This is a genomic window from Yokenella regensburgei (assembly GCF_003634235.1).
GTDB classification, from domain to species: Bacteria; Pseudomonadota; Gammaproteobacteria; order Enterobacterales; family Enterobacteriaceae; genus Yokenella; species Yokenella regensburgei.
The window spans coordinates 1-41315 of sequence record NZ_RBIZ01000010.1 but is presented as its reverse complement, the minus strand read 5'-3'; the positions used below and the strand labels follow the sequence as shown (position 1 = coordinate 41315).

Annotated in this window: 59 protein-coding genes and 1 pseudogene; 43 read left to right on the top strand and 17 right to left on the bottom strand. The window is 50.8% G+C overall.

What is annotated here, in order from left to right; genetic code table 11:
* The 4 genes from C7387_RS22690 to bfr all read left to right on the top strand — a co-directional run.
* A partial coding sequence (locus C7387_RS22690) for an EF-Tu C-terminal domain-related protein (protein ID WP_072106202.1) occupies positions 1–177 on the top strand: 177 nt, incomplete at its 5' end.
* A gap of 435 nt (positions 178–612) precedes the next feature.
* A complete protein-coding gene (locus C7387_RS22685; protein ID WP_244922398.1) occupies positions 613–3240 on the top strand; it encodes a glycosyl hydrolase family 18 protein in 2628 nt (875 codons plus the stop codon).
* A 121-nt stretch (positions 3241–3361) separates the two neighbouring features.
* Positions 3362–3556 carry a bacterioferritin-associated ferredoxin gene (bfd, locus tag C7387_RS22680; protein WP_006817294.1) on the top strand — a complete coding sequence of 65 codons (195 nt, stop codon included), beginning with the start codon at positions 3362–3364 and terminating at the stop codon, positions 3554–3556.
* A gap of 64 nt (positions 3557–3620) precedes the next feature.
* The gene (bfr, locus tag C7387_RS22675) at positions 3621–4097 is read left to right on the top strand and encodes a bacterioferritin (RefSeq protein WP_038253958.1); all 477 of its coding nucleotides are present in this window, start codon (positions 3621–3623) and stop codon (positions 4095–4097) included.
* A 32-nt stretch (positions 4098–4129) separates the two neighbouring features.
* Here bfr and C7387_RS23285 read toward each other — a convergent pair whose 3' ends face one another.
* The 11 genes from C7387_RS23285 to C7387_RS22620 are packed head-to-tail and all read right to left on the bottom strand — an operon-like array spanning position 4130 to position 14488.
* Positions 4130–4894, bottom strand: coding sequence for a prepilin peptidase (locus C7387_RS23285; protein WP_120817541.1), 765 nt, complete (start codon positions 4892–4894; stop codon positions 4130–4132).
* Positions 4894–5361, bottom strand: a complete 468-nt coding sequence (gene gspM / locus C7387_RS22665) for a type II secretion system protein GspM (protein ID WP_158592530.1) — start codon at positions 5359–5361, stop codon at positions 4894–4896. The genes C7387_RS23285 and gspM overlap by 1 nt, the downstream gene beginning before the upstream one ends.
* Complete coding sequence (gspL, locus tag C7387_RS22660; RefSeq protein ID WP_120817539.1) at positions 5358–6500, bottom strand: type II secretion system protein GspL; 1143 nt, start codon at positions 6498–6500, stop codon at positions 5358–5360. Before gspL ends, gspM begins: the two co-directional genes overlap by 4 nt.
* Before the next feature lie 15 nt (positions 6501–6515).
* Positions 6516–7496 (bottom strand): type II secretion system minor pseudopilin GspK, encoded by a 981-nt coding sequence (gene gspK / locus C7387_RS22655; protein WP_120817538.1) that lies wholly within the window; start codon positions 7494–7496, stop codon positions 6516–6518.
* Entirely contained in the window at positions 7493–8170 is a 678-nt protein-coding gene (gspJ, locus tag C7387_RS22650) for a type II secretion system minor pseudopilin GspJ (protein WP_158592529.1), read from the bottom strand. Before gspJ ends, gspK begins: the two co-directional genes overlap by 4 nt.
* Positions 8157–8522 carry a type II secretion system minor pseudopilin GspI gene (gene gspI, locus C7387_RS22645; RefSeq protein ID WP_120817536.1) on the bottom strand — a complete coding sequence of 122 codons (366 nt, stop codon included), beginning with the start codon at positions 8520–8522 and terminating at the stop codon, positions 8157–8159. The genes gspJ and gspI overlap by 14 nt, the downstream gene beginning before the upstream one ends.
* Before the next feature lie 3 nt (positions 8523–8525).
* Positions 8526–8963 carry a type II secretion system major pseudopilin GspG gene (gene gspG / locus C7387_RS22640; RefSeq protein WP_038253972.1) on the bottom strand — a complete coding sequence of 146 codons (438 nt, stop codon included), beginning with the start codon at positions 8961–8963 and terminating at the stop codon, positions 8526–8528.
* A 10-nt stretch (positions 8964–8973) separates the two neighbouring features.
* Complete coding sequence (gspF, locus tag C7387_RS22635) at positions 8974–10176, bottom strand: type II secretion system inner membrane protein GspF (protein WP_120817535.1); 1203 nt, start codon at positions 10174–10176, stop codon at positions 8974–8976.
* The gene (gene gspE / locus C7387_RS22630) at positions 10173–11663 is read right to left on the bottom strand and encodes a type II secretion system ATPase GspE (RefSeq protein ID WP_120817534.1); all 1491 of its coding nucleotides are present in this window, start codon (positions 11661–11663) and stop codon (positions 10173–10175) included. The genes gspF and gspE overlap by 4 nt, the downstream gene beginning before the upstream one ends.
* A 9-nt stretch (positions 11664–11672) precedes the next feature.
* A complete protein-coding gene (gene gspD, locus C7387_RS22625; RefSeq protein WP_006817283.1) occupies positions 11673–13682 on the bottom strand; it encodes a type II secretion system secretin GspD in 2010 nt (669 codons plus the stop codon).
* 2 nt (positions 13683–13684) lie between these two features.
* Complete coding sequence (locus tag C7387_RS22620; RefSeq protein ID WP_120817533.1) at positions 13685–14488, bottom strand: type II secretion system protein N; 804 nt, start codon at positions 14486–14488, stop codon at positions 13685–13687.
* A 212-nt stretch (positions 14489–14700) separates the two neighbouring features.
* On the opposite strand from C7387_RS22620, the gene C7387_RS22615 reads away from it, so the two are divergent.
* The 33 genes and pseudogenes from C7387_RS22615 to C7387_RS22455 all read left to right on the top strand — a co-directional run bounded on the left by C7387_RS22615 (position 14701) and on the right by C7387_RS22455 (position 31611).
* Positions 14701–16071 carry an AAA family ATPase gene (locus C7387_RS22615; protein WP_120817532.1) on the top strand — a complete coding sequence of 457 codons (1371 nt, stop codon included), beginning with the start codon at positions 14701–14703 and terminating at the stop codon, positions 16069–16071.
* The gene (locus C7387_RS22610; RefSeq protein WP_120817531.1) at positions 16068–16502 is read left to right on the top strand and encodes a hypothetical protein; all 435 of its coding nucleotides are present in this window, start codon (positions 16068–16070) and stop codon (positions 16500–16502) included. Before C7387_RS22615 ends, C7387_RS22610 begins: the two co-directional genes overlap by 4 nt.
* Before the next feature lie 234 nt (positions 16503–16736).
* A complete protein-coding gene (gene rpsJ, locus C7387_RS22605) occupies positions 16737–17048 on the top strand; it encodes a 30S ribosomal protein S10 (protein WP_001181005.1) in 312 nt (103 codons plus the stop codon).
* 32 nt (positions 17049–17080) lie between these two features.
* The gene (gene rplC / locus C7387_RS22600; RefSeq protein WP_006817279.1) at positions 17081–17710 is read left to right on the top strand and encodes a 50S ribosomal protein L3; all 630 of its coding nucleotides are present in this window, start codon (positions 17081–17083) and stop codon (positions 17708–17710) included.
* A 10-nt stretch (positions 17711–17720) separates the two neighbouring features.
* Positions 17721–18326, top strand: coding sequence for a 50S ribosomal protein L4 (gene rplD / locus C7387_RS22595; protein WP_000424395.1), 606 nt, complete (start codon positions 17721–17723; stop codon positions 18324–18326).
* Positions 18323–18625 carry a 50S ribosomal protein L23 gene (rplW, locus tag C7387_RS22590; RefSeq protein WP_000617546.1) on the top strand — a complete coding sequence of 101 codons (303 nt, stop codon included), beginning with the start codon at positions 18323–18325 and terminating at the stop codon, positions 18623–18625. The genes rplD and rplW overlap by 4 nt, the downstream gene beginning before the upstream one ends.
* A gap of 17 nt (positions 18626–18642) precedes the next feature.
* Positions 18643–19464 carry a 50S ribosomal protein L2 gene (gene rplB, locus C7387_RS22585; protein WP_000301859.1) on the top strand — a complete coding sequence of 274 codons (822 nt, stop codon included), beginning with the start codon at positions 18643–18645 and terminating at the stop codon, positions 19462–19464.
* Between the two features lie 16 nt (positions 19465–19480).
* Positions 19481–19759, top strand: coding sequence for a 30S ribosomal protein S19 (gene rpsS / locus C7387_RS22580; RefSeq protein WP_001138115.1), 279 nt, complete (start codon positions 19481–19483; stop codon positions 19757–19759).
* Positions 19760–19773: 14 nt separating this feature from the next.
* A complete protein-coding gene (rplV, locus tag C7387_RS22575; RefSeq protein ID WP_000447529.1) occupies positions 19774–20106 on the top strand; it encodes a 50S ribosomal protein L22 in 333 nt (110 codons plus the stop codon).
* 17 nt (positions 20107–20123) lie between these two features.
* Positions 20124–20822: a 30S ribosomal protein S3 gene (gene rpsC / locus C7387_RS22570; RefSeq protein WP_006817277.1), complete on the top strand. Its 699-nt coding sequence runs from the start codon at positions 20124–20126 to the stop codon at positions 20820–20822.
* Between the two features lie 11 nt (positions 20823–20833).
* Positions 20834–21244 carry a 50S ribosomal protein L16 gene (gene rplP, locus C7387_RS22565; protein ID WP_002919759.1) on the top strand — a complete coding sequence of 137 codons (411 nt, stop codon included), beginning with the start codon at positions 20834–20836 and terminating at the stop codon, positions 21242–21244.
* A complete protein-coding gene (gene rpmC, locus C7387_RS22560) occupies positions 21244–21435 on the top strand; it encodes a 50S ribosomal protein L29 (RefSeq protein ID WP_006817276.1) in 192 nt (63 codons plus the stop codon). Before rplP ends, rpmC begins: the two co-directional genes overlap by 1 nt.
* The gene (rpsQ, locus tag C7387_RS22555) at positions 21435–21689 is read left to right on the top strand and encodes a 30S ribosomal protein S17 (RefSeq protein ID WP_006817275.1); all 255 of its coding nucleotides are present in this window, start codon (positions 21435–21437) and stop codon (positions 21687–21689) included. The genes rpmC and rpsQ overlap by 1 nt, the downstream gene beginning before the upstream one ends.
* 167 nt (positions 21690–21856) lie before the next feature.
* Positions 21857–22228: a 50S ribosomal protein L14 gene (gene rplN, locus C7387_RS22550; protein ID WP_000613954.1), complete on the top strand. Its 372-nt coding sequence runs from the start codon at positions 21857–21859 to the stop codon at positions 22226–22228.
* Positions 22229–22238: 10 nt separating this feature from the next.
* Positions 22239–22553, top strand: coding sequence for a 50S ribosomal protein L24 (gene rplX, locus C7387_RS22545; protein ID WP_003863287.1), 315 nt, complete (start codon positions 22239–22241; stop codon positions 22551–22553).
* A 14-nt stretch (positions 22554–22567) separates the two neighbouring features.
* Positions 22568–23107 (top strand): 50S ribosomal protein L5, encoded by a 540-nt coding sequence (gene rplE, locus C7387_RS22540; protein WP_038254008.1) that lies wholly within the window; start codon positions 22568–22570, stop codon positions 23105–23107.
* A 14-nt stretch (positions 23108–23121) separates the two neighbouring features.
* On the top strand, positions 23122–23427 hold the full coding sequence (gene rpsN / locus C7387_RS22535; protein ID WP_006817273.1) for a 30S ribosomal protein S14: 306 nt from the start codon (positions 23122–23124) through the stop codon (positions 23425–23427).
* Positions 23428–23460: 33 nt separating this feature from the next.
* A complete protein-coding gene (gene rpsH / locus C7387_RS22530; protein WP_006817272.1) occupies positions 23461–23853 on the top strand; it encodes a 30S ribosomal protein S8 in 393 nt (130 codons plus the stop codon).
* Between the two features lie 12 nt (positions 23854–23865).
* Positions 23866–24399, top strand: a complete 534-nt coding sequence (gene rplF, locus C7387_RS22525; protein ID WP_006817271.1) for a 50S ribosomal protein L6 — start codon at positions 23866–23868, stop codon at positions 24397–24399.
* Between the two features lie 9 nt (positions 24400–24408).
* Positions 24409–24762 (top strand): 50S ribosomal protein L18, encoded by a 354-nt coding sequence (gene rplR, locus C7387_RS22520; protein WP_006817270.1) that lies wholly within the window; start codon positions 24409–24411, stop codon positions 24760–24762.
* A 14-nt stretch (positions 24763–24776) separates the two neighbouring features.
* Complete coding sequence (gene rpsE, locus C7387_RS22515; protein WP_002438697.1) at positions 24777–25277, top strand: 30S ribosomal protein S5; 501 nt, start codon at positions 24777–24779, stop codon at positions 25275–25277.
* Positions 25278–25283: 6 nt separating this feature from the next.
* Complete coding sequence (rpmD, locus tag C7387_RS22510; protein WP_001140434.1) at positions 25284–25463, top strand: 50S ribosomal protein L30; 180 nt, start codon at positions 25284–25286, stop codon at positions 25461–25463.
* 3 nt (positions 25464–25466) lie between these two features.
* Positions 25467–25901, top strand: coding sequence for a 50S ribosomal protein L15 (gene rplO, locus C7387_RS22505; RefSeq protein ID WP_006817269.1), 435 nt, complete (start codon positions 25467–25469; stop codon positions 25899–25901).
* A 7-nt stretch (positions 25902–25908) separates the two neighbouring features.
* Complete coding sequence (secY, locus tag C7387_RS22500) at positions 25909–27240, top strand: preprotein translocase subunit SecY (protein WP_006817268.1); 1332 nt, start codon at positions 25909–25911, stop codon at positions 27238–27240.
* Between the two features lie 31 nt (positions 27241–27271).
* Positions 27272–27388 carry a 50S ribosomal protein L36 gene (gene rpmJ / locus C7387_RS22495; protein WP_000868187.1) on the top strand — a complete coding sequence of 39 codons (117 nt, stop codon included), beginning with the start codon at positions 27272–27274 and terminating at the stop codon, positions 27386–27388.
* A 147-nt stretch (positions 27389–27535) separates the two neighbouring features.
* A complete protein-coding gene (gene rpsM, locus C7387_RS22490; RefSeq protein ID WP_038254013.1) occupies positions 27536–27892 on the top strand; it encodes a 30S ribosomal protein S13 in 357 nt (118 codons plus the stop codon).
* A gap of 16 nt (positions 27893–27908) precedes the next feature.
* Positions 27909–28298 (top strand): 30S ribosomal protein S11, encoded by a 390-nt coding sequence (gene rpsK / locus C7387_RS22485; protein ID WP_004388621.1) that lies wholly within the window; start codon positions 27909–27911, stop codon positions 28296–28298.
* A 34-nt stretch (positions 28299–28332) separates the two neighbouring features.
* Complete coding sequence (gene rpsD / locus C7387_RS22480; RefSeq protein WP_006817266.1) at positions 28333–28953, top strand: 30S ribosomal protein S4; 621 nt, start codon at positions 28333–28335, stop codon at positions 28951–28953.
* Between the two features lie 25 nt (positions 28954–28978).
* Complete coding sequence (locus C7387_RS22475) at positions 28979–29968, top strand: DNA-directed RNA polymerase subunit alpha (RefSeq protein WP_006817265.1); 990 nt, start codon at positions 28979–28981, stop codon at positions 29966–29968.
* A 40-nt stretch (positions 29969–30008) separates the two neighbouring features.
* Positions 30009–30395 carry a 50S ribosomal protein L17 gene (gene rplQ / locus C7387_RS22470; protein ID WP_038254020.1) on the top strand — a complete coding sequence of 129 codons (387 nt, stop codon included), beginning with the start codon at positions 30009–30011 and terminating at the stop codon, positions 30393–30395.
* Between the two features lie 108 nt (positions 30396–30503).
* Positions 30504–30872 (top strand): DnaJ family domain-containing protein, encoded by a 369-nt coding sequence (locus tag C7387_RS22465; protein WP_038254023.1) that lies wholly within the window; start codon positions 30504–30506, stop codon positions 30870–30872.
* A gap of 2 nt (positions 30873–30874) precedes the next feature.
* Positions 30875–31291 (top strand): Zn(2+)-responsive transcriptional regulator, encoded by a 417-nt coding sequence (zntR, locus tag C7387_RS22460; RefSeq protein WP_006817262.1) that lies wholly within the window; start codon positions 30875–30877, stop codon positions 31289–31291.
* 57 nt (positions 31292–31348) lie between these two features.
* A pseudogene (locus tag C7387_RS22455) lies at positions 31349–31611 on the top strand (alternative ribosome-rescue factor A).
* Here the strand turns inward: C7387_RS22455 and mscL are convergent.
* From mscL to def, 5 genes are all read right to left on the bottom strand, one after another.
* Positions 31565–31975 (bottom strand): large-conductance mechanosensitive channel protein MscL, encoded by a 411-nt coding sequence (gene mscL, locus C7387_RS22450; RefSeq protein ID WP_006817260.1) that lies wholly within the window; start codon positions 31973–31975, stop codon positions 31565–31567. The pseudogene C7387_RS22455 and the gene mscL sit on opposite strands and share 47 nt — an antisense overlap.
* A 142-nt stretch (positions 31976–32117) precedes the next feature.
* Entirely contained in the window at positions 32118–33494 is a 1377-nt protein-coding gene (trkA, locus tag C7387_RS22445; RefSeq protein WP_038254025.1) for a Trk system potassium transporter TrkA, read from the bottom strand.
* A gap of 21 nt (positions 33495–33515) precedes the next feature.
* Entirely contained in the window at positions 33516–34805 is a 1290-nt protein-coding gene (rsmB, locus tag C7387_RS22440) for a 16S rRNA (cytosine(967)-C(5))-methyltransferase RsmB (RefSeq protein WP_120817542.1), read from the bottom strand.
* A gap of 54 nt (positions 34806–34859) precedes the next feature.
* Positions 34860–35807 carry a methionyl-tRNA formyltransferase gene (fmt, locus tag C7387_RS22435; RefSeq protein WP_006817257.1) on the bottom strand — a complete coding sequence of 316 codons (948 nt, stop codon included), beginning with the start codon at positions 35805–35807 and terminating at the stop codon, positions 34860–34862.
* 14 nt (positions 35808–35821) lie between these two features.
* On the bottom strand, positions 35822–36331 hold the full coding sequence (gene def / locus C7387_RS22430; protein ID WP_006817256.1) for a peptide deformylase: 510 nt from the start codon (positions 36329–36331) through the stop codon (positions 35822–35824).
* Between the two features lie 128 nt (positions 36332–36459).
* On the opposite strand from def, the gene dprA reads away from it, so the two are divergent.
* Genes dprA through C7387_RS22400 form a run of 6 tightly spaced genes read left to right on the top strand, consistent with a single transcriptional unit; the run spans position 36460 to position 40258 of the window.
* Complete coding sequence (gene dprA / locus C7387_RS22425; protein ID WP_120817530.1) at positions 36460–37590, top strand: DNA-protecting protein DprA; 1131 nt, start codon at positions 36460–36462, stop codon at positions 37588–37590.
* Positions 37562–38035, top strand: coding sequence for a DUF494 family protein Smg (gene smg / locus C7387_RS22420; protein ID WP_038254032.1), 474 nt, complete (start codon positions 37562–37564; stop codon positions 38033–38035). Before dprA ends, smg begins: the two co-directional genes overlap by 29 nt.
* 26 nt (positions 38036–38061) lie before the next feature.
* Positions 38062–38604, top strand: a complete 543-nt coding sequence (locus tag C7387_RS22415; RefSeq protein ID WP_120817529.1) for a DNA topoisomerase family protein — start codon at positions 38062–38064, stop codon at positions 38602–38604.
* Between the two features lie 4 nt (positions 38605–38608).
* A complete protein-coding gene (gene tsaC, locus C7387_RS22410) occupies positions 38609–39181 on the top strand; it encodes an L-threonylcarbamoyladenylate synthase type 1 TsaC (RefSeq protein ID WP_038254038.1) in 573 nt (190 codons plus the stop codon).
* 4 nt (positions 39182–39185) lie between these two features.
* The gene (aroE, locus tag C7387_RS22405; RefSeq protein WP_006817250.1) at positions 39186–40004 is read left to right on the top strand and encodes a shikimate dehydrogenase; all 819 of its coding nucleotides are present in this window, start codon (positions 39186–39188) and stop codon (positions 40002–40004) included.
* On the top strand, positions 40001–40258 hold the full coding sequence (locus C7387_RS22400; protein ID WP_006817249.1) for a DUF1488 family protein: 258 nt from the start codon (positions 40001–40003) through the stop codon (positions 40256–40258). Before aroE ends, C7387_RS22400 begins: the two co-directional genes overlap by 4 nt.
* On the opposite strand, the gene C7387_RS22395 is transcribed toward C7387_RS22400, so the two are convergent.
* Positions 40234–40788, bottom strand: a complete 555-nt coding sequence (locus C7387_RS22395) for a gamma carbonic anhydrase family protein (protein ID WP_120817528.1) — start codon at positions 40786–40788, stop codon at positions 40234–40236. The genes C7387_RS22400 and C7387_RS22395 overlap by 25 nt on opposite strands.
* Positions 40789–41315: the final 527 nt, after the last annotated feature.

The following is a 41315-nucleotide window of genomic DNA, read 5'->3' as shown; positions in this document are numbered from 1 at the left end:
GACGTGACTGGTACCATCGAACTGCCGGAAGGCGTAGAGATGGTAATGCCGGGCGACAACATCAAAATGGTTGTTACCCTGATCCACCCGATCGCAATGGACGACGGTCTGCGTTTCGCAATCCGTGAAGGCGGCCGTACTGTTGGTGCGGGCGTTGTTGCTAAAGTTCTGGGCTAATCCCCACGCTTTATTTTAAAGCGCTTTAGTACGAAAAACCCTGATGGAAACATCAGGGTTTTTTTTATCTATAGAAAACCCCTCCAGGTTCGGTCTGCCAGTTAACCGTATCTGAAAAAATCTGCAATATTGAGAATATTTATTAGTTATGTCGGGTTTTAATACATTCCGTTCTCATAATTTATTATATTCAAATTAGATATTAATTTATCGCTATATCGTTAACATAAAAAAACCATCTTATTGGTGGTATTTGAAAATCAATATTAATAAATATATATCACAATGCATAAAAAACAGCATCTCTTAAATTTAGCTTAACTTCTTACTTATTTTTAATTAATTGTCCTGTCATGCCCTGAGGAATATTGTTTGCCACGGTTTCAACGTTAATAAATGTCCGACGTGCAATCGTGCACATTCTCAGGAGTTACTATGAACACTAATGAATCAAAACCATCTTTAGGTGCTGTAGCGGCGACCGTTACAGTTACTATGAACGACGATACCAACACCCTGTTGGGTCTTAATAATTCCATGATGATCTCCCGTGATGGTGGCCATTTCTGGGAAGCATATAACGAGTATTATCGTAATTATTTCCCAGGCAGTCCGCTGGTCATGGTCGCTAAATTACAGGAGTTGGCACTTAATTCTGAAGACTACGATCTCAATAAAACATACAGCGGAGGCGATGTTGTGCGTGACCAGGGATATTACTGGACGGCACAATGGTGGGTAGATCAAGGGATTAGTCCGGGTTCCGATTCTGTCTGGCTTAAAGGCGATGCAATTAGTTATGAACGCTATGGTACATTCCAGTTCTCACCATTTACTGGCGATAAAGCTACACAAATCCAGACGAAGGGAAAACAAGACGCAGCCAAACAACGTAAAGTCATTGGCTATTTCCCGGAGTGGGGCGTTTATGAAGCGCATGATTACTTTACCCCGGATAAAATTGATTTTAGCAAACTGACTCACCTGAACTATGGTTTTGCGGTAGTAGAAGAGGGGCAGGTCATTATTCATGATACCGTCAAGGGCCCTGGGCTGCTGCGTCAATTGGCCAAAATGACCAAAGCTCATGGCGTAACGAGCATGGTCTCCGTTGGTGGCTGGACCAATTCTGCGGAAGGTGTTTTTGAAGCCGCGACGGCCACAGCCGCTGGTATTGAAACGCTCGCGGAAAGTATGGTTGCTTTCGTGCGTCAGTGGGACTTTGATGGTCTCGATGTTGACTGGGAATATCCGGACAATAATACCGAAAAAGCAAACTTCACTACCCTCATCCAGAAACTGCGTAGTAAGCTTGATGCTGCAGGCCTGTTGGATGATAAATATTATCAACTTTCTGCCGCGGTAACGACTAACCATAACAATATCCAGTTCATCAACCCGGCGGTAACTGCGCCGCTACTGGATAGCGTCAACGTCATGGCTTACGATATTCACGGCGCATTTGACGCGATTACCGGTCATAACGCCCCGCTGTTTGCCAATAGCGAAGATGCCGATCAGCTGCTGAACGTTTCTTCTGCCATGCAGGCGTATTGCGTGACCTGGGGTGTGCCGAAGTACAAGCTGATGATGGGCGTGCCATTCTATGGCCGTGGCTGGGGCAATGTTGCTGCAACGCAGGTTGTGAAAGGCTTGCCTGGGCTGTTCTGTGCAGGTTCTGCAACTGTTCACGGTGCGTGGGACGACGAGGGGGATTACACTGGTACCAACCCGTTCTATGTTCTGAAGCAGAAGCTGGCAAGCGCTGACTATACGCGTTACTGGGACGATGAGTCCAAAGTCCCTTATCTCTACAATGCGAAGACGAAAGAGTTTCTGACCTACGATGATGCCGAGTCTATTCAAACTAAGGTGAATTACATCAACGATCAGGGTTTTGGCGGCGCTATCATTTGGGATATCAGTGGTGATACCGGTGATTTCGAGCTGGGCACCATCGTTGGTACTCTTAAAAATTCATCTATTACCAATTTCGATACACCACAAATTCACTTCTTTACGGGGAATAACTACGCCGGAGCAAAAATCAGCGTATCCGACAATATTCCAGATTTGAAGGATGTGTATACTGATGATGGTCATTCAGCGGATAATACTATCTCCTCATCTAAGAATGATGTTGATTCTTTGGGGTATTTTATCTTTACCGATAATTACTACAATTTCGGTGTGGAAAACAGTACCGCAACACGTGTCAACGGAGATTTAGCCAAGTTTGGTAACCTCTATAATGATAAGTGTTCATCATTCAAAATTATCAAGATGATTGGTTATGCCGGCGAGGATGCCACAAAAGGTGAAGTGGTTGCTTTCCTCGAGGACAGCCCTGATCTTACGGAAAGCCACGGTGATCATATTTCCTCAATTAAACTTCTGCCGGGGTACTGCGTACGGCTGTATGAAGGAATACATTACACCGGTGCTTATCGTGATGTGATGGGCAGCCCATTCCCGACAAACTTAAGCACAATCGGGTTTGATAAACGTGTTTACTCAGCAAGATTTATTAATATGAAAGTCGCACCTAAAGCCACTTTCTTTGATGGAAGCAATTACTCTGGTAATACGTTTGATTTGTATAGCGACGTGCCTACCTTTACAGGTGTTGTCAATAGCGGAGGCGTTTCTGCGAATGATATGATTTCCTCAGCAACCCAAGCGAAGGATTGCCTGGGCTATGAAGTTTATACTGGTGATAATTTCACTGGTAGTTCGACAGTTGTCAAAGGTGACCTGACAACATATAACAGTACATTTAATAATAACGCTTCGTCTATTCGTGAAGTTAAAGCATTTCTTTATAGTGGCACTAACTTCTCGGGTAGCGAGCATGCGGTATCTATTAATAATGTTGTGCTTGAAGATACTGGCGTAACTAACATTAAATCCATTAAGGTTGCTAAGGGTTATGCAGCGCGGATTTATGATCAGACATGGCATACCGGTAATTCTATTGTGATTGCCGATACTGATTCCTGTTTAGACCTAGCGACTCTTGGCTTTGCTAATAAAGTGCTCTCCATTATGTTTATTAAACTCTAACCGGTAGTTGTAACCCCAGGCCTCTTCCTGACCAGAAGGGGCCTTTTTTGTAAGTACGGTTTTGATTGAAATCAAAATCATTCTCATCTATGCTGTGTACAGAGTTTGAGCAGGAGTGGCTATGTACGTCTGTCTTTGTAACGGTATCAGTGATAAAAAAATTCGTCAGGCGGTGCGCCAGTACCATCCTCAATCCTTTCAACAGCTGCGTAAGTTTATGCCCATCGGCAATCAGTGCGGTAAGTGCGTCCGTGCTGTGCGTGAGTTGATGGAAGATGAACTGCTTCAGATCCCGGAATTTAAAGAAATCGCCTGAAGGTGGCTTTACATACTCCGTCCGCCATCTACGCTTTTAGGTAGTGGAAGCGGAGGAAGTCATAATGAAAGGTGATACTAAGATAATAAATTATCTCAACAAATTGTTGGGAAATGAGCTTGTCGCAATCAACCAGTACTTTTTGCATGCCCGGATGTTCAAAAACTGGGGCCTGAAGCGCCTCAACGATATTGAGTACCACGAATCCATCGACGAAATGAAGCACGCCGATAAGTACATTGAGCGTATTCTTTTCCTCGAGGGCATTCCTAACCTGCAGGATCTTGGCAAACTCAACATCGGTGAAGATGTGGAAGAGATGCTGAAATCCGACCTTGCGCTTGAGCTTGATGGCGCGAAAAATCTCCGTGAAGCCATTGCCTATGCCGACAGCGTCCATGACTATGTCAGCCGTGACATGATGATTACCATTCTTGCGGATGAAGAAGGGCATATCGACTGGCTGGAGACCGAACTGGATTTGATTCAGAAACTGGGTATTCAGAACTATCTTCAGGCCCAGATCCGTGAAGAAGAGTGAGATTTAAGGCAGAGTTTCGCTCTGCCTTATTCTTACACGTAGTTGAACCAGAGCAGTACGACAAAACCGGCTAACGCCAACGGCGGACCGAAAGGTATGTTTTTGCCCTTAAAACCCCCTTTGCGGGTGAAAAACACCGCTGACAATAGCCCGATAGTCGAGGCTACGGTGAGTATGAGCGGTAAACTTTGCCAGCCCGTCCAGGCACCGCAGGCCGCCAGAAGTTTAAAATCCCCATATCCCAGCCCATCGCGCTTTAGCCACAGCAGGCAGATTTTATTTATCGACCATAAAATAAGATACCCGGCAGCGGCGCCGTAGACGGCATCGCTCAGCATCCATGGTGAATACCCGCTGTGAAACAACAGTCCCAGCCACAGTAGCGGCAGAGTTAGCTTATCCGGCAACAGAAAAGTACGCAGGTCGATAAGGCTCATCGCGCAGGCAAACCAGAAAAACGTTGCCACCCCGATAGTCTGTATTTCTGGTGGGAACAAAAAGGCGATAGCAAGGAAGCCGGTCATTACGCCCGTTTCGATAGCAGGATAGCGCCAGCTAACCGGCTGCTGGCAATAACGGCAGCGCCCTTGCAGCCACAGCCAGCTTACTAGCGGAATATTCTCCCGCCAGCGCAACGGCGTGTGACAATGAGGGCAGTGCGAGCCCGGCCACCAGAGCGAGAGCCCGGCCTCAGGTTTCTCAATCATGATGGGGAGTCGATGCACCACCACGTTCATCAGACTGCCCAACAAAAGACCAAGTAGCCCCATGCTGACAGGCCATAGCATCGTTATCATTAGCTACCCGCCTTCGTGAGTCGTAGAGCCTGCAGCACAATGAAAGGTGTTCCTTTCTTGCTGGCATCGAACGCCATCTCAAGCGGATAAATCCCCTGGCTTGCGCGGAGTTGTTCGAGCCACTGTACCAGCGCTGGAAGTGCAATATCGTTGCCGGAAATCACCACGCTATGGTTACCTTCCTGTTTCAGTTCGATGCTCAGCCCGGCAGCTTTTGCTGAAGTCTGAACCAGGGTATCCAGAGGTTGCCCAGTGCGCTTAGAGGCAACTATCCCGGCAGCCAGTGTCTGTTCCTCCAGCCAGGCGCTTTCGTTTTGAATCTTTTTGAGATCCAGCCGCTGAGCGGTAATCGTATTGTTCAGCGGCATCACCACGCCATATACCGTTATGGTCAGCCCGAGAAAGAGCATCAGCACTATCAGCCATCGTTGCTCAGACAAGGATTTACTTTGCCACCATGCCTTCACCGGGTGCCTCCGCTTCTCAACGTGTAGACACCATCGTTTGATGGTTGCGGGAGAGTCAGGTTCAGCGTGGCTTTGCTCTGGTCGACAAACTGCTCCAGCACGGAGAAATCTGACGTCTGGACGATGATTTTCAGTTCTCCCGTCTCTTTCGTGGCCGAAAAATGCGCAAGCGCAATCCCGGACGCTGGCTGAAGACTTTTTTCCACCTGGCGCAGGCGCGTGAGGGGGTCCGGTGCCGGTGTTGTCACCTTCTGTCGAAAGAAGAAGCGATAGTTACCCTGACGCTTATCGCCTGGAAAGTACTGCTGCCAGCGTTCCTGGAGCGCAAGACGTTCTGCTTTTTGCCGTTGGTGCAGGTGCCAGATAGTGCCCATCTGAATACAGAAGTAGGCCAGAACTGCCGCCGTCGCAAAACCAACGATACCTTTACGCCAGAGTGGCAATACCGGATGAGCAGGAGGATTGGGACGAAACTCGCCGTGCAGCAGGTTTAAAGGTGGTGCGCTAAATTTTCGGGCGTACCACAGGAGTGGCGATTCGCCCGGGAGCATTTTGGCCGGGATCTCTTCAGCACTATCCCCGTAGCAAAGGGGCGGTATGCCGGGGGTAAAGCGTTCTGCAAGCTGGAACAAAAGCGTGGTATTCAGGTAGCTCCAGCCGAATTCGCTATGTCGTACCAGCCAGCCATTCTCCAGCCGTAGCGCAGACCACCCATTCTCTTGTATCGGGAGATAGCAGCCATCGGGAATGATGGCGGTAATGGTGAGCCCGTGCTGGCGGTAACCATCAACCAGTAACGCCAGTTTTTGGCGCTCTATACCCAGCACGTAACACAGGCCATCTTGCTCTCCGGCGACCGTCCAGTGCAGTGTTTCGCTGTTGCTGACTAGCTTGTCTTCTACCTGCCAGGCAATCGCCTGCTGTGTGGGTATAAGCCCTGGTTGCGGAAGCGGGAAGCAGCAGCAGGTTAACCAACTTGCAGGTAGCAGAAGTGAGACATTCCGCGCGCCAGCCAGTCCTGACAATTGCAGGAGAATATCCTGCACGTCTGAGCGCTCAACCTGTCCGTTGTCTAGCCACTCGGTGTAGGGTGAATCTTCTGATGGCGGACGAATTATCAGATAAGGGATATTCTTCATCTGGATTCCTTGTAATTAATGAGAGTCAGGCGCTGCCGTTCGGGCGTAAACGCTCAACTGACTGTCCTTCCGTTGGTAATAAATACTGCTACGTTGCAGTGTTGTGCGTCCCTCATGCTGCAGGCGAAGCGTCAGGGTATAAAAATCACTGGTGGCGCTGAGCCCGGTCGCACTTTTGCTCAGAATGTCTTTGTCGGCAGGCCAGGCTTGTGCGGCGGCGTTCAGTAATTGCTTTGGTGAAATCCATCCATTCTCTGGCGTCTGTGACAGCAGGCTTCGAACGTTGCCGGTGTTCTGTTTATTGAGAAACAGAGCAGCCAGCAGCGGCGTTTGATCGGCGGAGAGCGTGTTGACGTGAATCTGCAGAGTGCTGCTGCCCAGCGCACAGAGCCAGGGGGAGAGTGTCTGGTATAAACGGGGCGTCATTCCCTTTATGGCGCGCAGTTCACTGACATCAAAAAAAGGTTGGTTCGCGACGTAACGCAAGGGCTTATCGCTGTAGCTGTCGTCTTCAGCACCATCGCGGCGAACGTTATTATCGCTGTCGATGTAATCAGCAATAGCGGCGGTCAGCGCATTCGCATCCAGAGCACTAACGCCAGATTGCTCCAGTAGCGCCAGAAATACGGCGACGCTATAAGGCGGTTCTTCCAGAGGCTGCAATGGCGAATGTGCTAATGCATTCAAATTAAAGCAGTCTTGTGCGCTATGGAGCTGCCAGATAACGGTAGCGCCATCTTTTAAAGCGAGCGTATGGGGTTGCGCCCATAATTGGTCGCGACTATTCAACTGCGGATTGTTTTTTAGATCCTGCAGCAAGATGCGCAATGCCTGATCTTCCGCGATGCGAAAATCCCACCGCTGTTGCAGGGCAGTTTCAATTTGTCCGGTCCTGCGTAGTGAGGTGTGAAAACGGGTAGCCATATCTGCGGCAAGCCCCGCCATCAGCCCCAAAAGCAGTAGGACAACCAGCAACGCCATTCCCCGCTGCTTCATGGCGCGGTCCCTTCCGTTTTTACGGCATTTTTTGTTGTGTCAGTGGTGTTCTCTGTTGCCTCGTCAGTAGTGTTCCCAGTGCCAGGCCTGGTGCTGGTCAGTAAAAAGCGGCGAGTCAGCGACGTGTCATCATTCAGTGTGAAGGTCATCTCAAGCCCTGTAGGCAGTTGAGACGACTGAGCGTTGTAGATAAGCGTTTCGTTGCTGGGTGGCTGCTGCCATCGTTTCTGAAAATAGCGCATCTGCATAGTGCGGATATTGTGGAGCACCGCTTCTGGCCGTTGCTCTTTAGGGTTATCCGGATAGATAGCGGTAGCGCGGTAGAGCGTATCGCCGTTGAGGAACCAGCGAACTCGCCGCAGGTCGGGGGCACAACAATCGCTAACGGCATCACCGGCCAGACGTGTGGTCAGCATAAATGTATTGTTATTTAAAGAGAGAATCGCCCCGGTAACACGCGACTGGCGGGGCACAAAGTTATCAATGTCATCAGACAGTTGAGTCATGGCGAGCCCCAGCAGTCGGAGCTGCTGGTCGGCTTCTCCGGTTCGCTCGTGAGCACGAAGGACGCCAGAAAGCACCATTGCGCTGGCAAGGCCAAGCAGCGTAAAAATAGCGATGGCGACCATCAGCTCAATCAGGGTGAAACCGTCCTGTCGGTTACTTTTTCTCACGCGAAACGCTCTCTTCGGGTAGGGCATAGCTCCATAGCCCGTAGGACAGCCTGCCGTTGGCGCCAATCCGAAGCTGCTGTGCGATCATGTCATCGTTGCTATCGCGGTCGAGCTGCCAGTGCCAGCTCAGGCCACCCATTTCAGAATCACCTTCACGGGGGATACTGGATGGCATGAGCTGCAGGTCGACAAGCTGGTTGTCAGCAACCCACAGCGCCAGCTGTTGTTGCTGCATGCGTGCCGTGCTACTGATGGTAACGCCGAGGCTGTTTGCGAGCGTCAAGGCTGACACCGCGAAAATAGCCAGCGCCAGTAACACTTCAAGCAGGGTAAACCCTTTCATTTGCGGCATGGCTTACTTCTTCTTATCCAGCTCCCAGTTATTGATGTCGTCGGCGGTACCGGCTTCGCCATCCTCGCCGCAAGCAATCAGATCGTAGGTACCATGTTCGCCCGGGCTGACCAGGACATATTCATTCCCCCAGGGATCGGCTGGAAGGCGCTTGATGTAACCTTCGGGATTGTAATTCGTCGGGACCGGGCTGCTGGTTGGCGCCGTGACGAGCGCAGAAAGCCCCTGCTCGGTCGTGGGATAGCGATGGTTGTCCAGCTTGTACATATCCATGGCACCTTCGAGCGCCACAATGTCACTGATCGCTTTTTGCTTATCGGCTCGCGCTTTGTTGCCCATCAGATTGGGGACCACGAGGCTCGCGAGAACGCCGAGAATGACAATGACCACCATGAGTTCGAGCAGAGTGAAGCCACGCTGAAGATTTTTTGTCGTATGCATAATGTTTTCCTTAACTGACCAATGAATTGAGCTGAAGAATGGGTTGCAGGACGGCAGCAACGATAAACAGCACGATGCCTGCCATGGTGATAATGAGAGCGGGTTCGAAGAGCGCCAGGGCCAGAGACATGCGGTGTTGTAGCAAGTTGTCCTGATTATCTGCCGCCCGGGTCATGAGTTCGCTCAGCTGCCCGCTTTTTTCGCCGGTAGCAATCATGTACAGCATGACCGGGGGCAATAAATCACAGTTTTCCAGCGCTGCATGAAAACTGCTGCCCTGGGTAACTTGCTCTGCGGCCAGGCTCAGGCGATGACGCACTTCGAGATTGCTGATCCCTTCAAGTGCAATATGCATAGCATCCAGTAGTGGAACGCCGCTGCATTGCAGGATGCTAAGCGTGCGCAGATAGCGGGCGCCGTTGATGGCGCGCAGCAGTTCCCGCGTCATTCGGCGTTGCAGCAACTGCCGGTGAAAACGATGGCGATTACCTGGGCGTTTAAGCCAGTATCTGAAAGCGATTGCGGACAGCATTGCGCATGCTAAAAACCAGGGGCCCCAGCTTTGCAAACCGTTGCTGATAGCGAGCAGAATACGCGTTGTGGTCGGAAGCTGTTGCTTCATATGAATAAATTGCTCAGTGACCTTAGGCACCACGGTGGTCAAGAGAATAATGACGACGCCAATGGCGACCGTGCTGAGCATGACCGGGTAAATCAACGCCTGGGTGAATTTGGCGCGTATTCGCTGACGGATCTCGTTGTAATCAGCCAGCTTTTCCAGTACCAGACCCAGCTGGCCTGATTTTTCTCCCGCTTTGACGAGCGTGCGGTAAACCGGGTCGAAAATCCGTGGCCAGGTCTGGAGTGCGTCAGCCAGTGAATAGCCTGAGATGATTTTCTCGCGTATTTGCTCAAGAATGTGCCGCAACCCGGAGTGCTGAGTCTGACGGGCGATGACCATGAGGACTTCTTCGAGGGGCAATGCGGCAGCGATAAGCGTGGCAAGTTGCCGGGTCAGCAGGGCCAGATCGGCGCTACCGACAGAAGTTTGTCGGCGAAATGACAGGGCTTTGCGGCGTTTTTTCTCGACAATATTCTGAGGAAATAACCCGCTTTTGCGCAGCTGGTCTCGAGCATGGCGCGCACTTTCGGCCTCGACAACACCGTGCTGGCGTTTGCCTGAACTATCCAGAGCCTGCCATTGAAAGTTCATTGAGCACGCTCCTGTTCCCCATCATGTTGAGCGGTTACGCGAATCACTTCTTCCAGGGATGTGTCACCGTTGACAACATGCTGTAAGCCATTCTGTAATAACGTCTTACTGTTTTGGCGGAAAGCGAGGCTAATATCCTGTTCACTGGCATTGTCATGGATAGCTATCCGGAGCGGGCGGTCTATCAGCATTAGTTCGTGGATAGCCAGTCGTCCCTGATAGCCGGATTGATGGCAGGCCTGGCAGCCTTGAGCTGTCCATAACGAATCAGGATACGGGCTGAAATCGTGGAAGATATTTGCCTCATGTGCCGCAAGCGGTGTCACTTGTCGGCAGTGCGGACAAAGACGGCGCACCAGGCGCTGTGCCAGCACGCCGATGAGCGATGAGGAAAGCAGAAAAGGTTCAATCCCCATATCTCTCAGACGGGTAATAGCGCCGGCAGCGCTATTGGTGTGCAATGTCGAGAGTACGAGATGGCCAGTCAGTGAGGCCTGGACCGCAATTTGTGCCGTTTCGTTATCACGGATTTCTCCCACCATCACCACATCGGGATCCTGACGTAGAATTGCCCGCAGGCCACGGGCAAAGGACATATCAACGCGTGGGTTCACCTGCGTCTGGCCGATACCCTCCAGTTCATATTCAACAGGATCTTCCACGGTAAGGATATTGCGCCCGGGCGCGTTGAGTGCCGAAAGGATGGCATAGAGCGTGGTGCTCTTTCCTGAACCTGTCGGCCCGGTTACCAGAATAATGCCGTGTGGCTGATGGATGAGTTTCTCGAGCCGTCCGGAATCCTCTTCAGAGAGTCCTAACCTGTCTATCGATAGTGTCAGATTGCTTTTATCCAACAGTCGAAGCACCGCCCTTTCTCCATACCTTGATGGCAGCGTCGAGACGCGAACGTCGATGTTGCGGCGCCCGAGCCTCAGCGTGATCCGTCCGTCTTGTGGCAGCCGTTTTTCCGCGATATCCAGTTTTGCCATGACCTTGATGCGAGAGAGCAGCAGGGGGGCAAGTTTGCGCCCGGGCTGCAGCACCTGGCGCAGTACGCCATCGGTACGAAAGCGAATGCTTAATGTGGTTTCGAAGGTCTCAATATGAATATCAGATGCACCTTCCTTCACTGCTTCACTGAGAATGGCGTTAATCAGTCGGATAACTGGTGCGCTCTCATCATCGGCCAATAAATCTGCGTTCTCCGGAATTTCCTCGGTAAGGGACATCAAATCAACATCGAGATCCATATCCTGGGCAATTTGCTGCGACTCTTCGCCTGCCTGCTGAAAAACCTGTTCCAGATACTCCTCAAAAGCCGCTGCGGTGAGGGCTTCGAGTCGTGTCGCGCGCGGGGACACCCGAAGGGCTTCAAGTATTGACGACAGAGGTGCATCTTCCCGCATGATGATGGCGTTCTCATGGAGGCAGATCCCCAATGTCTGGGACTGCGACCAGCTGATTGGTGGCATTACTGGGTTATCCATATCAGCTCCTTATCCTTTGAAGGGATTCCGTGGCGCCGTAGGGACCGAATCTGCAGGAACGGCTGGTGCTTTGAAGTCGAGCTCATCAAGCCGTGGTTCATCATCCTCACTGATAAGTCCGGGGGTCTTCTTATCCAGTCGCTGTTTCTGAAGATCGCGGAACGCAGAGTATTTTTCTGCAGACAATGAGCGATAGACATCGTCGTCCCGAATAATGGTCGGACGGATGAAGACCATCAGATTGCGCTTGGATTTGTCCGTTGAGGTGTAGCGAAACAGCTGGCCAAGGAAAGGAATGTCACCCAGCAGTGGAACTTTGGAAACTTGTTCTTTGGTGGCGTCATCAATCAAACCTCCGAGCACCACGGTTTCGCCACTTTTCACCAGTACGGCGTTCTGGATCGTTCGGGTATTGAATGTTGGGCCAAGCGTTGAAGAGGTTCCGCTAGAGTTATCCACACTGGAAACTTCCTGCTCAATTTCCATCAGTACGGCATCCCCTTCATTAACCTGCGGGGTAACCTTCAGTTTTGTACCGACCGTTTTACGCTCGACGGTATTAAAAACGTTATCGCCAGAGGTAGTTTGCGACCCGGACAGGACCGGAACATCCTGCCCGACGTTAAATGAGGCTTCTTTATTATCAAGCGTCACAATGCTCGGCGTGGAAAGGATGTCGTTTTTGCTGTCTGACGCGAGAGCAGAGAGTAAAACTCCCCAATTACCGTCGAAGAAGCCCGCGGCCAGACCGTTGAAATTACTCAGCGCATCATAGACCGGGTTATCTGAAGAGATAGAGCCTGACTGTTTGTATTGTTGCGCACCCACTGCGGCATTGAACACAGGCAGGCTGGTGCCCTGAAACTGCTGCATGCCAACATTTTTGTTGATCCACTGGACGCCAAGGTTCATTCCCCGGCCATCCTGAACTTCGACAATGATGGCCTCAACCAGAACCTGCGCCCGACGAATATCAAGGCGGGCAATGACCTGTTCAAGTTGATTCATTACGCTCTGCTCTGCGGTGATCACCAGAGAGTTAGTTTGCTCATCGGCGGTAATGGAGGTACCTGAAGTGTCTGGATTGGCGCTGCTACTATTACTGTGGCTTGTGCTGGTATTGCTATTTGCAGCCTGCTGCTCACCTTCAATTTTTTCCGAGACCCCAGTAAGCACTTCAACCAGCTTTTTGGCTTTGGCATATTTGAGATAAAAAACGCGGGTGTTGCCCTGGTTTTGTTGTTCTTTGTCCAGATTGGCAATCAGGGCCGCCATTCGTTGGCGTACATGGGCTGGACCGCTCAGAATTAGCGTATTGGTGCGTTTGTCCGCGATAACTTTAGGTATTAGCCATTGCGTTGGTTTATCGCGGGTTTCTACTTCTATTAGGTCGCTTAGTACCTCAGCAAGGTCGGTAGCTGATGCATAATGTAAGGGGATTAGCTGGCGCTGCTGTTCACCGAGGACGTCTACTTTGCGAACGACTTCCAGCAGGCGGTTAACCAGCGAGGCCTTACCGGTCAGCATTAATGCATTTGAGGCTTCATAATGTACGACGTTACCGACGGAACTACCCTCAATCATCTGACGAAGAAGGGGGGCAAGCTCCCGGGCCGGAACATACTGTAGCGTGACTATGCGGGTAACGATTTCATCGCCTTTCCCGGGATGACTGCTGTCACCAGACAGGCCAGGGGCGTTTTTAATGGTCTGAGAGCTGACAACCTTCAGGAATCCATTATCCAGCGTCGTTACCGAATAGCCGTAGATATCCAGCACGCTCAGGAAAAATTGATAATAGCCAGCTTCATCAAAATCATCGTAGCTACGCACAGAGATGGTCCCTTGAACGGAAGGATCGACCAGAATTGTTTTACCGATATTCTGGCTGACATTATCGATAAATTCGCGTATGTCGGCGTCTTTAAAATTTGCCGAGTATCGTTCGGTGAATGCAACTGACGGCATGAGCAATGACGCGAAGGCCAGGCTGTAAAAAAATTTCCCTGGTGAGTGCATTTTTATTTAACATCCATATTAGTGATGAAATCCTGGGTGGTGATTTTTATCGGTTGTTGTTGTTTGTCGCGTAAAATGGTGAACTTCGCAGTATTCAGCAGGCTAATATCTGCGAGTGCTGCGTCAATGTTTTCTCTATCCTGCAAATTTCTGTCGTTCATTTTTATGGCTAAGTCACCGGGTATCAACCCGGTTTTGCGAAATGCTGTGCCAGAAATGTTATTGTTCAGACGTAATCCGACGATTTTTTTATCAGTGCTATAAATAACTGTTGCCTTGATATATTTATCCAGTGAATTTGTACTTCGGGGGCCCGCAGGTTTGCGCTGTGATGTTGTTTCTCTCTCTGTAAAGAGGGGTTCCAGTTCCAGCACTTGCTCGCGGACACCTATTTTTAAAATGACTTTATCTGGATGAATTTGGCTTATCAATGTATCTGGATGTTTTTCCAGAGGGGTATTGATAGCATAACTTTTTTGTCCCTCAGGACTTTTAATAATAGCTCGTGAATGTGAACTATGGCTGCTGTATGTGATACCCGTGACTGTCAGGCTCGGTAGCGTACTTTCCTGTACGGCTGCTGGCGTTGGGGCATCAGCAGACGAAATAGTATTCATCGAAATGTAGTGTAACGGCAGATTAATATTATCAACAACAGTGTCTTTCGCAATGCGATGACCATATGCCAGATACTGGGTTAGTTTAACGATAGAGTGCCCAGCCAGAAATACGCTGAATATGGCTATGGCAACGTATAACGCTCTTACTCGATTCAAGTTTAAAATAACATTTATTTTATCTAACACTGCTTTGTAGTTCTTCTTAATTTATCTTCCGCAAATGTGGCTCATAATATTATCAGTCTTGTGATTGAGCAAGTCAGTCGATACTATATTGTCTTACTTAAAGCGATAAAATGGAATGATTGGCCTGTTTTATTTCTTATATGAATATAGACAGGATAAAGGATTTTTATTTTTTATGATTTATACACAAATAAGAGTGCGGAGAATTTAATATGTCTCCGTTCCAGGTTATTACGCATTATCTGTGCCAACAGCTCGCACCAGGAACTGCAGCCGTAGTGAGTGGGAGGCGCGGATGCGGAAAGACGCAAATCATGAAGCAAGTCGGCGCCAGTTTCGACGGTGCGGTGCTATATATTGTCGCGTTGCCAGATCAGGACCTGCTGGTGGTTGATAGTCGTGGGAGCTGTTGTTTTTTCGCCGGCGAGCAGATCTCTGCAAGCCAAATCTGGACATGGTTTCTGACCAGAAAATCGTCAGCCGATATTTCGTGGATGCTGGTTATCGACAATGCGCATCTTCTGAAGTCCCTCACCACCATAGTCGACACTTTTTATCAGTTGGCCGAAACGGGTGAGAGTTCGCTTAGCCTGCTGCTGGTAGGACAGCCGTTTTCCCTGAGGAAAAGACGATTACGCGCAATGTGTCCAGTTTGGGTAGATGTGCCTGGAGGGATCGTTCCATCTGATGAAGCAGGAGCGTTGCAGCCTGCGCTGCAGCATATACTTGCCCGGTCCAGTAATCCTCTACGGCTGTTCACCGTCTTATGTCGTTCGATACAAGATATGGAATCCTCCGAGGAAGTTCGTAATGTGCTTTTTAGACTGGTTCCTTCGCGCTGGAAAGTGTGCGTACTTGGGATCGGATATGCCCTGCTAGCGGGTTCATTTGGTTGGATGATGACAACCGTTTTACCGCTTCATTTACCCGTGCCGTGGGCAGAAAAAAAGAGTGTGGTGATGGATCTCCCGTTAGCAAAAATAACAGACCGGCCCGCCGGTGAGCGCAGCGGCATGCAGGGGCTTATCTCTACGTGGGGTTATGACGTACCACTTGAAATGGCGTGGTGCGATCGTATCGAAATTGCCAGTCTTCGCTGTGAAAGCGCGACCGGACAACTCACTGATATGGTCAATCAGGGGCTACCGTGGATGGCGCGCCTTAAGGTAGAAGATAAAGATCTGTGGGGGGTAGTGATGCGCGTCGGTGAAGATACGCTTGATGTCCTGGTAAATCAGCAGATTTGGTCCGTCAGACGCGCATGGTTTGAGCGTGTGTGGCAGGGGCAGTATACCGTGATTCGAAAAACCACACCGGAAGGGGATGACAGAGTGACGGCGAAAAGCGGCAGTGAGCAAATTGTCTGGTTGGATAATGCGCTGAGTCGAGCGCTGAATGTACCCACAACGCAGGCGACAAATTGGAAACCCATGCTCACCGAGAAGGTGAAGCTTTTTCAAAACCAGCAAAAGATCCCTGCAGATGGTGCCGCGGGTAAAATGACCTTGATACGACTCTTCCAAGCCCTGGGCGAGAGTCCACGTCTACAGGTGGGTGAAGACCTGAAAAGGAAAAACCCATGATAGGATTTTATCTTTCCTTTTCAGCACACTGTTCAACTCGTACTGCAGAGCTATTGCAACCGGCCAACAGAGGGAGATGTATTCTTAGCTTCTGTTTTTGGGGATTGTGGCTCGTCTTCTTCTATATAGTAGGAAACTTTGCCTGCCTTTACTGGCAGCAGCGTCTTGAATCGAACAGTACGATAGCGACCAGTACGCTGCCGCCTCCTGACTATGTGCGGTCAGAGCAAACGTATGTTTTTCGGAAGAACCCACTACCTGAACAAGCCCCCTCAGTCTCTGAAGAGAACACTTCGGATGACGTTGAAGAACAGCAACTGGAAATCCCCGCAACAGAGTATCGCGATGATGATCAGGAAGGGAAGGGTGACGTCACTGATACCCGTTTACGCCAGCGTGTACGTGATGCGCTGCAGGATGTGACACGATGAAGCAGATTGTGCCCATTTTTCGCGCGCTGTGACTTGCATCTGGGCTTTAAATTCGTATAATACGCGGGCTGTCAATCTGACGGCAGGTTCGATATGAACCATGGCGGTGTCTTTTAGCTGCCATACAATGTTCCCAATTGGGGAACTCTGTAAGAACGGTTACACTCTCCCATCAATCGTAATGGGTTTGAGGAGTAACTATTTCGTCTATAAAATAATTGGAGCTCTGGTCTCATGCAGAACCAAAGAATCCGTATCCGCCTGAAAGCGTTTGATCATCGTCTGATCGATCAATCAACCGCGGAAATCGTCGAGACTGCCAAGCGCACTGGTGCGCAGGTCCGTGGTCCGATCCCGCTGCCGACCCGCAAAGAGCGCTTTACCGTTCTGATCTCTCCGCACGTTAACAAAGACGCGCGTGATCAGTACGAAATTCGCACTCACAAGCGTCTGGTTGACATCGTTGAGCCAACCGAGAAAACCGTTGATGCTCTGATGCGTCTGGATCTGGCTGCCGGTGTAGACGTGCAGATCAGCCTGGGTTAATCAGGTCATCGAGCGATTGAGAGGTTGAAACAATGATTGGTTTAGTCGGTAAAAAAGTGGGTATGACCCGCATCTTCACTGAAGATGGCGTTTCTATCCCAGTAACCGTAATCGAAGTTGAAGCAAACCGTGTTACTCAGGTTAAAGACCTGGCTAACGATGGCTACCGTGCTATCCAGGTTACTACCGGTGCTAAAAAAGCTAACCGTGTAACTAAGCCGGAAGCTGGTCACTTCGCTAAAGCTGGCGTAGAAGCTGGCCGTGGTCTGTGGGAATTCCGCCTTGCTGAAGGCGAAGAGTTCACCGTAGGTCAGGACATTAGCGTTGAACTGTTTGCTGAAGTTAAAAAAGTTGACGTAACCGGTACCTCTAAAGGTAAAGGTTTTGCTGGTACCGTTAAGCGCTGGAACTTCCGTACCCAGGACGCTACTCACGGTAACTCCTTGTCTCACCGCGTTCCGGGTTCTATCGGTCAGAACCAGACTCCGGGCAAAGTGTTCAAAGGCAAGAAAATGGCAGGTCAGCTGGGTAACGAACGTGTAACCGTTCAGAGCCTGGACGTAGTACGTGTTGACGCTGAGCGCAACCTGCTGCTGGTTAAAGGTGCTGTCCCGGGTGCAACCGGTAGCGACCTGATCGTTAAACCAGCTGTGAAGGCGTAAGGGGATAGCAATGGAATTAGTATTGAAAGACGCGCAGAGCGCGCTGACTGTTTCCGAAACTACCTTCGGTCGTGATTTCAACGAAGCGCTGGTTCACCAGGTTGTTGTTGCTTATGCAGCTGGTGCTCGTCAGGGTACTCGTGCTCAGAAGACTCGTGCTGAAGTAACTGGTTCTGGCAAAAAGCCATGGCGCCAGAAAGGTACCGGCCGTGCGCGTTCAGGTTCTATCAAGAGCCCGATCTGGCGTTCTGGTGGCGTGACCTTCGCTGCTCGTCCGCAGGACCACAGTCAAAAAGTTAATAAAAAGATGTACCGCGGCGCGCTGAAAAGCATCCTGTCCGAACTGGTACGTCAGGATCGTCTGATCGTTGTCGAGAAGTTCTCTGTAGAAGCGCCGAAAACTAAACTGCTGGCACAGAAACTGAAAGACATGGCTCTGGAAGATGTGCTGATCATCACCGGTGAGCTGGACGAAAACCTGTTCCTGGCTGCGCGCAACCTGCACAAGGTTGACGTACGCGATGCAACTGGTATCGACCCGGTTAGCCTGATCGCCTTCGACAAAGTCGTAATGACTGCTGATGCTGTTAAGCAAGTTGAGGAGATGCTGGCATGATTCGTGAAGAACGTTTGCTGAAGGTGCTGCGTGCACCGCACGTTTCTGAAAAAGCGTCTACTGCGATGGAAAAAACCAACACCATCGTTCTCAAAGTTGCTAAAGACGCGACCAAAGCAGAAATCAAAGCTGCTGTGCAGAAACTGTTTGAAGTCGAAGTCGAAGTCGTTAACACCCTGGTAGTTAAAGGGAAAGTTAAACGTCACGGACAGCGTATCGGTCGTCGTAGCGACTGGAAAAAAGCTTACGTCACCCTTAAAGAAGGCCAGAACCTGGACTTCGTTGGCGGCGCTGAGTAAGTCGGAGGAGTAACACAATGGCAGTTGTTAAATGTAAACCGACATCTCCGGGTCGTCGCCACGTAGTTAAAGTGGTTAACCCTGAGCTGCACAAGGGCAAACCTTTTGCTCCGTTGCTGGAAAAAAACAGCAAATCCGGTGGTCGTAACAACAATGGCCGTATCACCACTCGTCACATCGGTGGTGGCCACAAGCAGGCTTATCGTATTGTTGACTTCAAACGCAACAAAGACGGTATCCCGGCAGTTGTTGAACGTCTTGAGTACGATCCGAACCGTTCCGCGAACATCGCGCTGGTTCTGTACAAAGACGGCGAGCGCCGTTACATTCTGGCCCCTAAAGGCCTGAAAGCTGGCGACCAGATTCAGTCTGGCGTTGATGCTGCAATCAAAGCGGGTAACACCCTGCCGATGCGCAATATCCCGGTTGGTTCTACCGTTCATAACGTAGAAATGAAACCAGGTAAAGGCGGTCAGCTGGCGCGTTCTGCTGGTACTTACGTTCAGATCGTTGCTCGCGATGGTGCTTATGTCACCCTGCGTCTGCGTTCTGGTGAAATGCGTAAAGTCGAAGCAGACTGCCGCGCTACTCTGGGCGAAGTTGGCAATGCTGAGCATATGCTGCGCGTTCTGGGTAAAGCAGGTGCTGCACGCTGGCGTGGTGTTCGTCCTACCGTTCGCGGTACTGCGATGAACCCAGTAGACCACCCACATGGTGGTGGTGAAGGTCGTAACTTTGGTAAGCACCCGGTAACTCCGTGGGGCGTTCAGACCAAAGGTAAGAAGACCCGCAGCAACAAGCGTACTGATAAATTCATCGTACGTCGCCGTAGCAAATAATTTTAGAGGATAAGCCATGCCACGTTCTCTCAAGAAAGGTCCTTTTATTGACCTGCACTTGCTGAAGAAGGTAGAGAAAGCGGTGGAAAGCGGAGACAAGAAGCCCCTGCGCACTTGGTCCCGTCGTTCAACGATCTTTCCTAACATGATCGGTTTGACCATCGCTGTCCATAATGGTCGTCAGCACGTTCCGGTATTTGTTTCCGACGAAATGGTCGGTCACAAACTGGGTGAATTCGCACCGACTCGTACTTATCGCGGCCATGCTGCTGATAAAAAAGCGAAGAAGAAATAAGGTAGGAGGAAGAGATGGAAACTATCGCTAAACATCGCCATGCTCGTTCTTCTGCTCAGAAGGTTCGCCTTGTTGCTGACCTGATTCGCGGTAAGAAAGTGTCGCAGGCTCTGGACATCCTGACATACACCAATAAGAAAGCGGCTGTATTGGTCAAGAAAGTACTGGAATCTGCCATTGCTAACGCTGAACACAACGATGGCGCTGACATTGACGATCTGAAAGTTACGAAAATTTTCGTAGACGAAGGCCCGAGCATGAAGCGCATTATGCCGCGTGCAAAAGGTCGTGCAGATCGCATCCTGAAGCGCACCAGCCACATCACTGTGGTTGTGTCCGATCGCTGAGACTCTGGAGACTAGCAATGGGTCAGAAAGTACATCCTAATGGTATTCGCCTGGGTATTGTCAAACCTTGGAACTCTACCTGGTTCGCGAACACCAAAGAATTCGCTGACAACCTGGACAGCGATTTTAAAGTACGTCAGTACCTGACAAAGGAACTGGCTAAAGCGTCCGTATCTCGTATCGTTATCGAGCGTCCGGCTAAGAGCATCCGTGTGACCATTCACACTGCTCGCCCGGGTATCGTTATCGGTAAGAAAGGCGAAGACGTAGAAAAACTGCGCAAGGTCGTAGCGGATATCGCTGGCGTTCCTGCACAGATCAATATCGCCGAAGTTCGTAAGCCAGAACTGGACGCTAAATTGGTTGCTGACAGCATCACTTCTCAGCTGGAACGTCGCGTTATGTTCCGTCGTGCTATGAAGCGTGCTGTACAGAACGCAATGCGTCTGGGCGCTAAAGGTATCAAAGTTGAAGTTAGCGGCCGTCTGGGCGGCGCGGAAATCGCACGTACCGAATGGTACCGTGAAGGTCGCGTACCGCTGCACACTCTGCGTGCTGACATCGACTACAACACCTCTGAAGCGCACACCACTTACGGTGTAATCGGCGTTAAAGTGTGGATCTTCAAAGGCGAGATCCTGGGTGGTATGGCTGCTGTTGAACAACCGGAACCGGCTGCTCAACCTAAAAAGCAGCAGCGTAAAGGCCGTAAATAAGGAGCGTCGCTATGTTACAACCAAAGCGTACAAAATTCCGTAAAGTGCACAAAGGCCGCAACCGTGGTCTGGCGCAGGGTACGGATGTTAGCTTCGGCACTTTCGGTCTGAAAGCTGTTGGCCGTGGTCGTCTGACTGCACGTCAGATCGAAGCAGCACGTCGTGCAATGACCCGTGCAGTTAAGCGTCAAGGTAAGATCTGGATCCGTGTATTCCCGGACAAACCGATCACCGAGAAGCCGCTGGAAGTTCGTATGGGTAAAGGTAAAGGTAACGTTGAGTACTGGGTTGCCTTGATTCAGCCGGGTAAAGTCCTTTATGAAATGGACGGCGTACCGGAAGAGCTGGCCCGTGAAGCATTCGGCCTGGCAGCAGCGAAACTGCCGATTAAAACCACCTTTGTAACTAAGACGGTGATGTAATGAAAGCAAATGAGCTGCGTGAAAAAAGCGTTGAAGAGCTGAACGCTGAGCTGCTGAACCTGCTGCGTGAGCAGTTCAACCTGCGTATGCAGGCTGCAAGTGGCCAGCTGCAACAGACTCACCTGCTGAAGCAGGTTCGTCGTAATGTTGCACGCGTTAAGACTTTACTGACTCAGAAGGCGGGTGCGTAATGACCGATAAAATCCGTACTCTGCAAGGTCGTGTTGTTAGTGACAAAATGGAGAAATCCATTGTTGTAGCTATCGAACGTATTGTGAAACACCCGATCTACGGTAAATTCATCAAACGTACGACCAAACTGCACGTACATGACGAGAACAACGAATGCGGTATCGGTGACGTGGTTGAAATCCGCGAATGCCGTCCGCTGTCCAAGACTAAGTCCTGGACTCTGGTTCGCGTTGTAGAGAAAGCGGTTCTGTAATACAGTACGCGTTCTCAATACGGATAAACGGCTCAGAGATGAGCCGTTTATTTTTTCTACCCATATGCTGAGAGCGGTGTTATAATGCCGCGCCCTCGATATGGGGCTTTTTAACGACTCTGTAGTTTTAGAGTCTCAGTAGTAGTTGACATTAGCGGAGCACTAAAATGATCCAAGAACAGACTATGCTGAACGTCGCCGACAACTCCGGTGCGCGTCGCGTAATGTGTATCAAGGTTCTGGGTGGCTCGCACCGTCGCTACGCAGGCGTAGGCGACATCATCAAGATCACCATCAAAGAAGCAATTCCGCGTGGTAAGGTCAAGAAAGGTGATGTGCTGAAGGCGGTAGTGGTGCGCACCAAGAAGGGTGTTCGTCGCCCTGACGGTTCTGTCATTCGCTTCGATGGTAATGCATGCGTTATTTTAAACAATAACAGCGAGCAGCCTATCGGCACGCGTATCTTTGGGCCGGTAACTCGTGAACTTCGCAACGAGAAGTTCATGAAAATTATCTCTCTGGCACCAGAAGTACTCTAAGGAGCGAATCATGGCAGCTAAAATCCGTCGTGATGACGAAGTTATCGTGTTAACCGGTAAAGATAAAGGTAAGCGCGGTAAAGTTAAGAATGTTCTGTCTTCCGGCAAACTCGTCGTTGAAGGTATCAACCTGGTTAAGAAACATCAGAAGCCGGTTCCGGCCCTGAACCAACCGGGTGGCATCGTTGAAAAAGAAGCTGCTATTCAGGTTTCTAACGTTGCAATCTTCAATGCGGCAACCGGCAAGGCTGACCGTGTAGGCTTTAGATTCGAAGATGGCAAAAAAGTCCGTTTCTTCAAGTCTAACAGCGAAACTATCAAGTAATTTGGAGTAGTACGATGGCGAAACTGCATGATTACTACAAAGACGAAGTAGTTAAGAAACTCATGACTGAGTTTAACTACAATTCTGTCATGCAAGTCCCTCGGGTCGAGAAGATCACCCTGAACATGGGTGTTGGTGAAGCGATCGCTGACAAGAAACTGCTGGATAACGCAGCAGCTGACCTGGCAGCAATCTCCGGTCAAAAACCGCTGATCACCAAAGCACGCAAATCAGTTGCAGGCTTCAAAATCCGTCAGGGCTATCCGATCGGCTGTAAAGTAACTCTGCGTGGCGAGCGCATGTGGGAGTTCTTTGAGCGCCTGATCACTATTGCTGTACCGCGTATCCGTGACTTCCGTGGCCTGTCCGCTAAGTCATTCGACGGTCGTGGTAACTACAGCATGGGTGTCCGTGAGCAGATCATCTTCCCAGAAATCGACTACGACAAAGTCGATCGCGTTCGTGGTTTGGATATTACCATTACCACTACTGCGAAATCTGACGAAGAAGGCCGTGCTCTGCTGGCTGCCTTTGAATTCCCGTTCCGCAAGTAAGGTAGGGTTACTGAATGGCTAAGCAATCAATGAAAGCACGCGAAGTTAAACGCGTAGCTTTAGCTGATAAATACTTCGCGAAACGCGCTGAACTTAAAGCGATCATCTCTGATGTGAACGCCTCCGACGAAGATCGTTGGAATGCAGTTCTTAAGCTGCAGAGTCTGCCGCGTGATTCCAGCCCGTCTCGTCAGCGTAATCGCTGCCGTCAAACTGGTCGTCCGCATGGTTTCCTGCGGAAGTTCGGGTTGAGCCGTATCAAGGTCCGTGAAGCCGCTATGCGCGGTGAAATCCCGGGTCTGAAAAAGGCTAGCTGGTAATTGTCACCAATTGAATCACGGGAGTAAAGACAGATGAGCATGCAAGATCCGATCGCGGATATGCTGACCCGTATCCGTAACGGTCAGGCCGCGAGCAAAGCTGCGGTCACAATGCCTTCCTCCAAGCTGAAAGTGGCGATTGCCAACGTGCTGAAGGAAGAAGGTTTTATCGAAGAATTTAAAGTTGAAGGCGACACCAAGCCGGAACTGGAACTTACTCTTAAGTATTTCCAGGGTAAAGCTGTTGTAGAAAGCATTCAGCGTGTCAGCCGCCCAGGTCTGCGCATCTATAAGAAAAAAGATGAGCTGCCGAAAGTTATGGCGGGTCTGGGTATCGCGGTTGTTTCTACCTCTAAAGGTGTTATGACTGATCGTGCAGCGCGCCAAGCTGGTCTTGGTGGCGAAATTATCTGCTACGTAGCCTAATCGGAGGAAAAAATGTCTCGTGTTGCTAAAGCACCGGTCGTTATTCCTGCCGGCGTTGACGTTAAAATCAACGGTCAGGTTATTACGATCAAAGGTAAAAACGGCGAGCTGACTCGTACTCTCAACGATGCTGTTGACGTTAAACATGCAGATAATGCACTGACCTTCGGTCCGCGTGATGGTTACGTAGACGGTTGGGCTCAGGCTGGTACCGCGCGTGCCCTGCTGAACGCAATGGTTATCGGTGTTACCGAAGGCTTCACTAAGAAGCTGCAGCTGGTTGGTGTAGGTTATCGTGCAGCGGTTAAAGGTAATGTAGTAAACCTGGCTCTGGGTTTCTCACATCCTGTTGACCATCAGCTGCCAGCCGGTATCACTGCAGAATGTCCGACTCAAACTGAAATCGTGCTGAAAGGCGCTGATAAGCAGGTGATCGGCCAGGTTGCAGCAGATCTGCGCGCCTACCGTCGTCCTGAGCCTTACAAAGGCAAGGGTGTTCGTTACGCCGACGAAGTCGTGCGTACCAAAGAGGCTAAGAAGAAGTAAGGTAACACTATGGATAAGAAATCTGCTCGTATCCGTCGTGCGACCCGCGCACGCCGCAAGCTCCAGGAGCTGGGTGCAACTCGCCTGGTGGTACATCGTACCCCGCGTCATATTTACGCACAGGTAATTGCACCGAACGGTTCTGAAGTTCTGGTAGCTGCTTCTACTGTAGAAAAAGCTATCTCTGAACAACTGAAGTACACCGGTAACAAAGACGCCGCTGCAGCTGTGGGTAAAGCTGTTGCAGAACGCGCTCTGGAAAAAGGCATTAAAGATGTGTCCTTTGACCGTTCCGGGTTCCAATATCATGGTCGTGTCCAGGCACTGGCAGATGCTGCCCGTGAAGCTGGCCTTCAGTTCTAAGGTAGAGGTGTAAGATGGCTCACATCGAAAAACAAGCTGGCGAACTGCAGGAAAAGCTGATCGCGGTAAACCGCGTATCTAAAACCGTTAAAGGTGGTCGTATTTTCTCCTTCACAGCTCTGACTGTAGTTGGTGATGGTAACGGTCGCGTTGGTTTTGGTTACGGTAAAGCGCGTGAAGTTCCAGCAGCGATCCAGAAAGCGATGGAAAAAGCCCGTCGCAATATGATTAACGTCGCGCTGAACCACGGCACCCTGCAGCACCCGGTTAAAGGTGTTCACACGGGTTCTCGTGTATTCATGCAGCCGGCTTCAGAAGGTACCGGTATCATCGCCGGTGGTGCAATGCGCGCCGTTCTGGAAGTCGCTGGAGTTCATAACGTACTGGCCAAAGCATACGGTTCCACTAACCCGATTAACGTGGTTCGTGCAACTATCGATGGCCTGGAAAATATGAATTCTCCAGAAATGGTCGCTGCCAAGCGTGGTAAATCCGTTGAAGAAATTCTGGGGTAATTGACCATGGCAAAGACTATTAAAATCACACAAACCCGCAGTGCAATCGGTCGTCTGCCGAAACATAAGGCAACGCTGCTTGGCCTGGGTCTGCGTCGTATTGGTCATACCGTAGAGCGCGAGGATACTCCTGCTGTTCGTGGTATGGTCAACGCGGTTTCCTTCATGGTTAAAGTTGAGGAGTAAGAGATGCGTTTAAATACTCTGTCTCCGGCCGAAGGCTCTAAACAGGCGGGTAAACGCCTGGGTCGTGGTATCGGTTCTGGCCTCGGTAAAACCGGTGGTCGTGGTCACAAAGGTCAGAAGTCTCGTTCTGGCGGTGGCGTACGTCGCGGTTTCGAGGGTGGTCAGATGCCACTGTACCGTCGTCTGCCGAAATTCGGCTTCACTTCTCGTAAAGCGATGATCACGGCAGAAATTCGTCTGTCCGATCTGGCTAAAGTAGAAGGCGATGTAGTCGACCTGAACACGCTGAAAGCGGCTAACATTATCGGTATCCAGATCGAGTTCGCGAAAGTGATCCTGGCTGGTGAGGTAACTCGTCCGGTAACTATCCGTGGTCTGCGTGTTACTAAAGGCGCTCGTGCTGCTATCGAAGCTGCTGGCGGTAAAATTGAGGAATAAGTAGCAGATGGCTAAACAACCGGGATTAGATTTTCAAAGTGCCAAAGGCGGTTTTGGCGAACTGAAACGCAGACTTCTGTTTGTGATCGGTGCGCTGATTGTTTTCCGAATTGGCTCTTTTATTCCGATCCCTGGTATTGATGCCGCTGTACTTGCCAAACTGCTTGAGCAACAGCGAGGCACCATCATTGAAATGTTCAACATGTTCTCTGGTGGTGCTCTCAGCCGTGCTTCTATCTTTGCGCTGGGTATTATGCCGTACATTTCGGCCTCTATTATTATCCAGCTGCTGACGGTGGTTCACCCGACGCTGGCAGAGATTAAGAAGGAAGGGGAATCTGGCCGTCGTAAGATTAGCCAGTACACCCGCTACGGCACTCTGGTGCTGGCAATATTCCAGTCAATCGGTATTGCTACCGGTTTACCGAATATGCCTGGTATGCAGGGCCTGGTAATTAATCCAGGCTTTGCATTCTATTTCACCGCTGTTGTAAGTCTGGTCACAGGAACTATGTTCCTGATGTGGCTCGGCGAACAGATTACTGAGCGTGGTATCGGTAACGGTATCTCGATCATTATCTTCGCTGGCATCGTTGCGGGTCTCCCGCCAGCCATTGCCCACACTATCGAGCAAGCGCGTCAAGGCGACCTGCACTTCCTCCTGTTGCTATTGGTTGCAGTATTAGTATTTGCAGTGACCTTCTTTGTTGTCTTCGTTGAGCGTGGTCAACGCCGCATTGTGGTGAACTATGCGAAACGTCAGCAAGGTCGTCGTGTTTATGCTGCACAGAGCACACATTTGCCGCTGAAAGTGAATATGGCGGGTGTTATCCCGGCAATCTTCGCTTCCAGCATTATTCTGTTCCCGGCAACCATCGCGTCATGGTTCGGGGGCGGCACCGGTTGGAACTGGCTGACAACAATTTCGCTGTATTTGCAGCCTGGGCAACCGCTTTATGTGTTACTCTATGCGTCTGCAATCATATTCTTCTGTTTCTTCTACACGGCGTTGGTCTTCAACCCGCGTGAAACAGCAGATAACCTGAAGAAGTCCGGTGCATTTGTACCAGGAATTCGTCCGGGAGAGCAAACGGCGAAGTATATCGATAAAGTTATGACCCGCCTGACTTTGGTTGGTGCGTTGTACATTACCTTTATCTGCCTGATCCCGGAGTTCATGCGTGATGCAATGAAAGTACCGTTCTACTTCGGTGGTACGTCTCTGCTTATCGTTGTTGTCGTGATTATGGACTTTATGGCTCAAGTGCAAACTCTGATGATGTCCAGTCAGTATGAGTCTGCATTGAAGAAGGCGAACCTGAAAGGCTACGGCCGCTAACAGGGCGCCCGAGAAGTTACGGAGAGTAAAAATGAAAGTTCGTGCTTCCGTCAAGAAATTATGCCGTAACTGCAAAATCGTTAAGCGTGATGGTGTCATCCGTGTGATTTGCAGTGCGGAGCCGAAACATAAACAGCGTCAAGGCTGATTTATTTCGCATATTTTTCTTGCAAAGTTGGGTTGAGCTGGCTAGATTAGCCAGCCAATCTTTTGTATGTCTGTACGTTTCCATTTGAGTATCCTGAAAACGGGCTTTTCAGCATGGTGCGTACAATTCAAATAGTAGGAGTGCATAGTGGCCCGTATAGCAGGCATTAACATTCCTGATCACAAACATACCGTAATCGCATTAACTGCTATTTTCGGTATCGGCAAGACCCGTTCCAAGGCTATCTGTGCCTCTACGGGGATCGCTGAAAATGTTAAGATCAGTGAGCTGTCTGAAGAACAAATCGAGCAGCTGCGTGAAGCAGTTGGTGGATTTGTCGTTGAAGGTGATCTGCGTCGTGAAATCACCCTGAGCATCAAGCGTCTGATGGACCTTGGTTGCTACCGTGGTTTGCGTCATCGTCGTGGTCTTCCGGTTCGCGGTCAGCGCACCAAGACCAACGCACGTACCCGTAAGGGTCCGCGCAAACCGATCAAGAAATAATCGGGGTGATTGAATAATGGCAAAGGCACCAGTTCGTGCACGTAAGCGTGTAAGAAAACAAGTCTCTGACGGCGTGGCTCATATCCATGCTTCTTTCAACAACACCATCGTTACTATTACTGATCGTCAGGGTAACGCTTTGGGTTGGGCAACAGCCGGTGGTTCCGGTTTCCGTGGTTCACGTAAATCAACTCCGTTTGCAGCTCAGGTTGCAGCAGAGCGTTGCGCTGAAGCCGTAAAAGAATACGGCATCAAGAATCTGGAAGTTATGGTTAAGGGACCGGGTCCAGGTCGCGAATCTACTATTCGTGCTCTGAACGCCGCTGGTTTCCGCATCACTAATATTACTGATGTGACTCCGATCCCTCACAACGGTTGTCGTCCGCCGAAAAAACGTCGCGTATAACGCGGTCGTTTTCTAGGATTGTTGGAGAAAGAAAATGGCAAGATATTTGGGTCCTAAGCTCAAGCTGAGCCGTCGCGAGGGCACAGACCTCTTCCTGAAGTCTGGCGTTCGCGCGATCGATACCAAGTGTAAAATTGAACAAGCTCCTGGCCAGCACGGTGCGCGTAAACCGCGTCTGTCTGACTATGGTGTGCAGTTGCGTGAAAAGCAGAAAGTTCGCCGCATCTACGGTGTGCTGGAGCGTCAGTTCCGTAACTACTATAAAGAAGCAGCACGTCTGAAAGGCAACACCGGTGAAAACCTGTTGGCTCTGCTGGAAGGTCGTCTGGACAACGTTGTATACCGTATGGGCTTCGGCGCCACTCGTGCTGAATCACGTCAGCTGGTTAGCCACAAAGCTATCATGGTAAACGGTCGTGTTGTTAACATCGCTTCTTATCAGGTTAAAGCGAATGACGTTGTCAGCGTTCGTGAGAAAGCGAAAAAGCAATCTCGCGTGAAAGCAGCCCTGGAGCTGTCTGAGCAGCGTGAAAAGCCAACCTGGCTGGAAGTTGATGCTGGCAAGATGGAAGGTACGTTCAAGCGTCAGCCGGAGCGTTCTGATCTGTCTGCGGACATTAACGAACACCTGATCGTCGAGCTTTACTCCAAGTAAGGCTTAGCACCAAAGAGAGGACACAATGCAGGGTTCTGTGACAGAGTTTCTAAAACCGCGCCTGGTAGATATCGAGCAAGTGAGTTCGACGCACGCCAAGGTGACCCTTGAACCTTTAGAGCGTGGCTTTGGCCATACTCTGGGTAACGCACTGCGCCGTATTCTGCTTTCATCGATGCCGGGTTGCGCGGTGACTGAGGTTGAGATTGATGGTGTACTACATGAGTACAGCACCAAAGAAGGCGTTCAGGAAGACATCCTGGAAATCCTGCTCAACCTGAAAGGGCTGGCGGTGAAAGTTCAGGGTAAAGATGAAGTTATTCTTACTCTGAATAAATCTGGCATTGGCCCTGTAACCGCAGCCGACATTACCCACGACGGTGATGTCGAAATCGTCAAGCCGCAGCACGTGATCTGCCACCTGACCGATGAGAACGCAGCTATTAGCATGCGTATCAAAGTTCAGCGCGGTCGCGGTTATGTGCCGGCTTCTGCCCGAATTCATTCGGAAGAAGATGAGCGCCCAATCGGCCGTCTGCTGGTCGACGCCTGCTACAGCCCTGTAGAGCGTATTGCCTACAATGTTGAAGCAGCGCGTGTAGAACAGCGTACCGACCTGGACAAGCTGGTCATCGAAATGGAAACCAACGGCACAATCGATCCTGAAGAGGCGATTCGTCGTGCGGCAACCATCCTGGCAGAACAACTGGAAGCTTTCGTTGATTTACGTGATGTACGTCAGCCGGAAGTGAAAGAAGAGAAACCAGAATTCGATCCGATCCTGCTGCGCCCTGTTGACGATCTGGAATTGACTGTCCGCTCTGCTAACTGCCTTAAGGCAGAAGCTATCCACTATATCGGTGATCTGGTACAGCGTACCGAGGTTGAGTTGCTGAAAACGCCGAACCTGGGTAAAAAATCTCTTACTGAGATTAAAGACGTGCTGGCCTCCCGTGGTCTGTCTCTGGGCATGCGCCTGGAAAACTGGCCACCGGCAAGCATTGCTGACGAGTAACCGGATCACAGGTTAAGGTTTTACTGAGAAGGATAAGGTCATGCGCCATCGTAAGAGTGGTCGTCAACTGAACCGCAACAGCAGCCATCGCCAGGCTATGTTCCGCAACATGGCAGGTTCGCTGGTTCGTCATGAAATCATCAAGACGACCCTGCCGAAAGCGAAAGAACTGCGTCGCGTAGTTGAGCCGCTGATTACTCTTGCCAAGACTGATAGCGTTGCTAATCGTCGTCTGGCATTCGCCCGTACTCGTGATAACGAGATCGTGGCAAAACTGTTTAACGAGCTGGGCCCGCGTTTCGCGAGCCGCGCCGGTGGTTACACTCGCATCATGAAGTGTGGCTTCCGTGCAGGCGACAACGCGCCGATGGCATACATCGAGCTGGTTGATCGTGCTGAGCCGAAAGCAGAAGCTGCTGCAGAGTAATTTGTAGTATCGTAAAAAAACCCGCCTCGGCGGGTTTTTTTATATCCAGCGAATCCCCACCATCCTACAATCAGCGTATTCTTTTTGTTCAACCTCTGGAGCCGATGTATGTGGTTGCTTGACCAGTGGGCGGAACGCCATATTCAGGATGCCCAGAAAAAAGGCGACTTTGAGAACCTCCCCGGCAGCGGTGAGCCCTTAGTCCTTGAAGACGATTCGCACATTCCTGAAGAACTTCGCGCCGGATATCGCCTGCTTAAAAATGCCGGTTGTTTGCCCCCTGAACTCGAAGCACGTAAAGAGGCGCTTGCCCTGAACGATCTTCTGAAGAGCGTTCGTAAAGATGAGCCGCAGTATCAGGAGATAAGTCGAAGACTGGCACTGCTTGAACTTAAGCTACGTCAGGCGGGTCTCAGTACTGATTTCCTGCAGGGCGAATACAGCGAAAAGTTGATGAACAAGATTAACGAGGAGTAACTATGTATCGTATTGGTGAGCTTGCAAAGCTGGCGGATGTCACGCCGGATACCATTCGCTACTATGAAAAGCAACAGATGATGGCCCATGATGTCCGTACTGAAGGCGGGTTTCGTCTGTATACGGATAACGATCTGCAGCGTCTGCGCTTTATCCGTTATGCAAGACAGTTGGGCTTTACACTGGAATCGATCCGCGAACTTTTGTCGATCCGCATCGATCCTGAACACCATACTTGCCAGGAGTCCAAGGGGATTGTGCAGGCTCGTTTGAGTGAAGTCGAAGCGCGTATCGAAGAGCTGCAGTCAATGCGCCGGTCGTTGCAACGGCTGAATGATGCCTGTTGTGGTAGTGCACACAGCAGCGTCTATTGTTCTATTCTTGAAGCCCTGGAACAGGGAGCGAGTACACCACGTTGATTCGCAATAGCGGCAGGATTATACTGCAGCCGTTTGAACACACAATCTGGAGAGTCTATGAGCCACTATCAGCATCGTAAAGGGCAGATAAAGGACAATGCTATCGAAGCATTATTACACGACCCGCTGTTTCGCCAGCGTGTAGAGAAGAATAAGAAAGGGAAAGGGAGTTATCTACGTAAAGGAAAACACGGCAACAGAGGTAACTGGGAGGCCAGTGGCAAGAGAGCAAATGCTTTTTTACCACTGGCCTTCTGGTTTTAACGCTCCAGATCAGGAACGGTCTTTTTGTTCTTTTAACAGATCACGAATTTCAGTAAGCAGTACTTCTTCTTTCGTCGGAACAGGATCGGCAGCCGGCTCTTCTTTCTTACGATTCAACTGATTGATAGCTTTGATGGCCATAAAAATAGCGAATGCCACAATCACGAAGTCGAAGATATTCTGAATAAATACACCGTAATGCATGACCACTGCAGGTACATCGCCCTGTGCGGCACGCAATGTGACGGCAAACTGCTTAAAGTCGACACCACCGATTAACAAGCCCAACGGTGGCATAATGATATCGGCAACCAGCGATGAAACAATCTTGCCGAATGCAGCACCAATAATTACACCGACGGCTAAATCAACCACGTTCCCGCGCATCGCGAAGTCGCGAAACTCTTTAATAATGCTCATTTTCTTCTCCCTGGAAAGCTGACGTTAATAAGTTTAACAAATGTTAAGGCAATTTCCATTTATCGATTGTGTTTGGTTGAATAATTTAAACCGCAATAAATACAAGGTAATAAAAAAGGGTGCCGAAAAGCACCCTCGATAATTAGAGGAAAAAGGGACTGGGCTGGAACAGACGCTCTACGTCGGTAATAAACTTTTTATCGGTCAGGAACATAATAACGTGGTCACCCTGCTCGATGCGTAAGTTGTCATTGGCGATCATCACATCGTTACCGCGAACCACCGCACCAATAATGGTTCCTGGCGGCAGTTTAATTTCGTCAATTACGCGACCAACCACTCGGGACGTCGTTTCATCACCGTGGGCGACGGCCTCAATAGCTTCCGCAACGCCACGGCGCAGGGAAGAAACTCCTACGATATCTGCTTTACGCACATGGCTTAGCAAGGCTGAAATGGTGGCTTGCTGCGGGGAGATCGCAATATCGATAACGCTACCCTGTACCAGATCAACATAGGCTTTACGCTGGATTAGCACCATCACCTTCTTGGCACCCATACGCTTGGCGAGCATCGCTGACATGATGTTAGCTTCGTCATCGTTAGTGACGGCGATAAACAGATCGACCTGATCGATATGTTCTTCCATCAGCAATTCTTGATCCGAAGCGTCACCAAAGAAGACGATCGTATTCTGCAGCTTTTCCGCAAGCTCCGCAGCGCGCTGCTGATCGCGTTCGATAAGCTTAACGCTGTAATCTTTTTCCAGCCGATGAGCCAACCCTGCACCGATGTTGCCACCACCGACTAACATAATGCGTTTGTAGGGTTTTTCCAGACGCTGGAGCTCACTCATGACCGCGCGGATATGCTGTGAAGCGGCAATGAAAAAGACTTCATCGCCTGCTTCGACAATAGTTGAACCCTGGGGGCGAATCGGAGTGTCGTGACGGAAAATAGCGGCCACACGTGTATCAATATGCGGCATGTGCTCACGCATAGTGGAGAGTGCATTACCAACCAGCGGCCCGCCATAATAGGCTTTTACCACGGCAAGGCTGACTTTCCCTTCGGCAAAATTCACCACCTGCAGTGCGCCAGGATACTCAATTAAGCGATAGATGCTGTCGATAACCAGCTGTTCAGGTGCGATCAAGTGATCGATTGGCACAGCCTCAGAGTGGAACAGCTTATCGGCATCGCGAACATAGTCGGGGGCGCGGATACGAGCAATGCGATTTGGGGTATTGAACAGTGAAAAGGCGACCTGACAGGCCACCATGTTTGTTTCATCTGAACTGGTTACCGCGACGAGCATGTCTGCGTCGTCCGCACCGGCCTCACGTAATACACGGGGGTGGGAACCATGCCCCTGTACAACACGAAGATCGAATTTGTCCTGTAACGTACGCAGGCGATCGCCATTCGTATCGACAACGGTGATATCGTTGTTCTCGCCAACCAGGTTTTCTGCCAGTGTGCCGCCAACCTGGCCTGCACCCAGAATGATAATTTTCATCAGCAGCGATCCGTTAGTTCATCATTTCTTGATTAGCTTAGCGTAAAAGAAGCCATCGCCGTCTTCTGCGCCCGGCAGGTTCTGTATGCCAGGTTGTTCCTGAGTACCGGTGTCACTGAGTACCGCATCCGGTGTCCGCTCGAGGAATGCCCGAACCTGTTCGCAGTTTTCTTCAGGGAGAATAGAACAGGTTGCGTAAACCAACGTGCCACCAGATTTCAGATGCGGCCATATTGCATCCAGAATTTCGCGCTGCAGACCGGCAAGTTCAGGGATATCACGATCGCGGCGTAGCCATTTAATATCCGGATGGCGACGAATTACGCCTGTTGCCGAGCAGGGAGCATCGAGCAGAATGCGATCAAACTGCTGTTCGCCGCACCACTGCGCTGGATAACGACCATCACCCTGTTTAACCTGTGCTTTCATGCCCAGGCGTTTGAGGTTGTCATAAACGCGGGAAAGGCGAGCTTCATCGACGTCGACTGCCAGAACGTTTGCTTCAGGTGCCACTTCGAGTATATGTGTCGTTTTGCCACCGGGTGCAGCACATAAATCGAGGATCTGCTCCCCGTTTTCCGGCGTAAGCCAGGTCATGCAACCTTGTGCTGAAGCGTCCTGCACTGTTACCCAGCCGTCATCAAAACCTGGAAGTGCGTGAACCGGTGCCGGGGTTTCCAGTCTGACGGCATCCGGGTAGTCCGGATGGGGGAAACCGTTTAATCCTGCTTCTTCCAGCAATTGCATCCAGGCATCGCGGCTGTGATGCTTGCGGTTAACGCGCAGCCACATCGGAGGGCGCTGATTGTTTGCCTCGACGATGGATTCCCACTGCTGCGGGTAGGCGTTCTTGATGCGTTTCAGGAGCCAGGAAGGGTGCAGGAAGCGGGTCTCATTTTGTGCAAATTCGGCCAGCAGTTCCTCTTGCTGACGCTGAAACTGACGTAGCACACCGTTGATAAGCCCTTTCAACTGCGGACGTTTAACCGCAACGGCTCCTTCCACCGTTTCAGCCAGTGCGGCGTGGGCAGGAATTCTGGTATACAGCAGTTGATAAAAGCCAACAATGATCAGGTAATGGATAGTGCGCTGCTTACCGGTCATTGGACGGGCCATCAGCTTTGTCACCAGCCAGTTCAGCTGCGGCAGGGTACGTAACACGCCGTAGCACAGCTCCTGCAGCAGCGCTTTATCTTTATCCGAGACTTTTTGCTGTAGCGGCGGCAAAACGTTGCTGAGAGACTGCCCATTCTCAACAACCTGTTCCAGAGCCTGCGCTGCAAGACTGCGTAAATTTAGATTTTTTTTCATAACCGCAAAAATAAAAAGGCCCGGGAACACCGGGCTGATTGTCGTGGCCGAATATCAGGCGAGACGGTTGCCAGGAATAAACCATTCCCGACGTGAGTTCAGCAGATCCTGAGCGCTCATCGCTTTTTTGCCGGCAGGCTGTAGCGATAGCAGGTTAAGGATACCTTTACCGGTAGCGACCTGAATTCCCTGTTTGTTAGCATCAACAATGGTACCCGGATCGGCGCTGGTTTCGGCGTCAATTACCGATGCTTGCCATATTTTCACCGGCTGCTCATCGATAACGACATAGCTCATCGGCCAGGGGTTAAATGCGCGGATGCAGCGTTCAAGCTGTTCAGCAGGCAGAGACCAGTCGATGCGGGCTTCTTCTTTACTCAGCTTCTCGGCATAGGTCACCAGTGACTCATCCTGAACTTCAGGTGCAGCACGATGGTTGGCAAGCTGATTCAGCGTTTCCAGCAGGCCGTCCGGACCGAGCTCAGCAAGCTTATCGTACAGCGATGCGCTGGTATCTTCGGCCGTGATGGGGCAGGAGAGCTTAAACAGCATGTCGCCGGTATCAAGGCCAACATCCATTTGCATAATAGTCACGCCGGTTTCTTGGTCACCCGCCCAGAGCGCGCGCTGGATAGGCGCAGCACCGCGCCAGCGCGGGAGGAGAGAACCATGCACGTTGATACAACCGAGGCGTGGCATATCCAGAACTGCTTTTGGCAGGATGAGCCCATAGGCGACAACGACCATGACGTCAGCGTTCAGGTCGGCAACGAGCTGCTGGTTTTCCTGCGGGCGTAACGAAACCGGTTGGAAAACCGGCAGACCTTTTTCTTCCGCCAGCGCTTTTACCGGGCTCGGCATCAGCTTTTTGCCACGGCCTGCCGGGCGATCGGGCTGGGTAAACACGCCGACAATCTGATGTTCAGACGACAACAGCGCGTCAAGATGACGCGCTGCAAAGTCAGGTGTACCCGCAAAAATAATACGTAGTGAGTCTGACACGTTGGTGATTATCCTTAAGCTCGCGCGTTTAAACGGTCGAGTTTTTCCACTTTCTGACGAATGCGTTGCTGCTTCAGCGGCGACAAATAGTCGATGAACAGCTTGCCAACCAGGTGGTCCATTTCATGCTGGATACAAATAGCCAGCAGACCATCGGCTTCCAGTTCGAACGGTTTGCCGTCGCGATCCAGAGCGCTGATTTTCACTGTCTCAGCACGAGGTACCAGAGCGCGCTGCTCGGGAATTGACAGGCAACCTTCTTCAATGCCCGTTTCACCGCTCTTCTCGAGCAGCGTCGGGTTAATCAGTACCAGACGTTCGTCGCGATTTTCCGAAACGTCGATAACGATAATTCGCTGATGGATATCCACCTGCGTTGCCGCGAGGCCAATACCTTCTTCGGCGTACATGGTATCGAACATATCATCAACGATACGCTGAATATCTGCATTCACTTCTTTGACCGGCTCTGCGACTTTGCGAAGACGCTCGTCCGGAATATGTAACACATGCAAAACTGCCATAAATCTCCAGAGTCGTGTTCAGGAGTTGAAAAGATTATGTCCTCTATTCTAGACAAAACACCACCCGATTGACAGCATCACTGACCAATCGCAAGGATTGCCAGAGCCGCCTGTGGCAGGGAGATCGGATGATATCGACAGAGGTAGTTTTACGCCTGATAGCCGTCATGGATTTGTATGGTGACAGGATGCTAAAGCTCATCAATACGTTAACCCCAGTACCAGCGTCAGAGATAGATTATTCACTGTTGCAACGGGTGGGGCTTAGCGCAAAACAGGCACAGCGTTTTCTGGCAGTGACGGAACGGGAGATTGAGCACAGCCTGCACTGGCTTGAGCACCCGGAGCACCATTTGCTGTTGGCGGATGACGAGAGTTATCCGGGCGCTCTTCGGGCTATCGCCGATTATCCTGCTGCGCTGCTGGTTGAAGGCTGGCTGGAACCGTTGTGCTCGGTGCAGCTGGCAGTCGTGGGGAGTAGGGTTCCTTCGTGGTACGGCGAACGCTGGGGACGCTATTTTTGCGAGTCGCTGGCATGCCGTGGATTAACAATAACCAGCGGACTGGCGTTGGGCATTGATGGCGTCGCACACCGGGCAGCGCTGAGTGGTGAGGGGAAAACTATTGCAGTACTGGGATGTGGGTTAACCAGTATCTACCCGCGTCGGCATGTGTCGCTTGCCAGACAGATTGTTGCAAAGGGTGGTGCGCTTGTTTCCGAATTTCCTTTATCTGAGCCTCCATTGGCGCGTCACTTTCCCCGGCGTAACCGAATCATCAGCGGACTCAGCCAGGGGGTACTGGTCATCGAAGCGGCACTGAAAAGTGGCTCATTGGTAACGGCGCGCTGCGCAGCCGATCAGGGAAGGGAAGTTTTCGCGATCCCAGGACCATTAGGAAACCCGGGAGCAGAGGGGCCGCACTGGCTAATTCGCCAGGGGGCTACGCTTGTGAGCACGCCGGAAGAGATCCTTGAAAATTTGCAATATGGGCTGCAATGGCTGCCAGATGAGACTGAAAAATCAAATTATTCACCGGATCACCTGGGTGTGGCATTGCCATTTCCTGAGCTCCTGGCTAACGTAGGAGATGAGGTAACACCTGTTGACGTCGTCGCTGAACGTGCCGGCCAACCTGTGCCAGTAACGGTGGCCCAGCTACTCGAACTGGAGTTAGCAGGATGGATCGCAGCTGTACCCGGCGGCTATGTCCGATTGAGGAGGGCATGCCATGTTCGACGTACTAATGTATTTGTTTGAGACTTACATCCACAACGAAGCTGAAATGCGCGTGGATCAGGACAAACTGACGCGGGATCTCACCGACGCCGGTTTTGATCGTGAGGACATTTATAACGCGCTACTGTGGCTGGAAAAGCTCGCTGACTATCAGGAAGGCCTCGCCGAACCGATGCAGCTCGCTTCTGATCCACTCTCTCTTCGCATTTATACCGAAGAAGAGTGTCAACGGCTGGATGCCAGTTGCCGGGGATTCTTGTTATTCCTGGAGCAGATTCAGGTGCTAAACCTCGAAACGCGTGAAATGGTGATTGAGCGCGTCATGGCACTGGATACCGCAGATTTCGATCTGGAAGACCTGAAATGGGTCATTCTGATGGTGCTGTTTAATATCCCAGGCTGTGAAAACGCGTATCAGCAGATGGAAGAATTACTCTTTGAAGTGAATGAAGGTATGCTGCACTAATCATTTATGCAGCAGTAAGAGTTGTTATGGCCAAATCAGCACTGTTTTCGGTGCCCAAAAATGAGCCCTGCCCTCAGTGTGGGGCCGAACTGGTTATCCGTTCCGGGAAACACGGTCCGTTTCTCGGCTGTTCCCATTATCCAGAATGTGACTATGTCCGTCCCCTGAAGAGTCAGGCGGACGGACATATTGTTAAAGTTCTGGAGGGGCAGCTTTGTCCGCTTTGCAATGCAGAACTGGTTCTACGCCAGGGGCGTTTCGGTATGTTTATCGGCTGTAGTCGCTATCCGGAATGCCAGCATACCGAGGTCATCGATAAACCGGATGACACCTCTATTACTTGCCCGCAGTGTCAGCGCGGCCAGCTTGTACAGCGTCGTTCGCGTTATGGGAAAACATTCCACTCCTGCGATCGCTATCCAGACTGTCAGTTTGTCATCAATTTTAAACCGGTAGCGGGTGAATGCCCTGAATGTCATTATCCGTTACTGATAGATAAGAAAACCGCGCAGGGCGTAAAGCGTTTCTGTGCCAGTAAACAATGTGGAAAGCCGATAACGGCGGAATAAACCCGTGAATAAGAACCTGCCATCAGACTCCGTGTCCCATGCCGTCGCGGTGCTGAATAAAGAAGAAGTCATCGCCTATCCAACAGAAGCGGTATTCGGTGTCGGTTGCGATCCTGACAGCGAAGCCGCCGTGATGAAGCTGCTGGATCTGAAACAGCGCCCGGTAGAGAAAGGATTGATCCTGATTGCTGCCGACTACGAGCAGCTCAAGCCTTATATAGATGATGCCATGCTGTCCCCGGCGCAACGGGAAGCGGTGTTTAGCTGTTGGCCAGGCCCGGTGACGTTTGTGTTCCCGGCGAAAGCCAGCACACCGCGTTGGCTGACAGGCCGTTTTGATTCTTTGGCCGTGCGCGTGACCGACCACCCGCTGGTGGTGGAATTGTGCCGGGCTTACGGGAAACCGCTGGTGTCCACCAGTGCTAATTTGACCGGGCAGCCGCCGTGCCGTACAACCGAAGAGGTGCGTCTGCAGTTTGGTGACCGCTTCCCAGTGGTAGATGGCGAGACCGGCGGCCGTCTGAACCCTTCTGAAATCCGTGATGCCCTGACGGGCGAACGCTTCCGCCAGGGATAAGAGAATGGAAACCTACGCTGTTTTCGGTAACCCCATCGCGCATAGCAAATCGCCGACTATCCATCAGCAGTTTGCTGAACAGCTGCACATTGATCATCCTTATGGCCGTGTTCTGGCACCTCTTGATGCCTTTGTCGAAACGCTGAATGCTTTTTTTGACAACGGCGGGCGTGGTGCGAATGTAACGGTTCCCTTTAAAGAGGCCGCTTTTGCTCGTGCGGATGAATTGACCGAACGTGCCGCATTGGCGGGGGCAGTGAATACCCTGAAGCGTCTGGAAGATGGGCGCCTTCTGGGTGACAACACAGATGGGATCGGCCTGTTAAGCGATCTTGAGCGTCTTGCCTTTATAAAGAAAGGAAGTCGTATTCTGTTGATTGGTGCTGGTGGTGCAGCTCGTGGCGTACTGTTGCCGCTACTGTCATTAGATTGCGCAGTGACAATTGTGAACCGCACTTTCTCACGCGCACAGGAACTGGCGCAGATCTTTGCTCACACCGGGAGCGTTAGCGCAGCCCAGATGAACGAGCTGGATGGACGTGAGTTCGATCTGATAATCAACGCCACCTCAAGCGGGATCGGTGGTGAAGTGCCAGCTATCCCTGCATCCATCATTAATGCACATGTACGCTGCTACGACATGTTCTATCAGAAAGGAACTACGCCATTTCTGAACTGGTGCGAGCAGCATGGTGCGAAACAGTGTGCTGATGGACTCGGTATGCTGGTCGCGCAGGCGGCACATGCGGTTTTACTGTGGCACGGTGTACTTCCGGAGATAACCCCGGTGATCGGCGTCCTGTCCCGAGAGCTGCAGGCGTGAACCAGGCGATTCAGTTCCCGGATCGGGAAACCTGGGATGAAGCGTTGTGTGCGGTAGTCTTTCCGGTATTAGTGAATGGTATGCAGCTGAGCTGTGCCATTAAAGGAGAGAGTCTGGCGCATCGCTATGGTGGCGATACGCCAGCGGTCTGGCTTTCATCCTTTCGTGATAATCGATGGGATTTAGAAGATGAAGCCGAACAGGCTATCCGCGATGAGCGGGAAGATAGTCAGGGATGGGTCTGGCTTTCTTGATTAAGATACTCGTCTTTCCATTTCACATAGTTGTTTGCCGAATACCTCAGACCTTCTAACTCCGCCGCCTTCAGGGGGCGGATCTGTTTTACTGGACTCCCCAGATACAGATATCCACTTTCCAGACGTTTGTTTTGTGGCACCAGGCTGCCAGCGCCAATCATCACGTCATCTTCTATTACTACGCCATCCAGTAGAATTGATCCCATACCAACCAGTACCCGATTGCCGATCGTGCAGCCATGCAGCATGACTTTATGCCCCACGGTGACGTCTTCACCGACGATGAGCGGATTACCCTCCGGATTATATGAAGACTTGTGAGTCACGTGCAGTACGCTGCCGTCCTGGATATTACTACGAGCCCCAATCCTGATGTAATTCACATCACCACGAATTGCGACCAGTGGCCAAATGCTCACATCGTCAGCAATTCGTACGTCTCCAACAACAACGCTGGAAGGATCGATCATCACGCGTTGGCCTAAATCCGGGGACAACCCTTTATATGATCGTAATTTTGCGGACATGGTTACCTCATTAAATGCATTTCATCAGGTGTCAGTGGTGGCGGTTTACGCCTTCTGCAGGCCCTTTGCCTGCTAAAAATTGAGCAGATCGTACAGGATCACCGCAAAAAGCCTGAAAAAACATCAAACAGAAAAAAAGATCCGAAAAAGGCTTGTGCAAAAAAATGGGATCCCTATAATGCGCCTCCATCGACACGGAACAACGGCAAACAAGCCGCCGGGTTGAAAGAGTTTCTCCGGAAATTCTGCCAGAGAAAAGCGAAAATAATCGCTTGACTCTGAAGGAGGAAAGCGTAATATACGCCACCTCGCGACAGAGCGCCAAGGCGCGTCGCAACTGCTCTTTAACAATTTATCAGACAATCTGTGTGGGCACTCAAAGTGACATGGATTCTTAACGTCCTCGGACGAAAAATGAATACCAAGTCTCAAAGAGTGAACACGTAATTCATTACGAAGTTTAATTCTACGAGCATCAAACTTAAATTGAAGAGTTTGATCATGGCTCAGATTGAACGCTGGCGGCA

Coding starts and splice junctions, on each gene's coding strand:
- C7387_RS22685 (WP_244922398.1), top strand. CDS start 613: ATGAACACTAATGAATCAAAACCATCTTTAGGTGCTGTAGCGGCGACC.
- bfd (WP_006817294.1), top strand. CDS start 3,362: ATGTACGTCTGTCTTTGTAACGGTATCAGTGATAAAAAAATTCGTCAG.
- bfr (WP_038253958.1), top strand. CDS start 3,621: ATGAAAGGTGATACTAAGATAATAAATTATCTCAACAAATTGTTGGGA.
- C7387_RS23285 (WP_120817541.1), bottom strand. CDS start 4,894: ATGATAACGATGCTATGGCCTGTCAGCATGGGGCTACTTGGTCTTTTG.
- gspL (WP_120817539.1), bottom strand. CDS start 6,500: ATGAAGAATATCCCTTATCTGATAATTCGTCCGCCATCAGAAGATTCA.
- gspK (WP_120817538.1), bottom strand. CDS start 7,496: ATGAAGCAGCGGGGAATGGCGTTGCTGGTTGTCCTACTGCTTTTGGGG.
- gspI (WP_120817536.1), bottom strand. CDS start 8,522: ATGCCGCAAATGAAAGGGTTTACCCTGCTTGAAGTGTTACTGGCGCTG.
- gspG (WP_038253972.1), bottom strand. CDS start 8,963: ATGCATACGACAAAAAATCTTCAGCGTGGCTTCACTCTGCTCGAACTC.
- gspF (WP_120817535.1), bottom strand. CDS start 10,176: ATGAACTTTCAATGGCAGGCTCTGGATAGTTCAGGCAAACGCCAGCAC.
- gspE (WP_120817534.1), bottom strand. CDS start 11,663: ATGGATAACCCAGTAATGCCACCAATCAGCTGGTCGCAGTCCCAGACA.
- gspD (WP_006817283.1), bottom strand. CDS start 13,682: ATGCACTCACCAGGGAAATTTTTTTACAGCCTGGCCTTCGCGTCATTG.
- C7387_RS22615 (WP_120817532.1), top strand. CDS start 14,701: ATGTCTCCGTTCCAGGTTATTACGCATTATCTGTGCCAACAGCTCGCA.
- C7387_RS22610 (WP_120817531.1), top strand. CDS start 16,068: ATGATAGGATTTTATCTTTCCTTTTCAGCACACTGTTCAACTCGTACT.
- rpsJ (WP_001181005.1), top strand. CDS start 16,737: ATGCAGAACCAAAGAATCCGTATCCGCCTGAAAGCGTTTGATCATCGT.
- rplC (WP_006817279.1), top strand. CDS start 17,081: ATGATTGGTTTAGTCGGTAAAAAAGTGGGTATGACCCGCATCTTCACT.
- rplD (WP_000424395.1), top strand. CDS start 17,721: ATGGAATTAGTATTGAAAGACGCGCAGAGCGCGCTGACTGTTTCCGAA.
- rplW (WP_000617546.1), top strand. CDS start 18,323: ATGATTCGTGAAGAACGTTTGCTGAAGGTGCTGCGTGCACCGCACGTT.
- rplB (WP_000301859.1), top strand. CDS start 18,643: ATGGCAGTTGTTAAATGTAAACCGACATCTCCGGGTCGTCGCCACGTA.
- rpsS (WP_001138115.1), top strand. CDS start 19,481: ATGCCACGTTCTCTCAAGAAAGGTCCTTTTATTGACCTGCACTTGCTG.
- rplV (WP_000447529.1), top strand. CDS start 19,774: ATGGAAACTATCGCTAAACATCGCCATGCTCGTTCTTCTGCTCAGAAG.
- rpsC (WP_006817277.1), top strand. CDS start 20,124: ATGGGTCAGAAAGTACATCCTAATGGTATTCGCCTGGGTATTGTCAAA.
- rplP (WP_002919759.1), top strand. CDS start 20,834: ATGTTACAACCAAAGCGTACAAAATTCCGTAAAGTGCACAAAGGCCGC.
- rpmC (WP_006817276.1), top strand. CDS start 21,244: ATGAAAGCAAATGAGCTGCGTGAAAAAAGCGTTGAAGAGCTGAACGCT.
- rpsQ (WP_006817275.1), top strand. CDS start 21,435: ATGACCGATAAAATCCGTACTCTGCAAGGTCGTGTTGTTAGTGACAAA.
- rplN (WP_000613954.1), top strand. CDS start 21,857: ATGATCCAAGAACAGACTATGCTGAACGTCGCCGACAACTCCGGTGCG.
- rplX (WP_003863287.1), top strand. CDS start 22,239: ATGGCAGCTAAAATCCGTCGTGATGACGAAGTTATCGTGTTAACCGGT.
- rplE (WP_038254008.1), top strand. CDS start 22,568: ATGGCGAAACTGCATGATTACTACAAAGACGAAGTAGTTAAGAAACTC.
- rpsN (WP_006817273.1), top strand. CDS start 23,122: ATGGCTAAGCAATCAATGAAAGCACGCGAAGTTAAACGCGTAGCTTTA.
- rpsH (WP_006817272.1), top strand. CDS start 23,461: ATGAGCATGCAAGATCCGATCGCGGATATGCTGACCCGTATCCGTAAC.
- rplF (WP_006817271.1), top strand. CDS start 23,866: ATGTCTCGTGTTGCTAAAGCACCGGTCGTTATTCCTGCCGGCGTTGAC.
- rplR (WP_006817270.1), top strand. CDS start 24,409: ATGGATAAGAAATCTGCTCGTATCCGTCGTGCGACCCGCGCACGCCGC.
- rpsE (WP_002438697.1), top strand. CDS start 24,777: ATGGCTCACATCGAAAAACAAGCTGGCGAACTGCAGGAAAAGCTGATC.
- rpmD (WP_001140434.1), top strand. CDS start 25,284: ATGGCAAAGACTATTAAAATCACACAAACCCGCAGTGCAATCGGTCGT.
- rplO (WP_006817269.1), top strand. CDS start 25,467: ATGCGTTTAAATACTCTGTCTCCGGCCGAAGGCTCTAAACAGGCGGGT.
- secY (WP_006817268.1), top strand. CDS start 25,909: ATGGCTAAACAACCGGGATTAGATTTTCAAAGTGCCAAAGGCGGTTTT.
- rpmJ (WP_000868187.1), top strand. CDS start 27,272: ATGAAAGTTCGTGCTTCCGTCAAGAAATTATGCCGTAACTGCAAAATC.
- rpsK (WP_004388621.1), top strand. CDS start 27,909: ATGGCAAAGGCACCAGTTCGTGCACGTAAGCGTGTAAGAAAACAAGTC.
- rpsD (WP_006817266.1), top strand. CDS start 28,333: ATGGCAAGATATTTGGGTCCTAAGCTCAAGCTGAGCCGTCGCGAGGGC.
- C7387_RS22475 (WP_006817265.1), top strand. CDS start 28,979: ATGCAGGGTTCTGTGACAGAGTTTCTAAAACCGCGCCTGGTAGATATC.
- rplQ (WP_038254020.1), top strand. CDS start 30,009: ATGCGCCATCGTAAGAGTGGTCGTCAACTGAACCGCAACAGCAGCCAT.
- C7387_RS22465 (WP_038254023.1), top strand. CDS start 30,504: ATGTGGTTGCTTGACCAGTGGGCGGAACGCCATATTCAGGATGCCCAG.
- zntR (WP_006817262.1), top strand. CDS start 30,875: ATGTATCGTATTGGTGAGCTTGCAAAGCTGGCGGATGTCACGCCGGAT.
- mscL (WP_006817260.1), bottom strand. CDS start 31,975: ATGAGCATTATTAAAGAGTTTCGCGACTTCGCGATGCGCGGGAACGTG.
- trkA (WP_038254025.1), bottom strand. CDS start 33,494: ATGAAAATTATCATTCTGGGTGCAGGCCAGGTTGGCGGCACACTGGCA.
- rsmB (WP_120817542.1), bottom strand. CDS start 34,805: ATGAAAAAAAATCTAAATTTACGCAGTCTTGCAGCGCAGGCTCTGGAA.
- def (WP_006817256.1), bottom strand. CDS start 36,331: ATGGCAGTTTTGCATGTGTTACATATTCCGGACGAGCGTCTTCGCAAA.
- dprA (WP_120817530.1), top strand. CDS start 36,460: ATGATATCGACAGAGGTAGTTTTACGCCTGATAGCCGTCATGGATTTG.
- smg (WP_038254032.1), top strand. CDS start 37,562: ATGTTCGACGTACTAATGTATTTGTTTGAGACTTACATCCACAACGAA.
- C7387_RS22415 (WP_120817529.1), top strand. CDS start 38,062: ATGGCCAAATCAGCACTGTTTTCGGTGCCCAAAAATGAGCCCTGCCCT.
- aroE (WP_006817250.1), top strand. CDS start 39,186: ATGGAAACCTACGCTGTTTTCGGTAACCCCATCGCGCATAGCAAATCG.
- C7387_RS22395 (WP_120817528.1), bottom strand. CDS start 40,788: ATGTCCGCAAAATTACGATCATATAAAGGGTTGTCCCCGGATTTAGGC.